We start from the raw sequence: 57,276 nt of genomic DNA, 5'->3' as shown, positions 1-57,276 counted from the left end.
AGATGGAACGGAAGCGCGAAGGAACGAACGAGTGTCATAGGCCTCCTAACCTTTAGATTTCTTTGATTATTGACGCAGATTGAACCAAGCGGTATCTCCGATGAGTGCTTGTTTTAACGTCTCCTGAGTCAATCCAGCACCCATCGATGTTCCTGATGCAAGTACGCATCCACAGCCTCGACATCGACGACAAAAGCCTCACACCATGCCCGCAATTTCGCAACGTGCTCCGCTCCATGACGCTCGCGCTTGCCAGCGAATGACCGGTTCTGGCCGATTGCGGACGGCCGGCACTGCTCAGTGTACTCGGCTGTTGCCTGCTGAGTAACTACAAGCTTATTGCAGGCGCGCTAATAAGGCGCTCAGGCCTGGCCGAGCGGGACCTGGGCGTCGGCTTCGTCGGCGGCCAGGCGCGCGATCAGCATGGCGAGATCGTGCTCGAGGCGGGCGAGGGTGGCCGCGTCCAGGCTGGCCAGGGCGTCAGGCAGCACGCCGACGAAAGGCTGGGGTGCGCGCTGCAGTACGGCGTCGGCGGCGGGCAGGGTGCGCAGGGCGACGCCGCGCCGGTCCAGGCCTTCGCGCGCGCTGGCGATCAGGCCGCGGCTGCTCAGTGCGCGCACCAGGTTGCTGGCGGTGGACTGGTGGATGTCGAGGGCGCGCGCCAGTTCGGTCACGCCGATGCCGGGCGACTGGGCGATCACCGACAGTGCCCAGAGTTGGGCCCCGCCCAGGCCGGCATCGCGCTCGACCTGGCGGAAATGGCTTTTCACCGAATTGAAGACGATGCGGAATTGGCGCAATACCCGGGTTTCGGGAGCGAGCCCGTCTACCTCGCCTTGGTTGTTCTGTTGGGACATATCATTATCATAGCGGAAACCGTTCTAATTTTGGTAACGCTGCACGCGCGCCGTTGCAATCCAGGAACTTGGCCGGGGTCGGCTATACTTGCCATTCAGCGCAATAGCGGGCGCAACGCAGGCGCAATTCGAGCGCAATACAGCAGGCAAGGACATCAGTGGACCAGGAAGAACAACAAGAGCGCGGACAAGAACGCGGCATCCGCCGGCAGGCGATAACACTCCTCAGCAGCGCAGGCAACAGGGCGCAGGCGGGTTTCCGGCACGCCCTGGGCATCCTCGGCGGGCGGCCGCGCTGGCAGCAGGCGGTGCTGGTCGGGCTGTGGGCCTTCGCGGCGCTGCTGATCGCGCTGCTCGTCTATCTGATGATACTGATCCCGCTCACGCCGGGCATCGCCGACCTGAAGCAGGTGAGCAGCGCGCGCCCCAGCGTGATGGTGTCCAGCGACGGCAAGGAACTGGGCACATTTGAACAGGGCCTGCAGGAGCGCGTGAAGCTGTCGCAGGTGTCGCCGCACGTCGTTACCGCCCTGATCTCCACCGAAGACCACCGCTTCTACGACCACCACGGCGTCGACTTCACGCGCATCGCCGGTGCGCTGGTGGCCAGCCTGAAGGGCGACGCCCAGGGCGGCTCGACCATTACCCAGCAGCTGGCGCGCAACATGTTCCCCGAAGAGATCGGCCGTGCGCGCAGCATCAACCGCAAGCTGAAGGAACTGATCACCGCGATCAAGATCGAGAACACCTACAGCAAGACCGAGATCCTCGAGGCTTACCTGAATACGGTGCCCTTCCTGTACAACGCGCGCGGCATCGAGATGGCGGCGCGCACCTATTTCGGCAAGCCGGCAGCGAAACTGGACGTGCTGGAAGCGGCGACCCTGGTCGGCATGCTGAAGGGGACCTATTACTACAACCCGGTGACCAATCCCGAGCGCTCGCTCGGCCGCCGCAACGTGGTGCTGGGCCAGATGTACAAGCACGGCGCCTTCGACGAGAAGCGCTTCAAGGCGCTGACCAAACGCCCGCTGCGCCTGCGCTTCGAACGCCAGCTCGACCGCAGCGGGCGCGACAACCACTTCACTGCCTACGTGCGCAAGTGGCTGCTCGAATGGGCCGACGAGAACGACTACGATCTCCAGCTCGACGGCCTTCGCATTGAAACCACGCTCGACGCCGATCTGCAGGCGGCGGCGCTGCGCGCGGTGGAACGCCAGGCCGGCGCGCTGCAGGCGGTGGCCGACGTCGAATGGGCAAATCCCGGGCTGCCGAATTCCAGCTCCACCAGCACGTATACCGCGATCCGCCCGAACATCAAGCCCTTCGATTACTACTGGCTCTCGCACGCGGCGCAACTGGACGCTTTTGTCCGCGAAAGCGGCGAGTACCGGCGCGCGGTCGAAGGCGGCGAGGCGCCGGCCGCGGCCCTGAAGCGCCTGAAGGGCGACCGGACCTTCATGCGCGGACTGAAGGAAAGTAAATCGCGCCTGGAGGCCGGCTTCGTGGCCATGGATCCGGCCACCGGCGAAGTGAAAGCCTGGGTCGGCAGCCGCGACTTCGCGCGCGACCAGTACGACCACGTGGCCCAGGCCGCGCGCCAGCCGGGATCGACCTTCAAGCCCATCGTGTATGGCGCGGCGCTGGAAAGCGGGATTCCGCCCGAGCAGACCTATGTCGACACGGTGATGGAATTTAAAATGGGCAGCGGCAAGGTCTGGCGCCCGACCGACATGTCGGGCACCAGCGGGCGCCAGATCACGATGCGCGAAGGCCTGGTGCACTCGAAGAACACGATCACGGCGCAGGTGATGCAGGACGTCGGCCTGCCGTCGGTGATCAAGCTGGCCAAGGGCATGGGCATCCGCCAGAGCAAACTCGATTCGGTGCCGTCGCTGGCCCTGGGCACCAGCCCGGTGACGCTGCTGGAAATGGTGAACACCTATTCGACGATTGCCGCCCAGGGCGAATACCGCAAGCCGGTGTTCGTGCGCCGCATCACGGACCGCGACGGCAAGGTGCTGGCCGACTTCGCCGCCGCCGCGCCGGAACGCGCCATGTCGCAGGAAGCCAGCGCGACCCTGATCGACATCCTGCGTGGGGTGGTCAACCGCGGCACCGGCACCGCGGTGCGCTACCGCTTCGGCATCAACGGCGACGTGGCCGGCAAGACCGGCACCACCCAGAACAACGCCGACGGCTGGTTCATCCTGATGCATCCGAACCTGGTGGCCGGGGCCTGGGTCGGCTTCAACGACAACCGCGTGACCATGCGCAGCAATTACTGGGGGCAGGGCGGGCACAACGCGATCCTGCTGGTCGGCGACTTCTTTAAGACCGCGCTCGACGACGACAAGATCGACAGGGATGCATTGTTCCCCGGCGGGCGCAAGCCGGAGCCGGTGCATCGGCGCGCGGAGCCCGAGGAAGAGTTCATCGATGAGGATGAGCTGAACGAGGGCGTGCCGGCGGACGAGGCGGTCGAGGTGACGGCGCCGGTGGAGGACGAGGCGGTGGAAGTGGAGACAGTGCCGGAGGAAGAGATTGCGCCGCCACCGCCGCCGCCGACGCCGATTCCGGCGCCGGAATATTGATGCGCTCAGCGAAGCCGGCGGCTTCAACGGTATGGCGGGTGTTTATTCATCGCCGAAGTCGATGGCTTGAACCGTACGGTGGGCACTCCGTGCCCACGCGGAACCTCGCAGCGCGATAACGTTCAACCCCACCGAAACNAATATTGATGCGCTCAGCGAAGCCGGCGGCTTCAACGGTATGGCGGGTGTTTATTCATCGCCGAAGTCGATGGCTTGAACCGTACGGTGGGCACTCCGTGCCCACGCGGAACCTCGCAGCGCGATAACGTTCAACCCCACCGAAACGCAAACGCCGCGTTGACGCTTCCAGATGCGTCAACGCGGCGCTTCTTCTTCGATTATCTCAAACGCCGACATGATGCTGACCGTACGGAGTGCCCACCGTACGGTCAGCGCTACGGGCCGATGCAGGCTTTACAAAATCGGCGTCCCGCCCGTCACGGCAATCCGCGCACCCGAAATATAGCTCGCCCCGTCCGACGCCAGCATCACATACACCGGCGCGACTTCCGCCGGCTGCCCCGGCCGCTTCATCGGCACCTGCGAACCAAAGCTTTCCACTTCCTCCGGCGGCATGGTCGACGGAATCAGCGGCGTCCAGATCGGCCCCGGCGCCACCGAATTGGCGCGGATGCCCTTGTCCGCCAGCAGCTGCGCCAGCCCGGCCGTGAAGTTGGCAATCGCGCCCTTGGTGGTGGCATAGGCCAGCAGGGTCGGCTTCGGTTTGTCGGAATTGATCGAGCTGGTGTTGATGATCGACGAACCCGGCTGCATGTGCTTCACCGCCGCTTTGCAGATGTGGAACATGGCCGTGATGTTGACCTGGAAGGTGTAGTCCCACTCTTCCTCGGGAATGTCTTCGATCGATTCGCGCGTCATCTGGAACGCGGCGTTGTTGACCAGCACGTCGATGCGGCCGAAGGCCTGCACCGCCTGGTCGACGATGGCGCGGCAGTGGGCCGGGTCGGCGATGTCGCCCGGCACCAGTACCGCCTTGCGGCCGGCTTCCTCGACCAGGCGCGCGGTTTCCTTCGCATCGTCGTGTTCGTTCAGGTAGGCGATCAGCACGTCGGCGCCTTCGCGCGCAAAGGCGAGGGCGACGGCGCGGCCGATGCCGCTGTCGCCGCCGGTGATCACGGTGGCCTTGCCATCGAGCTTGCCGGACCCCTTGTAGCTGGTTTCGCCATGGTCGGCCTTTGGCGTCAGTTCTGCTTCCGTGCCGGGTGGCTGCTGTTGTTGCGTGGGCTGGTTCATCGAACGTTGCTCCTCAAATAAAACGGTGGTTGAAACGGCGCCCTCAGCTACCCTTGGCCAGGCTGCGCAGGGCTGCCGGTGGCCGGACCCGGCCCTCGGCCGGCAGTTCGGGTGCGGCGTCGACCAGCGCTTCCTGCAGCAACAGCTGCTGGGCGCGCGGCGCGGTCGAGATCTTCAAATCGGCGAACATCTGCATCGACGCCAGCAAAATCGCCTGCTGGGTGTTCATGAACAAGTCGTAATCGGCCGTCTGCATGGTGTAGACGACTTCGTACTCGATGAAGTTCTGGTCGTACTTGCTCAGGTGAGCCCGGCCGAAGCTGACCTGGTCCATGCCCTCGATGATGCCCTTGACGGCATCCGGCACCCTGGCCGCCAGGGCTGCCGGCGTCTCGGGATGGGCGCGCAGGTTGAACACCACGCGGCGCGTTTGCATGCGCTTGAAGTTCGACACCGTGTCCTTCAGCAGCGAGGCGTTCGAGATCACGATCTGCTCGCCGCTCGAGGCGCGGATGCGGGTGGTCTTCAGGCCGACCTTTTCCACCGTGCCCGAGATGCTGCCGGTGGAAATGAAGTCGCCCACTTCGAAGGGTTTGTCGAGCGCGATCGACAGCGAGGCAAACAAATCGCCCAGCACGTTCTGCACCGCCAGCGCGATGGCGATACCGCCGATCCCGAGACTGGCGACAAAAGTGCTGACGTCGATCCCCATGTTCGACAGCAGGGCGAGGGCGAAGATGACCCAGACCGCCGTCTGCAGCACCCAGATGATGAGGGTGTGGGCGATGGTCACCTGGCCGTCGTTGCCGTGCTGCGAATGGGTCTGGAAGTAGCGGCGCGCGGTGACTTTCACCGCATTGTGCAGGTAGATCGCCAGCTGCAGGCCGAGGGTCAGGAACCACAGGTGGCCAACGCGCGCGTTCCAGGGCGGCGGCAGGTCGAGGGCGGAGAGGCCGATCAGGATGGCGGTGGCCAGCACCACCAGGTTGCTGGTGCGCGCCAGGGTGCGGCGCAATACTTCGGCGACCGGGCGGTGGGCGGCTTCGTCGCTCAGCTGGTCGAGACGGCGCCGGAACAGCACCAGCGCGGTGTGGATGGCAAGGAAAGCGGCCACTGCCAGGCCGGTGGCGAACAGGGCGTTCGTCAGCGAGATGTCGAGGGATGCGATAAAGGCGCGGATATCCACATTGGGCTCCTTTCAGGGAAGAGGTGGCGCAAGGGCGCGCGGATGGACTGCAACGTGCGCAGCTGAACAAGTAGCTGCAGGGCGCGGCGGCGCAGTGGCGCCAGGTGCGCTGCCGCGGCGGACGAAGGCGATGTCCGCCGCGGCATGGGGTGGACGCGCGCGGCGTCCGAAGGGAACGCGGGGCTTATTGCTTACCGAGGTGTTCGCGCACGGCGCTGACCGAGGGACCGACGGCCTTGACGGCCTTTTCGAGTTCTTCCTTGGATACGCCCAGGGCCTCGGTCCAGTGACGGACTTCGTAATCCTCGTGCACGTTGATACGGGAACGGTCTTGTTGGCCGCGGTTTTGCAGATTGTCGGACATGATGGCCTCCTGTTGACGAGTTTGTAACAAATATGCCAGCGGGCCCGAGCGTGGTCGGTTAAGCACCTCACCTTGGGCTTGCATTTCTTTTAAGAAGCTCTACCGCAAAAGTTCCCGTAGATCAGGTACGAAGTTTGAGCAAGCTCATCGTCTATGCAATCCGCCTGCGATCCATTTCCAGCCAGACTCAGCAGTAAGTTTGGCGTAAGAAGCCGGCACGAGCATCGTTGAGTCGCCTGCGCACCATTTTGGTGCGATTGGGCAACTCATCCGGAGGCTTACATGAAGAACCGAAACGGCTTGCCGCAGTCAATCGTTCGTACCGCCCTGGCCGCCGCTGTCGGCGCCGCCTTGCTGTCGGCCTGCCAGTGGCCCGGCGGCGCCGGCGTGGACCAGTTGAACGACCTGCGCGGGCCGACCCGCGACCTGACCGTGGAACTGCGCGAAGGCACCAACATGGCCGCCGCGCCTTCGCCCGACGGCAAGCGCATCGTCTTCTCGGCCCAAGGCGCGCTCTGGGTCATGCCAAGCAGCGGCGGGCGCGCCGTACGCATCACCGGTTACCATCTGGAGCCGACCGCGCCGGTCTGGTCGCCGGACGGCAAGCGCATCGCCTTCCAGAACTATTCGCCGGAAGGAAATTTCCACGTCTGGACCATCGCGCCCGAGGGCCAGGACCCGCGCGAAATCACGGCCGGCCCCTTCGATGACCGCGAACCGGCCTGGCTGCCCGACGGCAGCGGCCTGGTGTTCTCTTCGGACCGCAGCGGCGACGGCCAGTACAAGATCTGGAGCGTGGCGCTCGGTGGCGCCGCGCCGGTGCAGCTGACCACCGGGCCTGGCGCCGAAAGCAACCCGGTGGTGTCGCCGGACGGCAGGCGCCTGGCCTACGTCGATGGCGCCAACGTGCTTACTGCGCCGATCACCGGCGGCGCCCCGACACTGGTCGCCCCCGGCACGGCGCCGGCCTGGACGCCGGACGGCAGCGCCCTGGTCTACCAGAACGCGGCGCGCCAGCTGGTGGTGGGCAACAGCCAGGTCACACAGGATGAAGACATCTTCCCCTTCCCGGCGCGCTTCCTGCCCGACGGCCGCTTCCTGTATACGAGCGATGGCAGGATCCGCACCCGCGACGCGGTCGGCGGCGCCCGCGCCGACGTCGACTTCCGCGCCGAGCTGAAGCTGCGCCGTCCCGTGTTCAGGAAGCCGAAAGACCGTGGCTTCGACAACCTCGCTGCACGCCAGGTGGCCGGCATCAGCGCGCCGGTGCTCTCGCCGGATGGCCAGAGCATCGCCTTTGTCGCCCTCAACGATGTCTGGACCATGCGCATCGGCGCCGATCCGGTGCGCATCACGAACGATCTCGATCGCGACGCGAATCCGCAGTGGACGGCGGACGGCCGCGCGGTCTACTTCTCGTCCGAGCGCGCGAATGCCGGCCAGCTGGCGGTGGACCAGGTCGACCTGGCCAGCGGCACGCGCACCCGCCTGGCGGCGATTCCCGGCCGCTCGATGGTCACGCCCAGGCTGTCGCCGGATGGCGGCCGCATCGCCTATACCACGCTCTCGGGCCAGCTGGAAATCTGGAACCGCGCCACCAGCACGCCGGACACCATCATCGCCTCGAACAGCACCCAGGTGAGCACGCCGCAGTGGACGCCCGACGGGCGGCGCATCCTGCTGGTCGATAACGAGCGTATCAACAACCGCTTCCGCGAGGGCTACAACAAGCTGCGCGTGATCGACCTGGCCAGCCGCACCGCTACCTTCTATCCGGTTGCGCCGGCGCCGCAGCAGATCGCGGAACGCGACGAGGGGGCGGCCAGCCTGGCGCCGGACGGCAGCAAGGTTGCCTTCATCATGGATTCGCGCCTGCACGTGATGCCGCTGGACGCCAACGGCGCACCCACCGGGCCGGCGCGCCAGGTGACGGACGACATCGCCGACCTGCCGGTATGGGGCGGCGATTCGCAGACCATCCTGTACAAGTCGGCCGAACGCGTGCGCACCGTGCGCGCCGACGGCACCGACGTGCGCGACATCCCGGTAAAGCTCGAATGGCGCCAGCAGGCGCCGCAGGGCCGCACCCTGGTTCACGCCGGTGCGCTGTGGGATGGCGTCGGGTCCGGGCTGCGCCACGATGTCGACATCGTGTTAGAGGGCAATCGCATCGTCTCGGTGGCGCCGCACACGGACCACGAGGCCGGTGCGCACGTGGTCGACGCCAGCGGCCTGACCGTGATGCCGGGCCTGACCGAGACCCACCTGCACCCGCTCACCCTGTACCAGGGCGGCCAGTTCGGCCAGATTGCGCAGCTGATGCTGTCCTACGGTGTGACCACCGCACAGTCGGTGACCGGGCCGCTGCACCAGAGCGTGGAGATGCGCGAGGCGCTGGAAGCCGGGAAGCTGATCGGGCCGCGCCTGTTCATCTCGCCGCCGCTGTGGGAGGGCAACCGCCTGTTCTACAGCTTCGCGCGCACCCTGCGCACGCCGCAGATCGCCCAGCTCGAGATCGACAAGGCGAAGCGCATGGACGCCGATTTCCTGAAGAGCTACGTGCGCGCGCCGATTCCCATCATGGAACGGATCGCGCAGGGCGCGCTGGACCTGGGTGTGCCAAGCGGGACCCACATGGTGCAGCCGGGCGCGGCCACAGGCCTGCTCGGCACCACCCACCTGTCGGCGACCCAGCGCATGGGCTATGGCTGGTCGAAGTCGCTCGCGCGCCTGATCACTTATCAGGATGCGGCCGAGGTGTATGGCAAGGGCGGCTTCAATTTGATCGACACGCTGTTCTCGAGCAGCGCGCTGGCCGGGCTGGACCCGGGCATCGCCCTCGACCCGCGTTTCATCCTGGTGCCGCCGAATTTCGTCGCCGGCCTGCAGAACGCCGCACCGCCGACCGCCGCCCAGATCGCGACCATCGTCAACGACGCTACCCAGCAGGCCAAGGTGAAGGCGGCCGGCGCACTGGTGGCCAACGGCACCGACTCGCCGCTGGTGGTGCCGGGCATCTCCCTGCACCTGAACCTGCGCGGCGCGGCCCTGGTGCAGGGCAACCTGGCGGCGCTGCAGTCGGCCACGCGCGACGCGGCGAAGATCGCGCTGGTCGGCGACGACCTCGGCACGGTCGAGAAAGGCAAGCTGGCCGATTTGATCGTCGTGAACGGCAATCCGCTGCAGGACCTGAAGGCGGCGGCCGACGTGCGCCTGGTGATCAAGAACGGGCGTGTGTTGACGCAGGACGAGATCCTGGCGCCGGCGCGGACTAAGGAACAGGTCGAGGCGCGGCGCCTGGCCCTGCAAGCCCAGGAAAAGCTGTGCCGCGAGCAGCCGCATCGCTGCAACGAGGAGGAGGGTGGCCATGCGCATTGAATGAAGAACTGGATCCCTCACTCCTCCGTGGCGTTTTGAGGTACGCTTGTCATATCAACACCACGGAGGAGACAACGCATGACCTATGAAACGACCCAGCCGGAGCGCAGCGCGATCGACGCCGCCTCCGGCGTCACCGCCCTCGACTTCGGCACCAACTGGTGCGGCTATTGCCGCGCCGGCGAGCCGCTGATCGACGCGGCATTGAAGGACTATCCGCAGGCGAAGCACATCAAGGTCGAGGATGGCCCAGGCCGCCCGCTGGGCCGCTCGTTCCGCATCAAGCTGTGGCCGACCGTGGTGGTGTTGAAGGACGGCGTGGAAGTGGCGCGCGTGACCCGTCCGGCCGATGCCGATGAAGTCAAGAACGCGTTGGCCAAGGCGGCCAACCCATGAGCGCCGTTCCGAAAAACCGCGCGCGCACGGTATTGTTCGCCAGCCTCATCGGCACCACCATCGAGTTCTTCGACTTCTATATTTACGCCACGGCGGCGGTGCTGGTGTTCCCGAAGCTGTTCTTCCCGGGTTCGGACCCGACCGCGGCCATGCTGCAGTCCTTCGCCACCTTCGCGATTGCCTTCTTCGCGCGGCCGATCGGCTCGGCCGTGTTCGGGCACTACGGCGACCGCATCGGCCGTAAAGCGACGCTGGTGGCGGCCCTGCTGACCATGGGCATCTCGACCATCGTGATCGGCCTGCTGCCGACCTACGCCGCCATCGGCACCATGGCGCCGCTGCTGCTGGCCTTGTGCCGTTTCGGCCAGGGCCTTGGCCTGGGCGGCGAGTGGGGCGGGGCCGTGCTGCTCGCAACCGAAAACGCGCCGCCAGGCAAGCGCGCCTGGTACGGCATGTTCCCGCAGCTGGGCGCGCCGATCGGCTTCTTCCTGTCGGGCGGCACCTTCCTGCTGCTGACGCAAACCCTGAGCGAAGACCAGTTCTTTGCCTGGGGCTGGCGCGTTCCCTTCCTGGCCAGCGCGATCCTGGTGGCCGTCGGCCTGTACGTGCGCCTGAAGATCACCGAGACGCCGGACTTCCAGAAGGTGCTGGACCGCGGCGAGCGCGTGAAGGTGCCGGTGGTGGCCGTGCTGCGCGACCATGGCGGCCCGCTGGTGCTGGGCACGCTGATGGCGCTGTCGACCTTCGTGCTGTTCTACCTGATGACGGTGTTTGCGCTGAGCTGGGGCACCACCAGCCTGGGCTTCTCGCGCACCGAGTTCCTGTTCATGCAGCTGGGCGCGGTGGTGTTCTTCGGGCTGACGATCCCGCCGTCGGCGCTGATCGCCGACCGCTACGGCCGGCGCGCGGCGATGATCGCGGTGACGCTGGGGATCATCGTCTTCGGCCTCACCTTCGGCCAGCTGTTCGTGTCCGGCCACACGGGCACCGTGATGCTGTTCATGATCATCGGCCTGGGCCTGATGGGGCTGACCTACGGGCCGCTCGGCACGCTGCTGGCCGAGCTGTTCCCGCCGGCGGTGCGCTACACCGGCGCCTCGCTCACTTTCAACCTGGCGGGTATTTTGGGCGCCTCGCTGGCGCCCTACATCGCGACCAAGCTGGCAACCGAGTACGGCATCGCGTCGGTGGGCTGGTACCTGTCGGGTGCGGCGCTACTGAGCCTGGTGGCGCTGATCCTCACCACGGGCAAGGCGCGCGAGCACGTGCGCGAGAAGGCGGTGGCCGAGTAAAACACGCGGCGCCGCCATGCTGTGAAGCTGGCGGCGCCAGGTTGACCTGTAGAGGATGTGAAAAAATCGTCAGGGCAAGGCGCCGAGTCGAAGACAGTACGAGCGTACGGCGAGACGAGGCAACGCAGCCATGGCGATTTTTCCACATCCTCGTAGGGTGGGCCGGGCCGCGCTGGGCACTCGTGCCCACGCGGTCGTACTGCGGTATGCCGCGACGTTTGCGAACATCTGCGTACGACCGCCTTCCGGGCCATGAACCGCTTTTCGACATGCCCCGGTGCTACCGCGTGGACTCGGGAGTCCACCCTACGAAACCCAAGCCGCACCGGCGCGGCCATCAACCAATCAGAACGAATACACCAGCGTCAGCGACGTCTGCGTATCGGTATTCTTCTTGTCCTCGGGGACGTTGGTGTCGTTGCGCGCGCTGAAGGCGGCCTTCATCTGCATGGTGTCGTTGATCTTGGTGCTGAGCGCCGATTCCGCGATCGAGTGCACGTTCGAGGTGCCGCGCTCCACGCTCACGGTCTGGACGAATGCCGCCGAGGGGCTGACCTGCCAGCGAAAGCGCGCCGCGCCGCGTACGGTGAAGCCGTTCTCGGTGTCGCCAGTCTCGCGCTGGCCGGTGAAGTAACCCGGACCGATTTCCACGTCGAGCGCCTTGGTGTCGGTATTGAACAGCTGCGAGCCGTGACCGACCGCGAACGAGGAATAGCGCGTATAGGCGCCGAACTTGTCGTTCACGTGCGACCCCAGCACAAAGGCGCGCGAGCCTTCCTTCATCAGCTTGTAGGCGGCCTTGGCCGACAAGGCCCAGCGCTCGGCCGAACGCTGGCGATAGCGTTCGCCGTCGTCGTCGGTGATCTCGTCTTCCTTGAAGAAGCCGCTCAGGATGTATTCGTTGCTCCAGTCGGCGGTCTCGTGGCGCGCGTCGATCTTGCCGGTCACCGAGGTGCCGGTGGTGTTGCCGGTGGTGGTGATCGCGCCCAGCTCGGCCGATGTGAACCAGCCGCCTTCGGGGATGGTGTCGGGACGGGCGACGGTCAGGCCATTGTGGATGTTGCCGATGGTCGGGAGCTCGTCGGCAGCGCCGCCGGCGGCAGCTGCGACGCCGTGTGCGGATGCCAGCAGGGCCAGCGCGTACAGGGAAAATGATTTCATAAGCATCGTTGCATCAAGGCTGTGCGGCCCGTGGGCCGGCACCTGCCGGTCGTTCATTCGTTCGAGGGAAGGAGCGCCGGTGCACGCCGTGCGGCAGTGGGCTCGGCCAACATTGTATCCCAGAAGCAGCGGGCGCACGCGCATCCGGGCCGAGGAAAGCCGTCTTGCGGCGCATAAACGACTCAGCTGTCGCACACGGCAGGCAGCAGGCCCGCCGGCATTGACAGGCCGCCATCAGGTGCCGATATAGACGATCTTGAAGATGAACAGCGCCGCGATAATCCAGACCACCGGCTTGACTTCGCGGGCGCGCCCGGTGGTCAGCTTCAGGGCTGCATACGTGATGAAGCCGAAGGCGATGCCTTCCGCAATCGAGTACGTGAACGGGATCACCAGCGCCGTGATCGCGGCCGGGATGCTCTCGGTGGTGTCGCCCCATTCGATGTCGCCGAGGTCGCGCAGCATCAGGCAGGCCACGAACAGCAGGGCAGGGGCGGTGGCGTAGGCCGGCACCACGCCGGCCAGGGGCGCGATGAACAGGCAGGCCAGGAACAAGACCGCCACGGCCAGGGCGGTGAGGCCGGTGCGCCCGCCGGCCTGCACGCCGGCCGCGCTTTCGACGTAGGCGGTGGTGCTGGAGGTGCCGAGCAGGGAGCCCGCGACGATCGCGCCGCTGTCGGCCAGCAGGGCCTTGTTCAGGCGCTCCATCTTGCCCTCAACCAGCAGGCCGGCGCGGCTGGCGACGCCCATCAGGGTGCCGGTGGCGTCGAACAATTCGACCAGGAAGAACACCAGCACCACGTTCAGGATGCCGACCGAGAGCGCCTCGCGGATGTCCAGCTTGAACAGGGTCGGGTCGATCGAGGGCGGGGCCGAGAACACCCCCTTGAAGGTATTCCCGCCGAAGAAGAAGCTGAGCACCGTGACCACGATGATGCCGATCAGGATCGCGCCGCGCACCTTCAGGCGGTCGAGCGTGACGACCAGGATGAAGCCGATGATGGCCATCACTGCCGGCGGGGCATGCAGGTCGCCGGCTTTCACCAGGGTCGGCTCGCTGCCGACCACGATGCCGGCGTTCTTCAGCGCGATCAGCGCCAGGAACATGCCCAGGCCGACCGTGATCGCCACCCGCAGCGAATGCGGGATGCCGTTCACGATCATGCCGCGCAGGCCGAACACCGACACCAGGATGAACAGGCAGCCCGAGATGAAGACGGCGCCCAGCGCCGCCGGCCAGGATATGCCCATGCCCAGCACCACGGCGTAGGCGAAATAGGCGTTCAGGCCCATGCCCGGCGCCATGCCGATCGGGTAGTTGGCGTACAGGCCCATGACGGCGGTGCCGAGGGCGGCGACGAGGCAGGTGGCGACGAACACCGCCTCCTTCGGCATGCCGGCGTCGCCCAGGATAGAGGGGTTGACGAAGATGATGTAGGCCATCGTCAGGAAGGTGGTCAGGCCGGCGAGCAGCTCGGTGCGGACGTCGGTGCCGCTTTCCTTGAGTTTGAAGTAATTGTCGAGCATGGGCAGCGCTGCTCCGATGTCAAAATGGTTGGCGGGATGGATGGGCGAAGCATACACTGCCGCGCCCTGGCCCGTCAGCAAGCTTGCCTGAACGGCCATAAAGCATGCCAGTTCGGCTCCCGGTTGTCGCTTGGCCCGATGTAAATATTCTTTCCTTGATTTATGTTGCAGCATTGGTATCATCGAATTGCTGGCTGTCATGTCGACGGCCGCCATTCTGTGAGCCCGCGATGCGAATCCGTGCCTACCTGTACCTGATGGCCGCAGCAATCATGATACCGGTCGTCCTGTTCGCGGGCCTGGCCCTGCGCCTGCTGCAGCAGGCCGAGGCCGACGCCGTCCTGGCGGACATCACCCACACGGCGCGCCGCGTGGCGCTGCTGGTACAGGACGAGCTGGCCGATACCGAAGTCCACCTGCGCACGCTGGCCGCCTCGCCGGCCCTGGCCCGGGGCGACCTGGCTGCCTTCCGCGAAGAAGCGGTGACCACGCCGCACGGCACCTCGACCTGGATCGTCCTGCTCGACGAACAGGGACGCCAGCTGATCAACACCGTGGCCCCGGCCGGCACGCCGCTGCCGCCGGAACCGGCCACGCCGAGCGTCGCCGCCCTGTTCAGCCGGCAGCGCGCCGTGGCCACCGACCTGATGCCGGGGCGGGTGAGCGGGCGCCTGATGACCTACCTCGCCATCCCGGTGCAGGCCGGCGGGCGCCGCTACGCGCTGGCCGCGGGCTTCAGCAACGAACACTTCCGGCCGCAGCTGGGCCAGGACAGCGTGCCGGCCGACTGGCAGGTCGACCTGGTCGACCGCAAGGGCAAGCTGATCGCCTCGAACCTGGGCTCGGTGGAGCTGGCAGGGCAGCCCGCCGCACCGGCGCTGGCCGCAGCGGCGGCCGGCGCCGCCGAGGGCACGCTCGAACTGGCCATGCGCCGCGGCGAGCCTGCCCAGGCCGCGTGGGTCCAGGTGGGCTCGTCGGGCTGGACCCTGGCCGTGGCGGCGCCGGCCGCCGCGACCGGGCTGGCGCACGCCGGCAGCGCGCGCCAGCTGGCCGGCGCCGTCCTGCTCGCTGCATTGGCTTGCGCGGCGCTGCTGGCGACCTGGTTCGCGCGCATGCATGCGCGTTCGATCGGGCTGGCGGTGGACGCCGCGGTGGCGCTTGGCCATGGCGTGCTGCCCGATACGAAGGGCTCGCACATCTTCGAGCTCGACCGCCTGCTCGACGCCTTGCGCCATGCCGGCGCCGAACTGCGCCGCGCCCAGTCCTTCCGCGAACACGCCGGCAACGAACGCCAGCTGCTGCTCGAACGCGAGCAGCAGGCGCGCCAGATGGCGGAAGAGGAAAACCGCGCCAAGGACCAGTTCCTGGCCATGCTCGGCCACGAGCTGCGCAATCCGCTGGCCCCGATCGGCACCGCCGCCCAGCTGCTCAAGATGCCCGGGCTAGACGTGCACCGCGCGCGCTACGCCGCCGACGTGATCGGGCGCCAGATCGAGCACATGAACCGCCTGCTGAGCGACATGCTCGACGTGTCGCGGGTCACGCGCGGGCTGGTCACGCTGAGCGTGGAAGACATCGACCTGCGCACCGTGGTCGAACGCGCCGTCGAGCAGACCCGGCCCCTGATGGAGGAATGCCAGCACCGGCTCGAGCTGCGCCTGCCGAAGCACCCGTTGCTGGTGCGTGCCGACCAGACCCGCCTGACCCAGGTGGTGGCGAATTTGCTGACCAACTCGGCCAAGTACACGCCGCCGCGCGGCCACGTCCAGCTGAGCCTGGGCAGCGCCGGCGACGAGGCCACGCTCACCGTGGCCGACGACGGCGAGGGCATCGCCCCGGAACTGCTGCCGCGCGTGTTCGATTTGTTCTCGCAGGGCGAACGCAAGCCCGACCGTCCCCAGGGCGGACTGGGACTGGGCCTGGCCCTGGTGCGCAGCCTGGTGCAGCTGCACGGCGGCAGCGTCGACGCCAGCAGTCCCGGGCGCGGCGGCGGCAGCATCTTTACCCTGAAACTGCCGTTGAAAATCGAGCTGCCGGCCCTGAGCCGGGCGCCGCTGCCGGCGCGCCCGGCCGAGACAGGGGCGGGCGCGCCCCAGCAAGCCTTCCAGCCAGCACTCCAGGCTGCGCCCCAGAACGGGCTGAGGATCATGCTGGTCGACGACAACATCGACGCCGCCGTCAGCCTGTCGCTGCTACTGGAAGCGGCCGGCGACCACCTGGTGTCGACCTACTACGATGCCGCCAGCGCGCTCGAATGGGCCGCCTTCGAGCGTCCCGACGCCTTTATCCTCGACATCGGCCTGCCCGACATGAACGGCTACGAACTGGCACGGCGCCTGCGTGCGCTGCCCGAATTTTCCGGCACCATGCTGATCGCGCTGACCGGCTATGGCCAGCTGCAGGACAAGGTGCGGGCGCGCGAAGCCGGCTTCGACCTGCACATCGCCAAGCCGGCCGAACCCGAAGCCATCCTGGCGGCGCTGGCCCAGGTGCGCGTGGCGGGCGCCGAACATCCGGGCGAACGCACCGACGAACGCGTGAATTAGATGATCGATCCACGCGCCCGATTTGCTAACATGGCGCCTTCATCATTCGAGACCCATGCCCATGCCGAAAAATAAGAAGCCGGTGCCGCGCAAAGGCGCCGCATCCAGCGAGTCAGCCAACGAAGCCGACCTCGACGCCCTGGCCCAGGCCCTGGCCGACCTCGCGCTCGAGGTGGCCGAGGGCGAGGAGAACGACCCCGAACTGGCCGCCGCACGCGAAGAGGAACTGGTGGTGGCGGTGCGCAAGGCCCTGCGCCGCAAGCGCGACGAGGTGCTGTACGGCGCCATCGAGCTGGCCCGCTATACCGATCCCGAGGCCTGCCGCCTGCTGCGCGCCCACGTGGGCGAACAGGCTGCGACCCTGCACCTGCGGCGCGAAGGCGAGCCGGAACGCGAGATCGACGCCTTTCTGATCCCGCTGTTCGTGCGCAGCAGCGGCGGCCTGGTGGCCGGGGAAACCTTTGCCGACGATGCCGCCTACGAGGAACTCGCCGCCAGTTTCGTCGCCGCCGACCTCGACAGCAAGGATGCAAAGGTGGCGCTGGTGCGCCATGCCTACGACCTGGCCGAGATCGACCACATCCCTTACAGCGCCTTGCAGGAACTGCTGCGCGAGGCAGCCGCCAGCCTCGGCAGCAAGAAGCCGGTGCCGGCGCCGCTGCTCGAAGCGAGCATCCGCGGCTGGAGCGGCGAGCGCTTCGCCCCCGACGAAGAAGCGATGGAGCTGCGCTTCCTGCTCGGCTTTTCCATGAAGCGCGTGGGCGACCCGTTCTACGACGTGCCGAAGGACGAGATCGGCGCCGACGTGTATTTCGCCGAGCGCATGCGCCGCTACCGCGCCTGGACCGAACGCGTGACGCCGCTGGTGGCGCGCTGCCTGGCGGCCGACCCCGAGCGCCTGTCGATCAGCTTCCTGTACCAGGACCTGTTCTACAGCGCCAAGGAGCAGGGCGTGGCCGAGCTGGCGATGCTCGGATTGCTGGCGGAGATCAACGGCCTGCTGCTCGAAAAGGAACTGGCGCCGGACGCGGTGCGCGCCGTGGTGGCGCCGGTCGACGGCGGCGACCACGCCACCTTGCGCGTGAACCTCTACGCGCTCGACGGCGGCCCGCCCTGGGGCGGGGTGAGCAAGCCGGTGGACCTGGCGGCCGACCTCGGCGCCGAGGTCGACGAACTGTGCGATGCGCTCGCCACAATCGGCATCGACGATGTCTCGACCGCCGACGGCTTCAGCGAGGACGGTCATCCGGAGGGCGCGCAGCCGTATCCTAACGAAGAGGCCTGAATAAGCAAGCCCGCATAAACAGCCCCGCCAGCCAGGCCTGGCGGGGCGTTCGCCTCCTCACAACGCCCCCGCTGCAGTGCAGCATTCTCAGCTGTATTGACTCCTGAGCGCATGCATTTCGCACGGTCGTTCCTTCCCGCTTCGCCTACATCCTCTCCATCGCTGCCCGACGGCGAAGAATCCGCCGAAAACCGCCTGCGCAGTGAATCTCACGGCCGCGCACGGTTGCACAGCTCAGCAATATGGACGAGTTTTCGTAGTTGTTTTTCTTGTATCGAAGTAGGACTATCCCTACAGATGAGGCAGCGCAACACCAGGCTCTCCTATGAGAAGGCGATTACTGCTGAGCCAAGATTGTTTCCTCAGCCGAAGCTTGCCATGCATAACTGAAAATAATGGCAAATTTGCATGTTACGATTGTCCGGTCCGGTGTAACGAACAAGCTACAACGAGGGCCGCTGCGCGATGCGCCAGCCCCCGGACATGCTTGCCTTACCCGGCTCCAAGATCAACTAAAACGCCAACAAGGCGAAAGGAAATCAACATGCAGACCCTTATCGTGTTTTGCCACCTCCGTTGGGATTTCGTGTTTCAGCGTCCCCAGCACCTGATGACGCGCCTGGCGGAACACTACGACATCCTTTTCATCGAGGAGCCGGTGCAAACCGAAGGGCCCGCACACCTGAAGAAAACGGCCGTCGCGCCGAACATCACGGTGTGCCAGCCGCATACTAATGTTCCGCACTACGGCTTCCACGACGACCAGATCCCTGTCCTGCAAGGCCTGCTGTCCGACCTGGTGCCTGAAGGCGAGCGTCCGGTCGTCTGGTTCTACACCCCGATGGCGCTGCCGCTGCTGCAGGGCCTGGACCCGGCACTGGTCGTGTACGACTGCATGGACGAACTGTCCGCCTTCAAGAACCCGCCGAAGCAGCTGCTGCAGCGCGAATCGGCCCTGCTGAACATCGCCGACCTGGTCTTCACCGGCGGCCCGAGCCTGTACGAAGCCAAGAAGAACCGTCACCCGAACGCCCACTGCTTCTCGAGCAGCGTCGACGCCAACCACTTCCGCCAGGCCCTGGACGAAGCCATCTCGCACAAGGACCAGGCCCACGTTGCCGGTCCGCGCCTGGGCTTCTACGGCGTGATCGACGAGCGCTTCGACACCGGCCTGGTACGCGACATGGCCGCCGCCCACCCGGAATGGCAGATCGTGCTGGTCGGCCCGGTCGTGAAGATCGACCCTGCCGAGCTGCCGCGCGCCGAGAACGTGCACTACATGGGCCAGCGCGGCTACCAGGAACTGCCGCAGTTCCTGGCCGGCTGGGACGTCTGCCTGCTGCCGTTCGCCATGAACGAATCGACCAAGTTCATCAGCCCGACCAAGGTGCTGGAATACATGGCGGCCGAAAAGCCGAGCGTCAGCACCCCGATCACCGACGTCAAGGTGCCATACGGCGACGTGGTGGCGATCGCCGAGACCCCGGCCGAGTACATCGCCGCCTGCGAACGCATGCTGGCGCAGACGGCCGAAGAAAACGCGGCCATGGCCAAGCGCATGCGCGAAGTCGTCGCCAACACCTCGTGGGACAAGACCGCCGCCCGCATGCATGAGCTGATCAGCAACGCCGTGCCAGGCAACAAGGCCCGTTCGGCGCCGGTGGCGGCGGAAGCGCTGGTCGAGAAGCGCGCCGAGCCGCTGCCGGTGCAGGCCGCGTAAACCTTAGGCTTCGTGTCGAAAAGCCCGCTAGGTGCAAGCCTGGCGGGCTTTTTTACGTCGCTTGAAATGCGATCGGCTCAGCAAACGCGTAGGGTGGGCACTTGTGCCCACGCGGTACGTGTTCACCCTTGCACCCGCGGCGGCCATGAATCACTCGCGGCTATCGAGCGGAGCCACACCGTGCGTGGGACTCCGGACCCGCGTGTACCGCGTGGGCACAAGTGCCCACCCTACGAAAACGTTGCGCCACTCATGGGGTGGCGACTGGCCGGAATGCACACGATTGACACTCGGCCGCGACAGGCTTACATTGCCATCCTTGCAACGAAAGAGCGGAGCGCGCGCATGCGGAAGAATATGGCCAGGCAGGCTGGCGTCGACACACTATCCTGCACCGTATCCTGCGGCACGCTGGTGCTGGACAGCCAGGGCCGCCTGCTGCTTGGCCACGTGACCGGCACCGCCCACTGGGACATCCCGAAGGGCATGCAGGACCCCGGCGAAACCACCCTGGAAGCGGCGATGCGCGAACTGGGCGAGGAAAGCGGCGCGATGTTCGCACCGGAGCGTTTTGTCGACCTGGGCGAATTCGCCTACCGGCGCGACAAGCGCCTGCACCTGTACCGGGTCGAGGCCGGCGACGAGCTGGGCGACCTGTCGCAACTGGCCTGCACCAGCTGGTTTGCGCACTACAGGACCGGCAAGCCGACCCTGGAAATGGACGGCTTCCGCTGGGCCGGCCGCGCCGAAGTCAGCCAGCTGTGCTGGCCAAGAATGGCGAACCTGCTCCTCACGCTGGACTGGTAACCCCCGCCGGCGCGCGTGCGACAGCCGGCAGCGGCGGGGCCAGCGCCGCCTCGATCGTGTCCAGCGTCGCCGGCTTGGTCAGGTGCAGGTCGAAGCCGGCGCGGGCGCTGCGTTCGCGATCGGCGGGCCGCCCCAGCCGGTCAGGGCCACCAGGCGCAGGCCGTCGTTGCGCGGGTCCTTGCGGATTGCCGCCGCCACTTCGTAACCCGACATGCCCGGCATGCCAAGGTCGAGGAACACCACGGCCGGCGCGAAGCCCGCCAGCACGCGCAGCGCCGCGTGGCCGTCGTTGGCGATCGCCGTCGTGTGCCCCATCGCCCCCAGCAGCGCCGCGTGGCCGTCGTTGGCGATCGCCGTCGTGTGCCCCATCGCCCCCAGCAGGGCCGCCAGGGTGTCGGCGGCGTCGCAGTTGTCGTCGACCACCAGGATGCGCAGCGCCCTGAAGGTGGACAAATGGATAGGATCGTCCGCTTGATCACCTGGCGCGCCAGCGGATTGCGGGCCGGCCAGCGGCAGGCGCACCGTGAACACGCTGCCGGCGCCCGCGCCCGGGCTGGCGGCGGCGACACTGCCGCCATGCAGCTCGACCAGGCTGCGTACCAGCGACAGGCCGATCCCGAGGCCACCGAGGCTGCCGTTGCCGCTCACCTGGGTAAACATCTGGAATACCCGATCGAGCGCGTCGGCCGGTATGCCGATGCCGTTGTCGCGCACGCTGATCGCCAGTTCCCCGCCTTCGCATGCGGCGGCCAGCTCGATGGCGCCGCCGGGCGGCGTGTAGCGCGCAGCATTGTTCAGGAGATTGCTGACCATCTGGGTCAGGCGCGTCGGGTCGGCGTGCAGCGTCACCGGCTGCGGCGGCAGGCGCAGGCTGAAGCGATGGCGCGCGGCCGCGATCAGCGGCTCGCTGATGTCGGCGGCGGCGCGCAGCAGTTCGCCCAGGTCGATCCATTCGCGCCGCAATTCCACCTGGCCGCGCGTCACGCGCGCGACGTCGAGCAGGTCGTCGACCAGGTGCACCAGCTGGTCGAGCTGGCGGTCCATGATGGCGTGCACGCGCGCGCTGGCGGCCGGGTCGGCGCCGGCCCGGCGCAGCAGCTGGATGCCGCTGCGGATCGGCGCCAGCGGGTTGCGCAGTTCGTGCGCCAGGGTGGCCAGGAACTCGGTCTTCAGGCGGTTTGCCTCGGCCAGGTCGGCCGCCAGGCGCCGCAGTTCGTCTTCGCCGCGGCGGCGTTCGGTGATGTCCTTGAACAGCACCGCCAGCCGGTGCTCGGCCGGTGCACCGATCGGGGTGGCGTACAGGTCGAACCAGCGGCCCAGCGCGCGCGCCTCGTTGACGAAGCGCGCCGGCTCGCCCGTGACCACCACCCGCCCGAAGATGTCGAACCAGTGCTGTTCGTGCTCGGGCGCGATGTCGCGCATGCGGCGGCCCACGACGCCCTGCAGGCCGGTCTGGCCATCGAACGCCGGATTGGTTTCCACGAAACGGTAGTCGCAGGGCTGGCCGGCGGTGTCGAACAGCACCTCGATCACGCACATCGCCTCGTCCATGGCGTCGAACAGGGTGCGGTAGCGTTCCTCGCTGGCGCGCAACTGGGCTTCGGCCTCGAACTGGCGGGTGGCGTCGATCACCACGCCGCTGACCGAGCGCGGCGCGCCGTCCGTGCCCGCGTCCACCTGGCCACGCGCGATCACCCAGCGCCAGCGTCCTTCCGGGGCGCGCACGCGGAAGGTGGCGTCGTAGCCGGCGCCGCTGCGCAGCGAGGCGCGCAGGCGCTCGCGGGTGGCGGCCAGGTCGTCGGGGTGCAGCGCCGCCAGGTAGGCGGCCATTGGGGCGCCGGGCGGCAGGGCGCCGCCGAACATCGCGGCCAGGCGGGCGTCGCCGCGCACCTGGTCGGCCGCGATGTCCCATTCTCAGACCGCCAGGTTGGCGGCGGCCAGGATGGCTTCCTGGCGTTCGCTGGCCTGGGCCAGGGCGCGCTCGGCGCGGCGCCGTTCGGCGGCGCTGTGGAAGGCATCGACGTAGAAGCGGGCCTTCGCGGCGAGGATGGTTGGCGACACCGGATCGTTCAGGACGGCGATGGCGCCGGCTTCATAAACCTGTTCCGGCAGCGAGGGGTTCGAGGGCGGGGAAGGCGGCAGGCCGAGCACCACGACCGGCGTGTGGCCGGCACGGTCGCTGGCGCGCATCCGGCCGACCGTTCGCAGCAGGGCATCGTCGTCGCCGGCATGGCCGACCAGGATCAGGGCGAAATCGGTGGTATCGGCCTGGCCCAGCGCTTCGGCTGCGGACCTGGCCCGCACCACCGCTTGGCCGAGCCGGGCGCCGACCTGGGCCACCGTCGGATCGAAGGCATCCGATTCGCACACGAACAGGATCAGGCCGGCGGCAGGGGCGTTCACTGCCTGGCCCCAGGCGGCATACGGAACGCGGCGGGCGCGGAGGCGGGTTGGTACGGTCTCATGGGTGGGCGGCCGGGTGCAAGGCAGGTCCGGCTCTCGTTGTCCTTGATGTAAGAATGTAAAACTGCCGCGTGAGAATGTCAATCTTTCGCCCAGCCGTATGCGGACGGCGCCGTCCAAGCCCCTGTGACATTGTTTCCACAGGCGAACCCGAAAAACGCCCGGGCACTTCGCCGCGGCCGGGTTTGGGCGTAGCATGGGCGCACGCCCGGCCACTGATACGAGATGGCAGCAACAGACAGGGCGCGGACAAGGAGACAGCAAAATGCAAGACGCAGCACACAGCCCCAAACCGGGCCCCGACAGCTACGACGTCGCCACCATCATGGGCGGCCTGTACGGGGACGGCATCATCGCCTGCAAGGGCGCCTTCGAGCGCGCCTGGGTCGAGCGCCTGGGCCAGGACATCGCCACGCTGTTCGCGGAAGCGCGCGCGCGGCCGGGCGGGGCGCTCGAACGCGGGCCGAACCGCTATTACGTGGAAGCGCATCCCGAACGCATTTCAGGCTTTGCCGACATCATCGGCCATCCCTGGGTGGTGGCGGTGTGCCGCGCGGTGCTCGGCCCCGACTACCGCATCGTGGAGGCCGGCTTCGACATTCCCGGGCCGGGCGCACTGCACCAGCCCTGGCACCGCGACTTTGCCTCGCCCGAGGCGACCCTGAAGGGCCGGCGCCTGAACTCGCTCGCCTTTAACATCACCACGGTGGACGTCGACGAAGACATGGGTCCGTTCGAGATCGCACCCGGCACCCAGTGGGACGACCTGGGCGACGGCGACCCGATGTTCCCGCCGCGCGAGCTCTGGGGCCGCTACGAGGCGCGCGCCCAGCGCAAGCTGCCGCGCATGGGCGACATCTCGGCGCGCTCGGCGTTGACCATCCACCGCGGCACGGCGAACCAGTCGAACCGTTCGCGGCCGGTGTTCGTGCTCGGCGTCGACGCCCCCGACGCGCGCAACGCCGACAAGCACGACCTGCAGCTGAGCCGCACCTACTACGAGAGCCTGGCGCCGCAGCTGCGCGAACACATCACCTGCCGCGTGGTCGACGGCCTGGAGAACATCGTGCAGGCGCATACCATCGAGGGGCTGCGCATGGGCCTGACGATGTAAGTCTCGAAGACTGTAAAGCCGGAAAAGAAGAAGGCGCTGTCACCGTTGGCTGTGGATGGGTCCGATTGCAAGGCGAAACAATTGATCGGCAGAAGTGATGTTCCCGCCATCGAGCATGCGGCGCCAGCCCAGGTAGTTCGGCAGGTAGCGCGACGCGACGCCGTGAAACGGCAACAACCATTCGCGCAGGCGCTGGTGATAGGCGTTCACGTTCTGCACATGGACGAGCCCGGAGGCGCCCATGCGCGTGCGTTCGCCGGTACGGACATTGACGGACTGGTGCGCAATGCCGTGTGCACGGGCGAAAGCACGGTAGGCGGCGTTTGCGTCGGTCACGAGCAAGACGTCCCGGTCCAGGAAGGGCAGCAGGTGGCGCTCCAGCTGGACCTTGCTGACAGGGCCGCGGCCGGTAACGGCATCGACCGTCTGTTTGTTGCGGTCACGCGCCACCAGGATGCAGTCGAGCTCGCGCGAGATGCCGCGCCTGCTAGCTACGCCGCCCCGTTTGCGCGCTGGCCGGTCGAGCCTGCGCGACCCCTTCTGGGATTCCAGGATGAACATTTCGTCGGCCTCGGCGATGCCGTTCAGGCGCGCCGGCCGGTCTTCCTTGACCCGGTCGAGAAAGCGATGGCGCCAGCGAAAAGCGGTGTTGCGGTGCACCTTGACCTCGTCCGCCGCCGCGCGCACCGGGCGCGACGCACGCAGCGCATCGAGGTAATCGAGCCATTTCCCTTTCAACCGCAGACGTGCCAATGGGGTGCCGGTCAAATCGTTGAAGGTGCGCCGGCACGAGAAGCAGCGGTAGCGCTGCAGGTCATTCGCGTGACCATGCCGATGCCAGCGCTCGCACAGGCAAAGAGGGCAGCCTCGTCCCGGGGAGCGGCATTTTTCGTTCAGGGCAACCACCAGGTGCAACCCCGCCCCCCGGCGCAGGGCGTCGAGGACCTGCAGCCGCTGGGGCTGGTTCAGTGCGGGCAAGGCGGCAAACCACTTCGTGAAGCGAGGTGCTTTCATGGTCGACCCGTATCGATGGCGATACGGATTCGACCGAGAATGAGCTCAGCAGTTCACTTCTCATCCATAGCTAACGGTGACAGCGCCAAGAAGAAAGCCTGCGCGGCTTCCACCGCGCAGGCTTCCTCCTGCTGTCGTACTATTTACCGCAGCCGGTCTCAGGGCTTGCCTGCGTCCTCGCTGTCGGGCTCGGTGCTGACCGTGTCCGGCAGCGACTCGGTGATGCTGCCCGGCATCTGGCCGACGCGGCGCGTGTCGTCGCCCTGGATGTCGAGGCTGACTTCCTCGGCCACCTCGAAGCGCCCATCTTCCGCGCCTTCTTCGCCCGGCAACAGGTTTTCCGAGCGGTTCAGGTCGTCGGTGCCTGGCTGCTCGTTTGCCTGCTCGTTTCCTTGCGGTTTGGCTTGCTGGTCTAGTGTCGTCATGTTTCCTCCGTATGCTGGTCAACAATCATGACTTCATTATCACAGACACAAACCGGGCCAGGCGCACGCTACCGGCGCGCCTTCGTCTTCGGCAAGTTCTTTTCCAGGATCGCCCACAGGATCAGGCCATAGGCCAGCAGGCGGATCAGGTAATGCAGGGGCGAGTCCTCGCCGCCGGCGTCGTGCAGCGCGGAATACAGGCGGTGCACGCCTTCGATGAAGAAGGAGAGGGCGAAGTAGAGGAAGAACCGGTCGCGCGAGTCGCGCCAGAAGCGCAGGAAGAACAGCGCGATGACGAGCGAGCCCATGGTGATGGCGCCGGTGAACAGTTCGGTCATGTCACTCCTTCTCGTAGATCAGGCCATACAGCAGCAGGGCAATGGCGACCAGGGCGCTGATCAGCCGCGCTGGCAGGAAATTGATATCCGGGAAGACGATCTTGTCGAGCAAGAGGAACAGATTGTTCAGCGTCATCACCGCAAAGCAGGAACCACTCCAGAACAGCAGCCGGTAGCGCGTGCGCCGGTAACTGGCGAACAACAGCCAGGCGCAGGCGAGCGAGGTCAGGATGCACAGGATGTAGATCGTTTCCGCCACTTACGAATCCTTTCGCAGTTTGAAGGCATCGGCGAATTGTTGCGCCTTGCGGTCGAGGGAAGAGTGAATCAGGTGGGTGACTTCCACCAGGTGCTTCGCATACAGCTCGGCCAGCGCATCGATGCGTTCGCCCAGCTGCGGCGAGCCGGGCCGGTACTGGTAGCAGCCCGGGGCATCCGCGCAGGGCGCTACCATGCCGGCGCGGCACAGGTCTTCCAGCAGGGTATGGGCGGTGCGTTCGCGTACATAGAGGCGCTGGGCCAGCATCTCGCTGTGCCATTCTTGCGCCGGATCGGCACGCAACAGCAGCAGCGCTTCGAGGAAGGGTACGGACGGAATGCTGGTCAGCACAAAGCGCCGTAGGTCCTCCGGAATCGGGGCCTGTTCCATTGACGGTGGTTTGTTTCCGTTACGGAATGTTAACAAAAGAGCGGGTATTCTAGAGGATTCCCTTAGACAATGCACAATCAATCGTGCGCCGTGTCAGCTCATTTGTCCTGAAACTGTGGCATGCAGGGCGGGTGAGGGCGGATGTGTCGGCTACAATACGGGCTCGTTACATTCTTTCAACCGAGCACATGTTTCAGAGAATATTCAGCGCGGCCGCACTCGCCGCCGCGCTTTCCACCGGCCTGCTGGCCCCGTCGCTGGCAGCGGCAGCCGGTACCGGCTGCCCCGCGCACTACGCCGACGGCCGCGCCCCCGAAATCCGCAACCCCAAGCTGGCCAGCGCCACCCGCGAACTGTGCTACGGCGTGTTCGGCGTGATGCATTCCGGGATCACCCGCACCCCGCTGTGGTCGGCCGAGAACCTGCGCGCCGAAAACGTCGCCGCAGCCCAGGGCATGAAGCGCGACAACGACTTCCATGCCGAATCGCGCCTGCCGCGCTCGCAGCGCGCCGAGTTGTCGGACTACGCGCGCAGCGGCTTCGATCGCGGCCACCTGGCGCCGAATGGCGACATGCCCGACAAGCGCACCCAGCGCGAAAGCTTCACGCTGGCGAACATGGTGCCGCAGGATGGCGACCACAACCGCCACATCTGGGCGCCGATCGAGGGCGAGGTGCGCAAGATGGCGAAGAAGGAAGGGCAGCTGTACGTGATTACCGGGCCTGCCTTCCTCGGCAACAACCTGCGCAAGGTCGGGAACGTGCTGGTGCCGAGCCACATGTATAAAGTGGTGTACAGTCCGCGCCAGAAAATGGCGGCGGCCTGGTTCACCGAGAACCGTGCGCATGCGGACATCCAGGTGATCCCGGTGGCCGAACTCGAACGCATCGTCGGCATCGAGTTCCTGCCGTCGCTGAGCCGGCAGCAAAAGGAGCGCATGCTGCGCCTGCCCAATATCAAGCTAAAGAAACCATCCAAAGAGCCGCGCGACTTCTGGTCCGGCCTGAGAGGATAAGGAACCGAAATGAACGCCAAGAAAAAATCTGACCCGAAAACCTTCGTTCCCTTCGCCAGCGAAGCCGACGTGCTGCACATCGGCGACCTGATGGTCGAGAACCGCCTGGACCGCATCACGCTCTCGGGCGACGTCGACCTGACGCTGGACGCGGCCGGCCTGGCGCTGGCGCGGCGCCTGCACGGGCTGCTGGGCGATATCGTCGGCAAGATGGAAGGGCAGGACTTGCCGGCCACTTTGCCGGCGCCGGACGTGCAGCAGGTCGAAAATCCTTTCAATTAATCTTTGATTAAGATTCGGTTAAGTCTTTTCCCGGTGCCGAACGGGTCCTGAACTCCCGCGCGCCGGCGCCTCCGCCGCCGGCGCCTGCATCTTCCGCATTTCGCAGACAGCCTTTACCTGCGGGCTTCCTGTCGATTCCCCTCGCTGTCTCGCCCCCGTTTTTACTGCTCAAAAACCTCATCCATTTACTGCAGTCAATGGTGCGCGACCCCGCCACAGTTTGGAGTAACCTGAGCTGGTCTCGCGTCAGCGACCAAACGGAGCCGATTCAATGGCAGGTAACACGTCAGACCCAACAGGACAGGATCTGTTGACGATCCCGGTCGTCGCGGAACAGCTCGCGGTCGGCACCCGGACGGTTGACACCGGGCGCGGCGTCCGCATTCACAAGACCGTGCTCGAGCAGCCGGTCACCATCGACGAGCGCCTGGTGCGCGAGGAGGTGGCGATCGAGCACGTCGCGGTCGACCGCATCGTCGCGCCCGATGAGGCGCCCACCACCCGCTACGAAGGCGACACGATGATCGTGCCGATTCTCGAGGAAGTGCTGGTGGTGGAGCGCCGCGTGCGCATCAAGGAAGAGCTCCACATAACCCGTATTCAGCGTGAAGAAACGCATCGTGAAGCGGTCGTGCTGAAGGCCGAACAGGTCAGCATCGAACGCTTCGACGAATCCGGGACCCCGCCAACGAAGTGACCATATTACTGGAGGAATGATCATGCAACATACCCTGATTGCTGTCTTCGACAATCACAACGACGCGGTAAGCGCCAAGAACGAACTGCTGTCCTCGGGCTTCTCGAGTGCCGACGTGCGCCTCTCGCACGGCAACGAGGATCCATCCCTGGCCGCGAAGGGCGTGACCCCTTCGGGCTCGCTGACCGACACGGCGGCCACCTCGGGCGACAATGAGCCTGGCATCGGTACCAGCATCAAGAACTTCTTCAGCGACATCTTCGGCGCCGATACCGACGAGCACCACACCAAGTACTCGAACGCGGTGGCCCAGGGCAACCACGTGCTGACGGTGAACACCGACAGCGAGCCGGAAGTCGAACGCGCTGCCGACATCGTCGAGCGCTACGGCCCGGTCGATATCGACGAGCAGTCGGAAAAATGGGCATCCGGCGCCGGCCTGGGCGGCATGAATTCGCCGGGCGCCGGCGTGATGGGCGTGGGCGCGGGCGGCCTGCAGCAGTCGCAATCGATGTCGCTGCAGTCCGACAACGACCGCCTGCCGCTGAACCAGCAATCGCTGAACGACCCGAACCCGATGGGCACCACCTACCAGGAACCGATGTCCTCGCACGACCAACTGAGCGCCGGCAGCTACGGCACCGGTAGCGGCAACCTGCAGACCAGCATGGGTTCGAGCAACCCGTCGGCCGGTTCCGATGCGCTGTCGGGCTCGTCGTCCGGTTCGTCCCCGCTAACGGGTTCGTCCTCGTCGCTGCAGGGCTCCTCGCTGGAAGGCTCGGCCAAGTCGGGCGCCAGCATGCAGGACACCTCGCTCACGGGTTCCTCGCTGAGCGGTTCGTCGTCGTCGTCGCTGTCCGGCTCCTCGCTGACCGGCTCGCAGCAGCGCGACACGAACACCGCCGCCATTCCGGTGGTGCAGGAACAGCTGAAGGTCGGCAAGCGTGAAGTCCAGCGCGGCGGCGTGCGCGTGTTCTCGCGTGTCGTCGAAACCCCGGTCAACGAATCGATCGGCCTGCGCGAAGAGCACGTGAACGTGCAGCGCCGCAGCGTCGACGAGCCGATCAGCACCACGGACGCGGCCGCCTTCAAGGAGCAGTCGATCGAAATGCGCGAAACGGCCGAGGAAGCCGTGGTCGAGAAATCGGCGCGCGTGGTCGAGGAAGTGACGATCAACAAGGAAGTCGCCCAGCGCGAACAGCAGATCAACGACACGGTGCGCCATACCGAAGTCGAGATCGAGCAACTGGGCGGCAATTCGGCCCGCTCGAGCATGATGAGCGACGACGATTACTACCGCAACCACTTCACCAGCAACTACGGCAGCACCGGCGATGCGTACGACGACTACGCACCGGCCTACAGCTACGGCTCGGAAATGGCGCGCAACCAGAAGTACAGCGGCCGCCAGTGGGACGACGTCGAGACCGACCTGTCGAGCGACTGGTCGACCCGCGCCGGCAACAAGGCTGGCTCGACCTGGGCCAAGATGAAGAACGCCGTCAAGCACGGCTGGGATCGCGTGACGAACGACGACGACGATTCCTACTACCGCAACCACTACAACGCCACCTACAGCAGCACGGGCGTCGGCGACGACTTCGACAGCTACAAGCCGGCCTACAGCTACGGTTCGGAAATGCGCAAGAGCGATTCATACCGCAACCGTCCGTGGGACGACGTCGAAACCGACCTGCACAGCAACTGGGACGCGCGCTACCCGAACAACGGCGTGTCGACCTGGGACAAGATGAAGGCGGCTGTCCGTCATGGCTGGGATCGCATGACGTCGTAATCGCGTTCAACACCGGGCCGGCCGCCGCACTGCCGGCCCCGCGTTAACGACGAAGGGCGCCTCGCGGCGCCCTTTGTTTTTACGTTCTACGGCTTGAATGGCGAAATCGCCCCTATTTGGGTTCTACGGCTTGAATGGCGAAACCGTCTCCAGTAGGGTGGGCACTCCGTGCCCACGCGGATTCAACACACCGATACAGGAACAGGCAACAGCCCCACGGATGTTCGAACACCCGCACCGCTCCGCGGACCGGTGGGGTGAGCGACGGTACGGCCGCGTGGGCACAAGTGCCCACCCTACGAACTGCCTAACGCATCACTCGGCGAAAGCCTGCGCGGCCGGGGTAATCTTCACCTTGTCCGCAGCAATCCCCAGCTTCATGTTCCCAATCACCTGGTCTTCATCCAGCACCGCCTGCGGCTTGGCTGCATCGTACTTGATCGGCGAGAACGCATCCGACACCAGCGCCTGTTTCAGTCCACCCGCATCCTTGGTAATCACCACCACCGACAGGTTTTTCGCCGACAGATGCTTCCTGATCGCCGCATTCACGTCGGCCACGGTCAGCTTCGACAGCCCGTCGCGCATCAACCGGGTAAACTCCGGCGTGTCGTACCACTGCGAATCCAGGGCATAACCCAGGCGCTGGTCCTGGGTCGCGGTCATCACGAACACGTTCTTCATCAGGTAGCCGCGCGTGGTCTCGAAGTCTTCCTGCGACATACCCTGGTCGACCATCTTGCCCAGTTCCGACAGCGCCAGGCGCAGCGTGAAGTGGGCGTTCTGCGGCGCGACCGGACGGATCCACACCTCGAACAACTGCGCCTTGCGGCCCAGGTTAGGACGGGGGAAGAAGCCGTACATGCCGCCCGGGAAGGCTTCGATGTAGGCATAGTCGCCGTAGTTCAGGCCGCGCAGTTCGCGGATCTGCTGGTACAAATGGGCGCTCGAGGCGCGGTGCTCGCCCAGCCAGGTCTTGGCCAGCCACAGCGCCGGGAAATCCGGATGGCGGCGCGTCACTTCCAGGGGCAAGCCGAACGACATCGCCGTGGCGCGGGTGTTCTTCTCGATGATCTCGACTTCCAGGCCCTGCGGCTTGCGGCCTTGCGGCGCCGTGGTTGCCGGCAGCCCGGCGCCCTGCGGCAGGCGCGCCAGTGCGGTCTTCAGCGAGGCCGTCATGGCATCGCTGACGTCGCCGGAGATACCGACACGCACCGCGCCCTGGGTGTAGGCCTGCTTGTAGAAAGCCTTGACGTCGTCGAGCGTGATGGCGTCGATGCCCTTCGCCGTGCCCAGCACCGGATGGCCGTAGCCCGTGCCGGCGAAGACGTTGGCCTGCAGGCGCTCCTTGCCGAATTCTTCCTCGTTATTGTCCTTCAGGTCGAGCTGCAGGGCGTTCTTCTGCGCGTCCTTCAGGCGGCGGAAGTCTTCCTCGCGGAAGCCCGGCTCGATCAGCTGCGGCAGGGCGATGTCGAGGAATTCGTTCCACTTGTCCTTGTGGATCGAACCGGAGAAGGTGGTCATCTCCTTGTCGACCTGGTCCGAGAAGCTGCCAGCCAGCGGGAACAGCGACTTGGTGATCTCGTCGATCTTGCGCTCGCGCGAACCGGCTTCCGAGACCATGGAGGCGGTCAGGGCCGCCAGGCCTTCCTTGCCTTTCGGGTCGTGCGCCGAACCGGCGGCGAACAGCAGCTTGAAGCGCACCTGCGGCAGGGCCGATTTCTGCACCAGCACGTCGAACTTCGCATCCGATGCCCTTGGCGTCAGCGACGCCAGCTTCGGCAGCGCGTCGATGCCGGCGGGCAGGGCGTCGTGCGCCAGGGTGGTGACGACCATGCTGTCGTCGACCAGGTACTTGCGCGCCGCGGCCTGCAAATCGGCCGGGGTCAGGCTGTCGACCAGGCGGTAGTAGCGGTTCAGGGTGCCGTAGGAACGGTTGAAGTGCACGTAGGAAGCCAGGGTGGCGGCGATCTGCTCGGTGTTATCCAGCGAGCGGATCAGGCCATACTTGTTGGCCGACTTCGCATCCGCCAGTTCCTTCTCGGTGACCGGCGTATCGCGCAGCTGGGCAATCGTCTGCAGGATGGCGTCGCGCACGTACAGGGCGTCGGCCGGCTTTTTCACGCGGGCGCCGATGGTGGCCAGCGAAGGGTCGATGCGGTTCGGCGTGTAGTCGAACAGCTGGTCGACCTTTTGCTCGTCCTGCACCAGGCGCTTGTACAGCGGCGAGGTCGAACCGAACGAGAGCGAGAGCAGCATCGACAACGCGGCCCCGTCCTTCTGGGTGTCGGAAAAGGCCGGGGCGCGGAAGGCGACCGTCACGAAGGGCAGGGTCGCGGTCGGCCAGGGCACGTGGCGGTACATGGCGCCGCGTGGCGCAGGCTCGGCCGGCACCGGCGCGTTGTAGCTGCCTTTCTGCCAGGCCGACCAGTACTTCTCGACCATGGCGATGGCCTTCTGCGGCTCGACGTCGCCGGCCACGATGATGGTCGTGCGCTCGGGGCGGTACCAGCGGTCGAAGAAGACCTTCGAATACTCGTACTGGTTCGGCATGTCCTCGATGTCTTTCAGGAAGCCCATCGTGGTGTGTTTATAGGTGTGCGTGGTGAAGGCGGCGTCGCGCTGCACCTCGAACAGCTTCTGCATCGGGTTCGCGCTGTTCTTGTTGTATTCGCCCAGCACGGCGCGCGATTCGGTCTTGAAGGCCTCGATCGGGTAGGACAGGTGCTGGAAACGGTCGGCCTCGACCTTCAGCACGGTTTCCAGGTCTTCCTTGGCGAACGTGGTGTAGTAATTCGTCAGGTCGTCGCTGGTGTAGGCGTTCTGGCGCGCGCCGGCCTTGGTGATGACTTCCTGGTACTTTTCAGGCGGATAGGCCTTGGTGCCGCGGAACATCATGTGCTCGAAGAAGTGGGCAAAGCCCGACTTGCCCGGCTCGACCTCGTTACGCGAGCCGGTTTGCACCGGAATCGTCACCGACACCAGGTTCGGGAAACCGGTCGGCACGACGATGACTTTCAGGCCGTTGGCCAGGGTCTTTTCGGTGGCCTTGAAAGGCAGGACGTCGCTGCCGGCGCTATTGCTGGAAGGGGCCGCCTTGGCTGGCGCCGCCTGGGCCGGCAAGGTGAATGCCGGTGCGGACAGCGCGAGCAGCGCCATCGGGAAGAGTTTGGACACACTGTCTCCTTGGGAAAAATCTGGCACGAAGCATAAGATATTCCCCAGGGAATGCCCAGTTTTATTACGTATGCATGCCGGCCACGGGGCCGCGGCGCGAGCGGAAAGGGCGGCCGGTGCTCAGGAGGGCTCGGCCAGCGGCAGGCTGATGCGGTTGCGTCCAAGGTGCTTGGCGCGGTAGAGGGCGGCGTCGGCAATGGCCACCAGCTGGCTGGCGTCGTTGTCGGCGCCGGCAATCGCGGTGGCGGCGCCGATCGACACCGTCACATGCTGCAGCAGCGTTGGAGCGGCCGGGCCGTACAGGGGCACCCGCAGCTGCTCGACGCGGCGCCGGATGCGCTCGGCGACGATGGCCGCCCCCTTCAGCGACTGGTTCGGCAAAATGACGGCGAATTCCTCGCCGCCATAGCGCGCTACCAGGTCGTTGGCGCGCATTTCGCTGGCGACCGCGGTGGCGATGCGCTTCAGGCATTCGTCGCCGCCGAGGTGGCCATGGGCATCGTTGTAGGCTTTGAAATTGTCGACGTCGACCATCAGCAGCGACAACGGCTGCTGCTGGCGCAGGGCGCGCTGCCATTCGGCGTTCAGGGTGTCGTCGAAACAGCGCCGGTTCGCCAGCCCGGTCAGGCCGTCGCGCGTCGCCAGCTTTTCCAGCGCCATCTGCGCCATCTTTTCGTCGGTCAGGTCGCGCAGCGATTCGACCACCGCTGTCACCTGGCCGTGCTGGTCGAAGATCGGACTGGCGTCGACGGCAAGGTAGCGGCGCTTGCCGGCGCGCGGCATGTCGCACCAGGTTTCCACCGACAGGTGCGCGCTCGCGGCCTGCATCAGCGGCTGACCAAGTGGCTGCGGCTTGCCGTGGCGCGGGTAGATGTGGCGGACTTCGTCGGTGCGGTTCTGCAGCACCAGGTCGGCCAGGGTGGGGCGGGGATGGTCGTAGAAACTGTGCCAGTGCTTGTTGGTGCCGACGATCTCGTCCGCCGGCACACCGGTCAGGCGCTCGCAGGCGCGGTTCCAGATCAGGACATGGGCGCTGCTGTCGAGGACAAAGACGGGAATCGCCAGGGTTTCCATCAACTGGTGGGCGAAACCGAGGTCCTTGCCATGGGCAACGATGCCGGGCGTGGCATCGAGCGAGCGCTGCATGTGTGTGCTGGTCATGAGACGGCCTTATCCAAGTTCCGTTGAGCAATCTATTGATCGCTGACAAGGACCGATTCTGCTACCTCAGGCTTTTCCAGCTATTGACTTGCAGCAATATTCACAGGCTTGACTTCTCAGCCTTGGGCTACCCCATGCATGGTGGATACCACGACTGCCAGCCGCTTGCCACCACCCGGCAGGGCTTCGGCGTGCAGGGCGCCGCCGGCAGCCCCGACCCGTTCGCGCAGGGCCGCCACGGCGCCGGCGCAGCTGCCGTCGGCATCGCCATCGTCCTCGATGCTCAGGGACAGGCGGGTGTGGCTGCGGCTCAGCTGCACGCGGATGCAGGTTGCGCGCGCGCTGCGGGCGATCTGCGCCAGGGTTTCCTGCAGCGCGCGGTAGAGCAGGGCGTCGGCATCGGTGCCGGCGCCGTCGTTGCCGGCGCCGGTGTCGGCATCGAAGTGGTGGGCGATGCCGTTGAGCCGGGTAAATTCGTCCAGCTGGCGCGCCATCGCGTCGCCCAGGCGTTCGCCGGCGGCCAGCGGACGCAGCTCGCCGGCCAGCACGCGCAGCGCGCGCAACGCCAGGTCGAGCGTGCCGATCATGGCGCCTGTCTTGTGGTGGGTGGCCGGATGGATGCCGGCGCTTGCCATTTGCAGCAACGACATTTCGCCGCGCAGGGCGACGAGGACCTGGCCAAGCTCGTCGTCGATGTCGCGGGCGATGCGCTTGCGCTCGCCTTCGCGCACGCTTTCCTGCTGGCGCACGACGCGGGTCAGCACGGTTTGCGTATCGGCCAGCGTGCCCTCTGCCACCTGGCGTGCCTTTTGTTCGAGGCAGAGGCGGGCGCTCAGTTCGCGTGCGCGGTCGTCGAGGTCGATGCCGCGGCGCAGCAGCAGGCACAGGGCCCCGGCTGCGCCCAGCAGCCAGATCAGCGCAGTCAGGGCCGAGGAAGGGAAAGCACTGCCAGGCAGGCTGGCGGCAAGCGCGCAGGCGCCCAGCAGCATCAGGCCCGGGACGACATCGGCTGTACGAACTAAGGCTAATTTCATGACGATCCTTCCGACGGGTTATCAGAACTTTCCGGCACACAAGTTACCGCTTGTCGTAGGGGCTGGTGTTGTTGGTGCGCAAAGCGCGTGCCGTATGGCAATAACCACAGCGGCGAGGGCGGATGGCCGGGGGGGGCGGCAAAGGGGGCGGTGCGCGGTTATAATGGCCGGTTGACGAGAGGCTTAACGTGACTTACAGCATCAAAGAGATTTTCTACACCTTGCAGGGCGAAGGCGCCCATGCCGGCCGGCCGGCGGTGTTCTGCCGCTTCTCCGGCTGCAACCTGTGGACCGGGCGCGAGGCCGACCGGGCCACGTCGGTCTGCCAGTTCTGCGACACCGACTTCGTCGGCACCGACGGCGAGCGCGGCGGCAAGTTCCGCGATGCGGCCAGCCTGGCGGCCGAGATCGACAGCCTGTGGCCGGCGACTTACGCCCCCAGCAAATACGTGGTCTTTACCGGCGGCGAGCCGCTGCTGCAGCTGGACACGGCCCTGATCGAGGCCATGCATGCGCACGGCTTCACGATCGCGATCGAGACCAACGGCACGCTGCCGGTCCCGAGCGGCGTGGACTGGGTCTGCGTCAGCCCGAAGATGGGCTCGACGCTGGTGGTCGAGAAGGGCAACGAGATCAAGGTCGTGATCCCGCAGGCGAACCAGGACCTGGCGGCCTACGAGCACCTCGATTTCGAGAATTTCTTCGTGCAGCCGATGGATGGTCTGCTGGCCGCCCAGAACACCCGCCTGGCCATCGAAACCTGCCGCCGCAACCCGAAATGGAAGCTCAGCCTCCAGACCCATAAACTTTTGCAAATTCCCTGACTGGACAACACGCTGATGCTGACCATTACCCGCAAGCTCGAATTCGATGCCGGCCACCGGATTCCCGACCACAAAAGCCAGTGCCGCAACCTGCACGGGCACCGCTATACCCTGGAAATCACGCTGATCGGCGAAGTCATCCAGGCTGAAGGCAATTCCGACAACGGCATGATCATGGATTTCTCGGACATCAAGGCGCTCGCCAAGGAGCACCTGGTCGATGTCTGGGACCATGCCTTCCTGGTGTACGAAAAGGACGACAAGGTGCGCGAGTTCCTGTCCAGCCTGCCCGGCCACAAGACCGTGGTCATCGACCGGATCCCGACCGTGGAAAACCTGGCGCATGTCGCCTTTGGCATCCTGAAGGCGGCGTATACCGACCGCTTCGGCACCGGCCTGCGCCTGCACAAGCTGGTGCTGCACGAAACCCCGAACTGCTGGGCCGAGATCACCGATGCCTGATGTTGCACAATCCGCGGCACAAGCTGCGGAACCGCAAGCGGACACCCGCGACCAGGGCTTCATGCGCCTCGCCCTGCAACAGGCCGAACGCGCCCGCCTGGAGGGTGAAGTGCCGGTCGGCGCCGTGGTGGTGAAGGATGGCGAAGTGGTGGCGGTCGGCTACAACCAGCCGATCGGGCGCCACGACCCCACCGCCCACGCCGAGGTGAGCGCGCTGCGCGCCGCCGCCGAAAAGCTCGGCAACTACCGGCTGCCGGGCTGCGAACTGTACGTCACCCTCGAACCCTGCGCCATGTGCTCGGGCGCGATGATGCATGCGCGCCTGGCGCGCGTGGTGTACGGCGCCAGCGACCCGAAGACCGGCGTCTGCGGCTCGGTGCTCGATCTGTTTTCGCACGACGTGCTGAACCACCACACCGACGTGGTCGGCGGCGTGCTGGCCGACGAAGCCAGCACGATGCTGAAACGCTTTTTTGCCGAACGCCGCGCTGCTGCGCGCAAAACTGTCGGCCAGGCGCAACTCTAAGTTGCTACCTGGCGCAGCGTGCGCCGTCATGCCCCCCGCAGCGCCGGCGCACGCTTGCCCCTGAGCGCCGCCGCCGTGCTGAAAATGCTATGCTGGTTTTCGCGCTGCCGACAGGCAGTTCAGGAGACCAGCCGTGTTTTGCCCGAGCCCATGTAACCCCAGCACCAGCCGGCAGCCCAGCATGCCGGCCGCACCGCCATGCCGACACTGAGCGCCAACGGCATCCGCATCGCCTTCGACACCGCCGGGGACGCCAAGTCCACGCCGGTGCTGCTGATCCACGGCCTGGGCATGCAGCTCACCAACTGGCCCGACGAATTCGTCGACGGCCTGGTGGAGCTGGGTTTCTACGTCATCCGCTTCGACCACCGCGACTGCGGCCTGTCCACCAAGTTCGACGCGGCCGGCAAACCCAGCCTGGTATGGAGCGGGATCAAACTCGCCCTGGCGGCCCGGCTGAAGCTGCCTTTCAAGCCACCGTATGGCCTGGAAGACATGGCCAACGACGCCCTCGGCGTCCTCAGCGCGCTCGGGATTGCGCGCGCCCACGTGGTCGGCGTCTCGATGGGCGGGATGATCGGCCAGATCCTGGCGGCGCGCCATCCGCAACGGGTGCTCAGCCTCACTTCCATCATGTCGAGCAGCGGCAGGCGCGGCTTGCCCGGCCCCACAGCCTCGGCGCGCCACGCGCTGCTGCGCGCCCCGGCGGACCCGAAGGACGTCGATTCCATCCTCGACCAGGCAGTGGCCGTGCAGCAGGCAATCGGCAGCCCGGCCTATCCGACGCCGGAAAAGCAGCTGCGCCGGCGCGCCGCGCGCGCGCTGCGGCGCAGTTACTGTCCGGCCGGCGTCACGCGCCAGATGCTGGCGATTGCCGGCGCCGCCGACCGCAGCGCGCTGCTGCAGTCGATCAGCGTGCCGACCCTGGTGATCCACGGCGCGCGCGACCCGCTGGTGCCGCTGGCCTGCGGCGAAGACGTCGCGGCCCAGGTGCCGGGTGCGCGCCTGGAAGTCATCGAAGGCATGGGCCACGACCTGCCTTCCCAGCTGAACGAGCGGATGCTTGCCTTGATCGACGCCCATGCGCGCGGTAAGATGGCTTTCGACTCAACACCGCGCCTCTTCGTCAAACAGTGATCACTTCCCAACTCGGCGTCGCGATCGTCGCGCCCGCCGGCCATACGCACGACCTCGATTCCATCGCCCGCGGCATCGCCCGTCTCGAAGCACGCGGCTGCCTGGTCCACAATTACTACGATCCCGACGCCGTGCATCTGCGCTTCGGCGGCACCGACGCCGCCCGCCTGGCCCAGCTGTATGCGGCGGCCGACGATCCGGACGTGCAAGTGGTCATGGCGCTGCGCGGCGGCTACGGCCTGACGCGCCTGCTGCCCGACATCGACTTCGGGCGCCTGGCCGCCAGCGGCAAGCTGTTCGTCGGCTTTTCCGACATCACGGCCCTGCACATGGGCCTGTATGCGAAGACCGGGGCGCTCAGCTATGCCGGGCCGATGCTGGCGGGCGACTTCGGCGCGCCCGAGCCGGTCGCTTTCACGCTGGAGCAGTTCTGGTCCTGCCTGGCGGGGCCTACGCACACGATCCGCGAGCAGGCCGGCGGCAATCCGGCCGTGGATGTGGCCGGCACCATCTGGGGTGGCAACCTGGCGATGCTGGTGTCGCTGCTCGGCACCGCGTATTTCCCGTCCATCGAGGGCGGCATCCTCTACGTCGAAGACGTGAGCGAGCATCCGTTCCGGGTCGAGCGCATGCTGCTGCAACTGATGCAGTCCGGGGTGCTGGCGCGCCAGCAGGCGCTGGTGCTGGGTGACTTTTCCGGCTACAGGCTGGGGCCGATGGACAACGGCTACGATTTCGACACCATGCTGGCCCACCTGCGCGCCACGCTGCCGCTGCCGGTGCTGACCGGCCTGCGCTTCGGCCATGGCCCATGCCGGGTAACGATTCCTTTCGGCGCCCAGGCACGCCTGGTGTCGGATGCCGAAGGTTTCAGCATCAGGCTGTCGGATTACCCGACCATCCGCTGCGCCTGAACCCCCGGCGCCGGCTTGCCCCAGTGCGCATTCAGCCAGGCGCGCGCCGGCTTTTCGACGAGGTAGTGGGCGAGCGCCCCGACCACCAGCGACAGGCCCAGGCCGAGGGCCGGATGCATGCCCTCGTGCCGCACCAGCTGGTAGAACGGCTGCTGCCACAGGTAGAGCGAGAACGACCAGACACCGAGCTGGCGCAGCGGGGCGAACTCGAACATCCGGATCACGGCCTGCGGCGCATGCTGGAGCCGTTTCATCGCCAGCGCAAAGGCGCCACACCCCAGCAGCAAACGCAGCGGCGCCGGCGCCGACCACCAGTGCGCCGCGATACCGACCACCAGCAGGACCGGCACCGCTACCCGGTCCCAGCGCGAAGAACGCTCGCCCAGGCCGGCCAGGAACACCAGGCTTGAGGCAAAGATGCCAAACGCCGAGACCTCGGAATGCAGCCACAGGCGCGAGAGCGCGGCGCCGCTGTGGGTCCACGCATACAGCAGGGCGACCAGGCTGATGGCGGCCGTGGCGGCGCCCACCGCGCGCACGCTGCGGCGGTGGCTGGCACGGGTCAGCACGGCCAGCAGCGACAGCAGCACGTAGGCGTGTTCCTCGACGCTGAGCGACCAGATATGCCCGACCGGCATGCGCCAGGGTCCATCCGGCACGATGTAGTTATTCGTGAAGGTGGCGGCGCTGAGCAGCTCGAGCATGCTCAGCTCGCGCCCTGCGACCACGAAAGCCAGCGTGGTCACGGCCAGGAACACGTATACCGAGGGAAAGATGCGCGCAACGCGGCGCCGGTAGAACAGTCCCAGCGGCTGCTTCTGGACGAACAGGATGCGCGTCATCAGCAAACCCGAGAGGACAAAAAACAGGTTCACGCCCAGGGTCCCGAAGTTGATGCCGGGGACAGGATAGAAGTGACCGAGGAGCAGGGCGGCGATGGCGGCGCCGCGCCAGCCATCCAGGCAGGCGATGTGCTTGGGGTCGGACATGGGGTTTTCTTGTCATTAGGAAAACCTGGAATGTACGGACAAGTTTTATTTATGGCAATTCATTTTGCATAAAATTGCATAAACAACACAATGCTGCGAGCTGGGCGCGCTGGCGCTGCAGGTCTCCCGGACTGGCGACCGGCCCGGCACTGGCAGGCATCATGTATCGGAACGACATTCCTAGGCTCGCCGCTGGTGAAAATGGTAAAATCGACGGTTAATTGCAAAGTTCGTTCAAACCCCGAGTGAACTTCGCGCAAACCCTGCTTTAAAGGTTACCCCAGTGCTCAGTACAGCCAATATCACCATGCAGTTCGGCGCCAAGCCGTTGTTCGAGAACATCTCCGTCAAATTCGGCGACGGCAACCGCTATGGCCTGATCGGCGCCAACGGTTGCGGCAAGTCGACCTTCATGAAGATCCTGGGCGGCGACCTCGATCCGTCGGCCGGCAACGTCAGCCTCGATCCGGGCGAGCGCCTGGGTAAACTGCGCCAGGACCAGTTTGCCTACGAAGACGTGCGCGTGCTCGACGTCGTCATGATGGGCCACACCGAGCTGTGGAACGCCATCGCCGAGCGCGACGCCATCTACGCCAATCCGGAAGCCACCGACGACGACTACATGAAAGCGGCCGAGCTCGAAGGCAAGGTCGCCGAATACGACGGTTACTCGGCCGAAGCGCGTGCCGGCGAGCTGCTGCTGGGCCTGGAAATCGCCAGCGAGCTGCACCAGGGCCCGATGAGCGCCGTTGCGCCGGGCTGGAAGCTGCGCGTGCTGCTGGCCCAGGCCCTGTTCTCGAACCCTGACATCCTGCTGCTCGACGAACCGACGAATAACCTGGACATCAACACCATCCGCTGGCTGGAAGACGTGCTGAACCAGCGCAATTCGACGATGATCATCATTTCCCACGATCGTCACTTCCTGAACCAGGTCTGCACCCACATCGCCGACATGGACTACGGCACCCTGAAGGTGTATCCGGGTTCCTATGACGACTACATGCTGGCCTCGACCCAGGCGCGCAACCAGCAACTGGCCAACAACGCCAAGGCCAAGGAAAAGGTCGCCGAGCTGCAGGACTTCGTGCGCCGCTTCTCGGCCAACAAGTCGAAAGCCCGCCAGGCTACCTCGCGCGCCAAGATGATCGACAAGATCAAGATCGAGGAATTCAAGCCGTCCTCGCGCGCCTATCCGTTCGTGCGCTTCGAAGGCGAGAAGAAGCTGCACCGCCTGGCCGTGGAGACCGAAGGTCTGACCAAGGCCTACGACCGCACGCTGTTCAAGAATTTCTCGATCATGGTCGAAGCGGGCGAGCGCATCGCCATCATCGGCGCCAACGGTGCGGGCAAGACCACGCTGCTGCGCTGCATCGGTGGCCAGGACATCACGGGCCTGAACGCCGATCATGGCCGCGTGAAGTGGGCCGAGAACGCGAATGTCGGCTACATGCCGCAGGATCCGACCGAGGAATTCCCGAAAGACGACATTCTGACCGACTGGATGGGCCGCTGGACCAAAGAGGGCGACGACGACCTCGCCGTGCGCTCGATCCTGGGCCGCCTGTTGTTCGGCGGCGACGAAGTCAAGAAATCGGTACGGGTCCTGTCCGGTGGCGAAAAGGGCCGCATGATGTACGGTAAGCTGATGCTGGGCCGTCACAACGTGATGCTGCTCGACGAGCCGACCAACCACATGGACATGGAATCGATCGAGTCGCTGAACATCGCGCTCGATAAATACGAAGGCACGCTGATCTTCGTCTCGCACGACCGCGAATTCGTGTCCTCGCTGGCCACGCGCGTGCTCGAAGTGAAGGAAAACGAAGTCGTCGACTTCCGCGGCACCTACGAAGAGTACCTGACGAGCCAGGGCATCGATTAATGTTGGGTGGGTCGGTCCGCGTACGGCTCGAACCCACCGCTCCGACCGGCGCCGCACAATCCGGCGCCGTTTTTGTATTCATTGACGAATCTGCTGCGATGAACATCCCCATCAAAACCTTCGAATACGACCACCCGCAAGACGGCGCCGCCTGCACCGCGCACGCCTGGGCCAAGATCCCCGCCATGCCGACGCCTGAAGAAAAGGCGGAACTGAAAGACCGCATCCGGCGCCTGCTGAAGGAAAAGCAGGCGGTCTTGGTCGCCCACTACTACGTCGACCCCGAGCTGCAAGACCTGGCCGAGGAAACCGGCGGCTGCGTCTCCGACTCGCTGGAAATGGCGCGCTTCGGCCGCGACCATCCGGCCAAGACCCTGGTGGTGGCCGGCGTGCGCTTCATGGGCGAGACCGCGAAAATCCTCAGCCCCGAAAAAACCATCCTGATGCCGGACCTGGAAGCGACTTGCTCGCTCGACCTGGGCTGCCCGGCCGACGAATTTGCCGCCTTCTGCGACCAGCATCCTGACCGCACCGTGGTCGTGTACGCGAATACCAGCGCGGCAGTCAAGGCACGCGCCGACTGGATGGTGACCTCGTCGATCGGCCTGGACATCGTCAGGCACCTGCACGAGCAGGGCAAGAAAATCCTGTGGGCGCCCGACCGCCACCTGGGCTCCTGGATCCAGAAACAGACCGGCGCCGACATGCTGCTGTGGCAGGGCTCCTGCCTGGTGCACGACGAATTCAAGGGCATCGAACTCGATCTGCTGAAGATCGAGCACCCCCATGCCAAAGTGCTGGTGCACCCGGAGTCGCCCGCCAACGTGGTGGCCCAGGCCGACGTGGTCGGCTCGACCACCCAGCTGATCAACGCTGCCGTGACCATGGAGGCGACCACCTTCATCGTCGCCACCGACAACGGCATCCTGCACAAGATGCGCATGGCCGCGCCGGGCAAACGCTTCATCGAGGCCCCGACCGCCGGCAACAGCGCCACCTGCAAGAGCTGCGCGCACTGCCCGTGGATGGCGATGAACGGCCTGAAGAACCTGGCCGACGTGCTCGAATCCGGCGCCAACGAAGTCTTCGTCGATCCGGACATCGGCCGCGAAGCCGTGCGCGCCATCGACCGCATGCTCGATTTCGCCGCCGCCAAGAAAGCCAAGGCGCTGCCGGTCGGCGCGCTCGAACAGAACACGACTCTTTTCTCGGGAGTGGGACCCGCATGACCACCTTACGTAATCCGCACGCCGCCTTCGACGACAAGCTGCAGGCCGCCTTCGAACAGAACATCCTGGCCGCGCTGCTGGAAGACGTGGGCACGGGCGACCTGACCGGCATGCTGGTGCCGCTTGAACCGCGTGTACAGGCCCGCGTGATCGTGCGCGAAGCGGCCGTGCTGTGCGGCGCGCCCTGGTTCGAAGGCGTGATGCTGGCCATCGACCAGGATACCGACATCGCCTGGCAGTACGCCGAGGGCGACATGATGGCGGCCGACTCGGTCGTCTGCACGATCGAGGCCTCGCCGCGTTCGCTGCTGACGGCCGAACGCGCGGCCCTGAACTTCATGCAGCTGCTGTCCGGCGTGGCGACGGCTACCCGCACCTACGTCGACGTGGTCGCCGGCACGAACGCCGCCATCCTCGACACCCGCAAGACCCTGCCTGGCCTGCGCCAGGCGCAGAAGTACGCGGTGCGCGTGGGCGGCGGCCAGAACCAGCGCATGGCGCTGTACGACGGCATCCTGATCAAGGAAAACCACATCGCCGCGGCCGGCGGCGTGACCCGCGCGCTGGACAACGCGGCGGCCCTGAACGCCGGCGTCACCGTGCAGATCGAAGTCGAGACCATCGCCCAGCTCGAAGAAGCGCTGGCCGCCGGCGTGACCTCGGTCCTGCTCGACAACTTCGACCTGGCCATGATGCGTGAAGCGGTGAAGGTGAACGCCGGCCGCGCCTTGCTCGAAGCCTCGGGCGGCATCAACATGGGGACCGTGCGCGCCATCGCCGAAACCGGCGTCGACCGCATCTCGATCGGCAGCCTGACGAAGGATATCCGCGCCACGGATTATTCGCTGCGCATCGTCGGGTGATCGCGGTACCGCGTGGGTGACGGCGCATTGTCACTCATGCGTGCGCTCACTGGGTTTGGTAGGGCGGGCTCTCGAGCCCACGCGGTCGTACCGTCGCGTCATGCACAATAACCGTAGACCGCGCGGGCTGCGGACCATGGCCATACGTCGCGCGGTCATTATCGATGCACCGCGTGGGCACAAGTGCCCACCCTACGAACCTCACCCCAGCAGCCGCGCCACCTGCGGCAATAACTGCTCCGCCGAATCCTCGATCTTCATCGAGATCAGGTCATCCGCACGCGTGCGCCCCAGGTTCACGGCGGCGATCGGCTTGCCTGCTGCCGCCGCCATGCGGCAAAAGCGAAAGCCCGAAAACACCATCAGCGACGAGCCCACCACCAGCAAGGCGTCGGCCGCCTCCATCAGCGCCAGCGCATGCGCCGTGCGCGCAGGCGGCACGTTATCCCCAAAAAAGACCACGTCCGGCATCAGCGTGCCGCCGCAGTGCGGGCACACGGGCAGGGTAAAGTCGCCGAGGGATTCCGGCTCGATCTGGGCGTCGCCATCCGGCAGCGGCACGGCCATGGCTCCGAGCAGGTGCGGGTTCGCCGCTTCCAGCAAGTCCTGCACCAGCGCGCGCGGCGTCAAGGTGCGGCAATCGAGGCAGACCACGGTGTGGATGTTCCCGTGCAGTTCCAGCACGGCGCGGCTGCCGGCCTGCTGGTGCAGGCCGTCGACGTTCTGGGTCAGCACCGGGCCGATGCGGCCCGCGTATTCCAGCGCAGCCAGCGCCGCATGGCCCGCGTTCGGCCGCGCCTGCGCCAGCGTCGGCCAGCCGACCATGCTGCGCGCCCAGTAGCGGCGCTGCACGGACGCCAGCTTGCGAAATTCCGGACCCTGGATCGGCTGGCGCCCGCGGCGTACGCCATCGCGGTCGCGGTAGTCGGGAATGCCCGAGGCGGTGGACAGGCCGGCGCCGGTCAGGACCAGGGTATTCGGATGGCGCGCCAGGAACGCGGCCAGCATTTCCGCAAACACCCCGGCCCGCTCGGTGATCGTAAATCCTTCAGACATGGTGCTGCCTCCTCCTGTCCGCCGATCCTAGCACTCCCGCATCAGCCCTGGCGCGCAGACACGGCGATACCGCCCACGATGAGCAGGAAGGCCAGCGCATGGTAGAGGTGCGGCGCCTCGCCCAGAAAGGCGGACGACAATAATGCCGTGAACAGCGGCGTCAGGTTGATGAAGAAGGCGCCCAGCGCCGGCCCGGCGCGCTGCACACCCGCGCCCCAGCAGCGCATGGCGATGATGGCTGGGCCGATCGCCACGTACAGCAGGGCCGCCGCCACCGGCCAGCTCCAGGCGACGTCGACACCCTTGACTGCCCACTCGGCGCCGGAGAACGCGCCCGACCACAGCACCCCATACACCACCTGCATCAGGAGGAAGGCGGCCCAGTCGGACCGGATGCCGGGCACGTCGCGCTGCTGCATCAGCAGCCAGCTGTAGAAGGACCAGGCGATGGTCGCCAGGATCATGTACAAATCGCCGCTCACCAGTCGCAGCGCCGCCAGCTGCGCCACGTCGCCGCGGCACAGCACCACCAGCACGCCGGCGATGGACAGCACCGCGCCGCCCACCTGGCGCGGCTTGACCGGTATCTTGAAGAACAGGCGCCCGACCAGCAGCATCCACACCGGCAGGCCCGATGCCACCAGGGTCACGTTGATCGGCGTCGAGCTTTGCAGGGCGAGGTATTGCAGCGAGTTGTAGAGACCGATGCCGAACAGGCCGAGCAGGGCGTAGCGGCGCCAGTTGACCAGCAGGCCGCTACCGTGCCTGAACGCCGCGCGCCCGAGCGGCAGCAGCACCAGCAGCGCGATCGACCAGCGCAGCAGGTTCAGGGTCATCGGCGGCACGGCGTCGCGCACCAGGCGGCCGACGATGGCGTTGCCGGCCCAGAGCACCGGCGGCACGGTCAGCAGCAGGGCAGTGGAGACGGTGAGCTTGCGGTTCATGGGTTCCCGGACGCTTGGCCCAGACTCAGCGCCTGAGCGGCGTGAGTACGCTCGGCAGGGCTTTCGGCAGGGTGTCGGGATAATCGCGCGAGTAGTGCAGGCCGCGGCTTTCGCGGCGCGACAGCGCGCTGTTGACGATCAGCGAGGCGACGTCGACCAGGTTGCGCAGTTCCAGCAAGTCGTGCGTGATGCGGAAGTTGCGGTAGTACTCGTCGATCTCTTCCTTGAGCAGGGCGATGCGGTGCTGCGCGCGTTCCAGGCGCTTGGTGGTGCGCACGATGCCGACGTAGTTCCACATGAAGCGGCGCAGCTCGTCCCAGTTATGCGCGATGACGACTTCCTCGTCGGCGTTGGTGACGCGGCTTTCGTCCCACGGCGGCAAGACCGGGCTTTCCACACGCGGGGCGGCGGCGATCTGGCTGGCGCAGGCGCGGCCCACGACCACGCATTCGAGCAGGGAATTGCTGGCCAGCCGGTTCGCGCCGTGCAGGCCGGTGCAGGCAGTCTCGCCGACCGCGTACAGGCCGGGAATATCGGTGCGGCCGGCCAGGTCGGTCACCACGCCGCCGCAGGTGAAGTGCACGGCCGGCACCACGGGAATCGGCTCCTTCGTGATGTCGATGCCTAATTCTAAGCAGCGCGCATGGATGGTCGGGAAGTGCTCCTGCAGGAATTCAGGGCTCTGGTGACTGATGTCGAGGTGGACGTAGTCCAGGCCACGCTTCTTCATCTCGAAGTCGATGGCGCGCGCCACCACGTCGCGCGGCGCCAGTTCGCCGCGATCGTCGTGGGCCGGCATGAAGCGCGTGCCGGCCGCCACGCCCGCTTCCGGCGGCAGTTTCAGTAATCCGCCTTCGCCGCGGATCGCCTCGGTGATGAGGAAGGATTTCGCATACGGGTGATACAAACAGGTCGGGTGGAACTGGATGAATTCCATGTTCGACACGCGGCAGCCGGCGCGCCAGGCCATGGCGATGCCGTCGCCGGTGGCGGTGTCCGGATTGGTGGTGTACAGGTAGACCTTGCCGGCGCCGCCGGTGGCCAGCACCGTGTGCTCGGCCTCGAAGGTCAGGACCTTGCCGCTCGATTCATCCTGCACGTACAGGCCGTGGCAGCGCGGCTGGCCGACCAGGCTAGGCGTGCCGCCGTGGACGCCTTTGCCGCTCAGCTTGTCGGAGGTGATGACGTCGATCGCGCAGTGGTGTTCGAACAGGGCGATGTTCGGGTGCGCGCGCACCTTCTGTTCGAGGGTCACCTGCACCGCATGGCCGGTGGCGTCGGCGGCGTGGATGATGCGGCGCTGGCTGTGGCCGCCCTCGCGCGTCAGGTGAAAACCCAGTTCGGCCGAGGGGTCGCGGGTAAAGGGCACGCCTTGCTCGATCAGCCATTCGATCGCTTCGCGCCCGTGTTCGACGATATAGCGGGTGGCCGCTTCGTCGCACAGATCGGCGCCGGCTACCAGGGTGTCGGCGATGTGCTGGTCGTGGCTGTCGCCGGAATCGAGGACGGCAGCGATGCCGCCTTGCGCCCAGTTGCTGGCGCCGTCGAGGAGCGCGCGTTTCGAGATGATCGCGACCTTGCGCGTTGCGGCAAGATGCAAAGCCACCGACAAGCCGGCCAGACCGCTGCCGACGATTGCGACGTCAAATTTCATGGCAAGTCTACTGTTTGGACAAGAGCGCCACTATAGACGATTTGTCACCCATCCGTCTTGCCCCCGCGGCGGCTGCGGCCTGCCGGATTACCACGAGGTCAGCCAGCTGGTGCTGGCCGCCGCCACCGCTTCACGCCAGTCGCTGCGGCTGAAGCCGACGTCGGCGCCGGCGATCTCGACCCGGCGGCAGTGCGCGCGGCGCCGTTCGAGCAGGCGCGCGGTGCGCTCGAAAGCCGGGTCGGCGCCCCCCAGCACCAGCAGGATGTGGCCGTCGTAGGCGTCGAAGGCGCTGGCCAGTTCGGGCGGCAGGGCCGGGGGCGCCGCGCCGCGCAGGGCCGGCAGCCGGCGCCGCAGCAGCTTTGGCGCCAGGCGCTGGATGTAGCGCAGGGCGCCGCCGCTTGCACCTGCGCCGTTGCCGGAGCTCGAAACGGATTCTGGCGGCGGCAGTTCGGGATTGAACAGCGCCAGGCCGGTGACGCGCGCGTCGCCCGAGGCATACAGCGCGGCCGCGCGTGTGGCGTCGCCGGCGGCGAGGATGACAGATTCTTTCATTTCGGGCACGTGGATGAAAAATTCTTTCATCGCGGCGGCCAGGTCGCTGCCGTCGGAACGCTCGCTCTCGCGGCCCTCGCTGTCGCCGGCGCCGCTGCGATCGAAACGCATCACGGCCACGCCGCGCCCGGCCAGCAATCTCGCCAGCAGGGTGAACTGGCGGTGGCTGCCGGTGCGGTACTGGCGGCTGTCGGCCAGCACCAGCAGGCCGCGCACCAGCGGCCGTTCGGGCACGTCGACGATGCCGATCAGGGCATTGAGGCCGGAAGCAAAGCGCAGGGCGCGCTGTTCGAGTTTCATGTCGATTCTCCCGCGAACAGGCTGGCGGTGGCGGCGCGCAGCTCGGGGCAATCGAGGTGGCCGGCGCCGCTCCAGTCGGGCGCGCCGTCGAGCTGGTAGTAATGCAGCTGGGCGCCGCCGGCGGCCCAGCGCCCCTGCATGCGCGCCGCGTTGGCGGCGGCGCGTGCCGGCGCCGATCCGGCGTAGGCCAGCCAGTGGATGTCGCAGGGCGGCAGGGTCAATTGGGCGGCGTCGCAGGCGTCGATGGCTTTCACCAGCGGCACCGCCACCTCGAAGCCGGCCACCTCGATGGCGCCGTGCACCGCCAGCTGGGCGCGCAGGGCCGAGGTGCTGCGCGGAGCGCCGGGCGCCGGGTCCTGCAATTGCTCGGACAGGCGCAGGAAACCGTTGATGCAGGCGCGCCCGCTCATCCAGGGCTGCCACAGCAGCAGGCGGCGCGGCCTGACCTGCGCCGCCACGTCCAGGGCCAGCAGGCCGCCCAGGCGCAGGCCCCACAAGGTGAGCGGTCCGGTATCGCGCTCGGCCAGCCAGTTCGCTGCCAGCACCAGGTCGTCGCGCCACAGGTGCCAGCGCCCGGCGCTGAACTCGCCGCAGCTGTCGCCGCAGCCGAACAAGTCGATCTGCAGCACGGCGAAGCCGAGTTCGGCGAACGCGCGCGACTGCAGGGCCGCCATGCGCCGCGTGCGCGTCAGCTCGTCGGCGAAGGGATGGACGTAGAGGATCGCCCCGCGCGGCGCCACCTGGGGATTCGGCGCGTGATACAGGCTGAAGCGCGTGCCCGGTTCGGCATCGAAGAAGAAGGGCTCCACGCGCGGCGTGGTCAAGAGCGGAGCATTCATGGCTTGATTCTCCTGCACTGGCGCGGCGCGGCGCGTCGGTGACGTGCGTGTCGTAGCCGGGTGAACATGTCAGGAACATGCATTTATGTCATTTGACACGCGCTTTGGCGTGGCGTCTTGATGGCCGACAGCGCGACGGTTGCAATATCAATTGATACGGGTCAATGAACCCCGTGCAGATTTTCTCAATGATGAATCTTTATGCACAGCATCATTGGAGACGAGATGGCCCAATTGATCCATGAACTGGTCGAGCGCGTGGCGGCGCGCGCACCGTCCGCTACCGCCTTGCGTCACGGGGCGGCGCGCATCAGTTATGCCGGGCTGGCAGCGGCAGCGGCGGCGGTGGCTGGCGCCCTGGCCGGGGGCGGCGCCGGGCGCGACGAGCGGGTCGCACTGTGCCTGCCGGCCTGTCCCGAAAGCGTGGCCGGCATGCTGGGCGCCTCGGCCGCGGCCTGCGCTGTTGTTCCGCTCGATCCGGCGCTCGACCCGCTGCGCCTGCTTGCGCAGCTACGCCACAGCGGCGCGCGCGTGCTGGTGACCGGCGCGGCGCAAGCGGCGGGGCTGGCCGGCTTGCTGGCCGATTGCCCGGCGCTGCGCCAGGTGGTGGTCCTGCACGGCGGTACGCGCCGCCTGGACCAGCGCGGCGCGGGCCCGCGCGCCCTGGTCTGGGACGACTGGCTGGCCGGCGCCGGCAGGTCAGGAGGGACGACCGCGGCGCCCGGCATGCCGGCCCTGGGCGCCTTGCTGTACCATCCAGACAGCAGCGAACCGCTGGCCAGTGCCCATTCGCCGCGCAACCTGGTGGCCGGCGCCGCCTCCACCGCGCGCTGCCTGGGCATGAGCGCGGGCGACCGCATTCTGGCGGCGCTGCCCCTGCATACCGATTACGGCCTGAACGCGCTGCTGGCCACCCTGGCCGCCGGCGCCACGGCGCTGCTTGACGCTTCTGCCCACACCGACGCCGATCCCGCCAGCCTCGCAGCGGCGCTGGAACGCGGCGATGCGACCGGCCTCTCTGCCTCCCCATCTACCTTGGAAGCACTGGCGCAGATGCGCTTCGGCCGCGCCGCCGACTGCCTGCGCTACCTGGCCTGCGCCGGCGGCAGCCCGGGCCATGCGGCCATCGAGGCGCTGCGCCGCGCCTTGCCGCGCACCCGCATCCACCTGATGTACGACATCGGCGCCGCCTGCCGCTCGACCAGCCTGATGCCGGCGCTGTTAGCGGAGCGTCCCGGCTCGATCGGGCGCGCGCTGCCGTATTCCGACTGGCTGGTGCTGCGCGCCGACGGCCGCGAATGCGCGCCCGGCGAAGCGGGCGAACTGGTGCAGCGCGGGCCGCAGGTCACGCTCGGCTACTGGAACGACCCGCAGCGCAGCAGCACTGAGTTCCGCCAGCTGCCGGCGCTGCCCGGCCTGGCGCTCGGCGAAAGCGGGCGCTGGCCGGGCGCGACCGCGCGCAAGGACATGGACGGCTACCTGTACCTGGTCGATGCGCGCAGCGAGACCATCACCACCGGCGGCTACCGCGTCAGCCCGCGCGAAGTCGAGAAGATCGTGGTCGGCACCGGCCTGGTGGCGGAAGCGGCGGCGGTCGGCGTCGCCCATCCGGTACTGGGCCAGGTGATCGCGGTGCTGGCCACGGCGCGCCCCGGCGCACGCCTCGATTCCAGCATCCTGTTCGGCGCCTGCCGCGAACGCCTGCCGCAGCACATGCTGCCGGCCATGGTCGACGTGCGCCGCAGCCCGCTGCCGCGCGCCCGCGACGGCCAGATCGACCGCGCGCTGCTGGCCGGCGAACTGGCGCCGCTGTTTGCCGAGGTCCTGTCATGAGCGGCCTGTGCGGATGGTTTTCGCGCGAACCGGGCGCGCTGCCGGTGCTCGACATGGCGGCGCCGCTGCGTGGCGTGGCGGGCGAACCGGTGCGCTGCGCCGCGCACGGACTGGGCGCCGTCGCCCTGGCCGGCGCCCCTGGCCTCTACCACGAGGACGACCTCCTGATCGCCTGCTGGGGCGAACGGCCCGACACCCTGGCCCGGCTCTGGCGCAGCCACGGCGCCAAGGCCTGCGCCGCGTTGTCGGGCCGCTTCGCCTTTGCGCTGCTCGACGAGCGCCGCGCCGAGGCCCTGCTGGCGGTCGACCGCTGCGCCAGCCGGCCGCTGTATTACCAGATGGTGGGCCGGACCCTGCTGTTCTCCAGCAGCGGCGAAGCGCTGGCGCGCCACCCCGGCGCCGGGCGCGATATCGATCCGCAAGCCATCTTCGACTATCTCTACCTGCAGGCACTGCCCGGTCCGCGCACCCTGCACAGCGGCCAGCGCCGCCTGGCGCCCGGCGAATGCCTGCACCTGCGCAGCGGCCGTGCCGAGCGCCTGCGCTACTGGCGCATGCGGTTCACCGAGCACGCGATCGACCCCAGGCCGCAGGCGGCGCTGCTCGATGCCCTGGCCTGCGCGGTCGAAGGCGAGGGAGCGCCACAAACGGCGGTACTGCTCGGCGGCGGGGCCGCCAGCGTGGCCCTGGCCGGCCTGCTGCAGCGCGCCGGCGGCGAGCCGGTCACCACGGTCGCGGTGGGCTTCGAGGGCGGTCCCGATACGCTCGAGGCAGCCCGCAGCGCCGCGCGGCGCCTGGGTAGCCGGCACCACGACATCGTCATCGGCCCGCGCGACGTGCTCGACGCCGTGCCGCTGCTGGCGGCCGCCTGCGACGCCCCTTGCGGCGATCCGGCGGCGGTGACCCTGCTGGCGGCGGCGCGCGCGGCGCGTGCCGAGGGCGCGCTGCGCCTGGCCGGTGCGCAGGGCGCGGCCCAGTTGTTCGGCTGCGGGCGCCGCCTGGGCCAGCTGGCACGCCCTGGCCGCTACGAACGCCTGCCGGGCGCGCTGCGCCAGCTGGCCATCGAGCCGCTGCTGTTCAACCTGGCCGCCCGCGTGCCGGGCGTGCTGGCGCGCCTGCGTGCGCGCATCGAGCTGTCGCTGGCGCCGCTGCCGGCGCGCCTGCGCCGCGCCAACGCGCTGTCCGGCGATGGCCTGGCGGCGATGTTCGAGCCGGCTTTCCTGGAACTGGTGGACGCGCAAGCCCCGGCCGCGCTGCAGGAAGCGCTATGGTGGGGCGCCCCGGCGCGCAGCGCGGCCAACCGGCAAGTCGAACTCGAACTCCAGCTCGACCTGCCGGGGCGGGTCTTGCCGGCCTTTGCCGGCGCCTGCGCCGCTGCCGGCATCGAGCCGCTGCATCCCTATCTCGACGACGCCGTGGTGGCGATGTCGGCGCGCCTGGCGCCGGCCGCCAAGAGCGGGCCCGGGCCGCGCCGCCTGTTCGGGCAAGCACTGCGCGAACTCGCGCCCGGCTGCGCCTGGCATCGTGCCGCGGCGCCGCTCCTGCCGCTAGGACGCTGGCTGCAGCTTGACGCCCGTCTGCGCGCCCTGGCCTGCGACAGCCTGAACGACCTGGCGCGGCGCCGCATCCTGCGCCGCGACTTCCTCGACCTGCTGCTGTCGCGCCGCCTGCCCGAAGATCCGGAACTGCATGCCCGCACCGTGTGGCAGTTGATGATGCTGGAGCAGTGGTTCGGGCGCCAGCGCCACGACGGCTGCGCCCACGGCACCCGCCAGGATGCGGTGGCGCCGCTGGTGCTGTCCTGAACCTGGCCTGAACCGCTGCTGAACCTGTCCCGGGCGTGTCTCGTGCGGTTCGGGGTAGCGCCTCAGCGCTGCCCCGGCCCCGCCGCCCCCTGGACCAGGGCGTCGTAGATCGCGCAGTGGCTGCGCGCCATCGCCGCCAGGCTGTGGTGGTTGATGACCTGGCCGCGCGCGCGGGCGCCGTGGCGCAGGCCCATGTCCGGAATCCGGCAATAGTCGGCGATCGCCGCCGCCATGATCTCGGGCGAGAGCGGCGGCACGAGGATGCCGGTGAGTCCCGGCTGGACCAGCTCGCGGTGGCCGCCGACGGCGGTCGCCACCACCGGCAAGCCGCTGGCCATCGCTTCCAGCAATGCCGTGCCCGGTCCGCCGGAAAGCGCCGGCAAGACCATCAAGTCCATCGAGCGCATCAGCTGGGCGGTGTCGGCGCGCTCGCCCGGCAGCCAGGCGCGGGCCCCGGCGCCGGCGCGCTTCAGGGTGGCCTGGCAGGCGGCGCGCAGGGGGCCGTCGCCGGCGATCAGCAGGCGCAGGCGCTGGTGCGCCGGATGGGGCGAGGCGATCAGGCGCAGGAAGGCATCGACCAGGGTGGCGTGCCCTCCGGCTTCGTCCATGCGGCCGACGCTGCCGATGACGAAAACCTCGTCGCGCATGAAGCCGGCCGGACCGACGGCGGTATGCGGGCCCAGGCGCGGGTGATAGTGCAGGCTGTCGACACCGGCCAATATCCGCGTCACGCGCGACGGCGCGGCGCCGATGGCCTCGATCAGCCAGCGTTCCTGCTCGGCGCCGGCGGCGATGTAGTGGTTCACCAGCGGGCAGCAGGCGCGCCGCAGCAGTTGCAGCCGCAGGCGCCGCGCCGCTTTCCGGCGCGCTGCGCCAAGCACGCCGGTGCGCGCTTCGGCGCCGGGCTGGCGGCGGCCGTCGCGCGGGTATTCGCCATGCACGCGCCAGCGCACCCCGGCCAGCGCCGCCACCAGCTGCCCGTCCAGGTTGCCCGCATTCCGGGTATGCAACAGGTCCGGCGCCAGCGCCCGCAGGGTGCGGTACAGCGCCAGGTAGAAGCCGGGACCGGCGCGCCGCGCCACGTCCACGACTTCGATCCCGCGTTCGCGCAGCTCGGCGTGAAAGGCGCTGTGCCCGCCGAGGCAGACCACGGCATGGCGATAGCGTCCGGCCGGCGCGTGGTCGATCAGTTCGAGCAGGCTGGGGGCTGCAGAGTCGAGCCGCTCGACCAGGTGGGCGACCAGCGGCAGGGCGGCGCTGTGCGCGATGGCGTCTGGCGGCCGGTTGCCCATGGCATGCTCAGCCGGCACTGGCCAGCGGCTGCGCATCCGATGAACAGCTGGTCGCCAGCAATGCCGGCAAGCCAGCCAGGCGCAGGTTCCAGTCGTGCTCGCGCAGCACCCGCGCCCGCGCCGCGCGTCCGACTGCGTTGGCCTCTGCGGCGCCGTCCCCCGTGCCGGATTCGCCCAGGATGGCGGCAATGCGCGCCTGGTATCCGGGCGCATCGGCCGCCGCCAGGGCTTCGGGCAGGCGCAGGCAGGCCAGGCCGGAAAGAGAACGCGGCAGGCCGAGCACGGGCTTTTGCATCGCCATCGCGGCCAGCACCGCCATGCCCGCCGCATGGCCGCCGGCGGGCGGCGCCAGCACCAGGGCGGCGTGGGCCAGCCAGGGCCGCAGGTCGAACGGTTCGCCGTGTCCGCCGACGATCGTCACGCCGGCTTGGCGCGCCAGCGCGCCCAGGGAGGGATGGCGGCGCGCATGCGCACTGGCGTCGACCAGGTACAGGAACAGGCTGGAATCGCCCGCGCGCAGCGGCGCGAACACTTCGCCGGCCAGCCAGTGCGCGGCGTCGGCCGCCGCGCCGCCCTGCAGCGGGCCGGCCAGCAGCAGCACACGTTCGCCAGGCCTGTAGGGCGAACGCTGCAGGATGTGCGGCGAATTATGCTCGGGATCGACGCCGCTGGGGAGCTGTTGCGCCTTGTGCGCCGATTCCGGCGCGAACAGCCGAAAGCGCGCGACGTCGGCGGCAGCAGCAAACAGCGCGTGGTCGCAGGCCGCGCCGGCGCCGCGCTCGATGGCCAGCAGGCGCTGCGCCAGGCGCCGCCCCAGCACGGCGCCAGGCCATGAGCGCACCGCGCCGCGGCGGCGCTCGCGGTCGGACTCGAGTTCGACGAAGTCCACCATGGGTACCAGCCTTGGGGGCAAAACGGCCAGGCAGGCGCCCATGCGCGCTCCGCATGCCAGCACGGCGCCGACCGGCCGCCGCGCGCACAGGCGCATGGACCAGGCCTGCAGCGCCGGGTCCATCCGCATGGCGCCGAGCCGCATCCGGCGACCAATGCCGGGCGGCGCCACGAAACGGGTTTCGTGGCACAGGGCCCGCACCCGGCTGAACTGGGCGCCGTCGCGCAGCGGGTCGGCGCTGCAGCCCAGGTGCACCCGGAAATGGCGCGCCAGGAAATGCAGCAGGTGATACCAGCGCAGGCTGACGGGATCGCCGTCGGGACGCGGCAGGCAGGGCGCGAGCACCAGCAGCTCGGCCCCGGCAGGGATGCCGGCAGGGGCGAAGCGCACGCTCATGCCCGCTCCCGTTGCACCACGGGCCGGTGAGCCAGGGACAGCAAGTGCGGCCGGGTCGATTCACGGCGTGAGGTGAGCAACATGTCGGATTCTCCAGTGAAGGGCCTGGTGGCGCGGCGCGCAGCCCTTGCCGTCTGTCGATTATATGGCTGCGAAAAGCGTGCATCTGGCTACCCTTTTTTCAATTGATACCTGTCAAAAAGGGCCTTCTCCTTGTCATCCGTGGGCGCAACGGCTGTCGGAATGCGCGCCATGCTTGTGGCAAATTTCTCTTGGGCTTGATCTATGTTCAGACAGAAAAGAATCACAGGAAAGTCAGGGAACTGGCTACGGCTGACCTTGTCTGACTGGCAGCTATCCCGTTTTCGCCAATAACGGCGGGACGCCACTCAGGAGGAAACAGCATGCTGGTCGATGACATGCCCATCGCAACATTTGCAACCATCCCATCCGCGGAACCGGCGTTGTCCGCCGCGCCACGCCCGCCCGGGCCAGGCCTTCCCGATCCGGAGCCAGGCCGTGCCCAGGTATTCAATGTCCGGTTGGCGAGCTCGGCCGGCCGGCAGGACGCCGCCGGAGTCCTGGTGCGCCGCATGTATGCCTGGCGCGGCTATGCGCTCGACCCGGCCGCGCGCCAGGACGGCGCTCGCGTCACCTTCTATGCCGAAACCGACGGCGAACTGGTGGGTACCATGAGCCTGGCGCTGGATGTGCACGGCCGCCTGCCGGCCGACGAGAACTTCGGCGACAGCCTGGCGCCGCTGCGCCTGGCCGGGCGGCGCCTGTGCGAACCTTCGCGCCTGGCCATCGACAAGGGCATGTCGAAGCGGGTCTTCGCCGCGCTGATCCATATTTCCTATTTATATGCGCACCGCTTGCGTGGCTTCAGCGACTACATCATCGAGGTCAACCCGCGCCACGTTGCCTTTTACCAACGCATGCTCGGCTTCGCAGTCTTCGGAGCCGAACGCGACTGTAGCCGGGTCGGCGCCCCGGCAGTGCTGCTGCGCCTGCCGCTGGACGTGATGGGCGAGCGCATCCGCCGCTGGAGCGGCAGCTTCGATGCCGCCGGCGCCGAGCGCTCCTTCTACCCGTATTTCTTCCCGCTGCGCGAAGAAGCCGGGATCAGCGCGCGCCTGGCTGCGCTGTGCCAGGGGGAGGACAGGACATGAGCGCCCTGAACGAACCGCAGGGGGCCGCCGATACCGCCGATGCCGGCGCCGCCCTGCGCGCGATGGAAGCCGTGGCCGGCGCGCCGCACCTGCTGGCCGACGACGCCACCCTGGACCGCTATGCGCGCAGCACGGCGGCGCGTCCGGTGCGGCCGCTGGCCGTAGTGCGCCCGGCCGGCG

At 67.3% G+C, this 57,276-nt stretch carries 50 protein-coding genes (2 of these 50 cut by a window edge); 25 read left to right on the top strand and 25 right to left on the bottom strand.

Annotated elements, in window-relative coordinates:
* Both QWL29_RS07210 and QWL29_RS07205 read right to left on the bottom strand, forming a co-directional pair.
* Positions 1-38, bottom strand: the 5' portion of a protein-coding gene (locus QWL29_RS07210; RefSeq protein WP_305822206.1) for an AAA family ATPase. It extends 1,348 nt beyond the left edge of the window; 38 of the gene's 1,386 nt are visible here — the first part of the coding sequence; it begins with the start codon at positions 36-38; the stop codon falls past the left edge of the window.
* 324 nt (positions 39-362) lie between these two features.
* Positions 363-857, bottom strand: coding sequence for a MarR family winged helix-turn-helix transcriptional regulator (locus tag QWL29_RS07205; RefSeq protein ID WP_305822205.1), 495 nt, complete (start codon positions 855-857; stop codon positions 363-365).
* 158 nt (positions 858-1,015) lie between these two features.
* Here QWL29_RS07205 and QWL29_RS07200 point away from each other — a divergent pair, with 158 nt between their 5' ends.
* Positions 1,016-3,451, top strand: coding sequence for a penicillin-binding protein 1A (locus QWL29_RS07200; protein WP_305822204.1), 2,436 nt, complete (start codon positions 1,016-1,018; stop codon positions 3,449-3,451).
* Between the two features lie 414 nt (positions 3,452-3,865).
* Here the strand turns inward: QWL29_RS07200 and QWL29_RS07195 are convergent, their stop codons facing one another.
* From QWL29_RS07195 to QWL29_RS07185, 3 genes are all read right to left on the bottom strand, one after another.
* Complete coding sequence (locus QWL29_RS07195; RefSeq protein ID WP_305822203.1) at positions 3,866-4,705, bottom strand: glucose 1-dehydrogenase; 840 nt, start codon at positions 4,703-4,705, stop codon at positions 3,866-3,868.
* Between the two features lie 43 nt (positions 4,706-4,748).
* Positions 4,749-5,891, bottom strand: coding sequence for a mechanosensitive ion channel family protein (locus QWL29_RS07190; RefSeq protein ID WP_305822202.1), 1,143 nt, complete (start codon positions 5,889-5,891; stop codon positions 4,749-4,751).
* Between the two features lie 184 nt (positions 5,892-6,075).
* The gene (locus QWL29_RS07185) at positions 6,076-6,255 is read right to left on the bottom strand and encodes a DUF3606 domain-containing protein (protein ID WP_305822201.1); all 180 of its coding nucleotides are present in this window, start codon (positions 6,253-6,255) and stop codon (positions 6,076-6,078) included.
* Positions 6,256-6,537: 282 nt separating this feature from the next.
* On the opposite strand from QWL29_RS07185, the gene QWL29_RS07180 reads away from it, so the two are divergent.
* The 3 genes from QWL29_RS07180 to QWL29_RS07170 all read left to right on the top strand — a co-directional run bounded on the left by QWL29_RS07180 (position 6,538) and on the right by QWL29_RS07170 (position 11,321).
* Entirely contained in the window at positions 6,538-9,633 is a 3,096-nt protein-coding gene (locus tag QWL29_RS07180) for an amidohydrolase family protein (RefSeq protein WP_305822200.1), read from the top strand.
* A gap of 78 nt (positions 9,634-9,711) precedes the next feature.
* Positions 9,712-10,029: a thioredoxin family protein gene (locus QWL29_RS07175; protein ID WP_305822199.1), complete on the top strand. Its 318-nt coding sequence runs from the start codon at positions 9,712-9,714 to the stop codon at positions 10,027-10,029.
* Complete coding sequence (locus QWL29_RS07170; protein ID WP_305822198.1) at positions 10,026-11,321, top strand: MFS transporter; 1,296 nt, start codon at positions 10,026-10,028, stop codon at positions 11,319-11,321. Before QWL29_RS07175 ends, QWL29_RS07170 begins: the two co-directional genes overlap by 4 nt.
* A 345-nt stretch (positions 11,322-11,666) precedes the next feature.
* Here QWL29_RS07170 and QWL29_RS07165 read toward each other — a convergent pair whose 3' ends face one another.
* Both QWL29_RS07165 and QWL29_RS07160 read right to left on the bottom strand, forming a co-directional pair.
* Positions 11,667-12,482 carry a DUF481 domain-containing protein gene (locus QWL29_RS07165; RefSeq protein ID WP_308635035.1) on the bottom strand — a complete coding sequence of 272 codons (816 nt, stop codon included), beginning with the start codon at positions 12,480-12,482 and terminating at the stop codon, positions 11,667-11,669.
* Positions 12,483-12,716: 234 nt separating this feature from the next.
* A complete protein-coding gene (locus QWL29_RS07160; protein ID WP_305822196.1) occupies positions 12,717-14,009 on the bottom strand; it encodes an NCS2 family permease in 1,293 nt (430 codons plus the stop codon).
* A gap of 230 nt (positions 14,010-14,239) precedes the next feature.
* Here QWL29_RS07160 and QWL29_RS07155 point away from each other — a divergent pair, with 230 nt between their 5' ends.
* The 4 genes from QWL29_RS07155 to QWL29_RS07140 all read left to right on the top strand — a co-directional run bounded on the left by QWL29_RS07155 (position 14,240) and on the right by QWL29_RS07140 (position 20,367).
* On the top strand, positions 14,240-16,555 hold the full coding sequence (locus QWL29_RS07155; protein ID WP_305822195.1) for a hybrid sensor histidine kinase/response regulator: 2,316 nt from the start codon (positions 14,240-14,242) through the stop codon (positions 16,553-16,555).
* A 61-nt stretch (positions 16,556-16,616) separates the two neighbouring features.
* Complete coding sequence (locus QWL29_RS07150; RefSeq protein WP_305822194.1) at positions 16,617-17,840, top strand: hypothetical protein; 1,224 nt, start codon at positions 16,617-16,619, stop codon at positions 17,838-17,840.
* A gap of 544 nt (positions 17,841-18,384) precedes the next feature.
* The gene (locus QWL29_RS07145) at positions 18,385-19,560 is read left to right on the top strand and encodes a glycosyltransferase (protein WP_305822193.1); all 1,176 of its coding nucleotides are present in this window, start codon (positions 18,385-18,387) and stop codon (positions 19,558-19,560) included.
* A 345-nt stretch (positions 19,561-19,905) separates the two neighbouring features.
* Positions 19,906-20,367, top strand: a complete 462-nt coding sequence (locus QWL29_RS07140; RefSeq protein ID WP_305822192.1) for an NUDIX hydrolase — start codon at positions 19,906-19,908, stop codon at positions 20,365-20,367.
* A gap of 78 nt (positions 20,368-20,445) precedes the next feature.
* On the opposite strand, the gene QWL29_RS07135 is transcribed toward QWL29_RS07140, so the two are convergent.
* A complete protein-coding gene (locus tag QWL29_RS07135; protein ID WP_305822191.1) occupies positions 20,446-22,257 on the bottom strand; it encodes a hybrid sensor histidine kinase/response regulator in 1,812 nt (603 codons plus the stop codon).
* A 24-nt stretch (positions 22,258-22,281) separates the two neighbouring features.
* Entirely contained in the window at positions 22,282-22,770 is a 489-nt protein-coding gene (locus QWL29_RS07130) for a response regulator (protein WP_305822190.1), read from the bottom strand.
* A gap of 325 nt (positions 22,771-23,095) precedes the next feature.
* Between QWL29_RS07130 and QWL29_RS07125 the strand changes: the two genes are divergently transcribed.
* The gene (locus QWL29_RS07125) at positions 23,096-23,944 is read left to right on the top strand and encodes a phytanoyl-CoA dioxygenase family protein (RefSeq protein ID WP_305822189.1); all 849 of its coding nucleotides are present in this window, start codon (positions 23,096-23,098) and stop codon (positions 23,942-23,944) included.
* 39 nt (positions 23,945-23,983) lie between these two features.
* Here QWL29_RS07125 and QWL29_RS07120 read toward each other — a convergent pair whose 3' ends face one another.
* The 5 genes from QWL29_RS07120 to QWL29_RS07100 form a co-directional block, all read right to left on the bottom strand.
* Positions 23,984-24,958: an IS1595 family transposase gene (locus QWL29_RS07120; RefSeq protein ID WP_305822188.1), complete on the bottom strand. Its 975-nt coding sequence runs from the start codon at positions 24,956-24,958 to the stop codon at positions 23,984-23,986.
* Between the two features lie 158 nt (positions 24,959-25,116).
* Positions 25,117-25,383 (bottom strand): hypothetical protein, encoded by a 267-nt coding sequence (locus tag QWL29_RS07115; RefSeq protein WP_305822187.1) that lies wholly within the window; start codon positions 25,381-25,383, stop codon positions 25,117-25,119.
* 68 nt (positions 25,384-25,451) lie between these two features.
* Positions 25,452-25,721 carry a DUF5985 family protein gene (locus QWL29_RS07110; protein ID WP_305822186.1) on the bottom strand — a complete coding sequence of 90 codons (270 nt, stop codon included), beginning with the start codon at positions 25,719-25,721 and terminating at the stop codon, positions 25,452-25,454.
* A gap of 1 nt (position 25,722) precedes the next feature.
* Positions 25,723-25,980 (bottom strand): DUF5985 family protein, encoded by a 258-nt coding sequence (locus QWL29_RS07105; protein ID WP_290423480.1) that lies wholly within the window; start codon positions 25,978-25,980, stop codon positions 25,723-25,725.
* A complete protein-coding gene (locus tag QWL29_RS07100) occupies positions 25,981-26,331 on the bottom strand; it encodes a hypothetical protein (RefSeq protein WP_305822185.1) in 351 nt (116 codons plus the stop codon).
* 227 nt (positions 26,332-26,558) lie between these two features.
* On the opposite strand from QWL29_RS07100, the gene QWL29_RS07095 reads away from it, so the two are divergent.
* The 4 genes from QWL29_RS07095 to QWL29_RS07080 all read left to right on the top strand — a co-directional run bounded on the left by QWL29_RS07095 (position 26,559) and on the right by QWL29_RS07080 (position 30,160).
* A complete protein-coding gene (locus QWL29_RS07095) occupies positions 26,559-27,386 on the top strand; it encodes a DNA/RNA non-specific endonuclease (protein ID WP_305822184.1) in 828 nt (275 codons plus the stop codon).
* 9 nt (positions 27,387-27,395) lie between these two features.
* A complete protein-coding gene (locus QWL29_RS07090) occupies positions 27,396-27,668 on the top strand; it encodes a hypothetical protein (protein ID WP_305822183.1) in 273 nt (90 codons plus the stop codon).
* A 310-nt stretch (positions 27,669-27,978) separates the two neighbouring features.
* A complete protein-coding gene (locus QWL29_RS07085; protein WP_305822182.1) occupies positions 27,979-28,365 on the top strand; it encodes a YsnF/AvaK domain-containing protein in 387 nt (128 codons plus the stop codon).
* Between the two features lie 22 nt (positions 28,366-28,387).
* Positions 28,388-30,160 (top strand): YsnF/AvaK domain-containing protein, encoded by a 1,773-nt coding sequence (locus QWL29_RS07080; protein WP_305822181.1) that lies wholly within the window; start codon positions 28,388-28,390, stop codon positions 30,158-30,160.
* A gap of 315 nt (positions 30,161-30,475) precedes the next feature.
* Here the strand turns inward: QWL29_RS07080 and QWL29_RS07075 are convergent, their stop codons facing one another.
* The 3 genes from QWL29_RS07075 to QWL29_RS07065 form a co-directional block, all read right to left on the bottom strand.
* Complete coding sequence (locus tag QWL29_RS07075) at positions 30,476-33,337, bottom strand: M16 family metallopeptidase (RefSeq protein WP_305822180.1); 2,862 nt, start codon at positions 33,335-33,337, stop codon at positions 30,476-30,478.
* Positions 33,338-33,457: 120 nt separating this feature from the next.
* A complete protein-coding gene (locus QWL29_RS07070) occupies positions 33,458-34,411 on the bottom strand; it encodes a sensor domain-containing diguanylate cyclase (protein ID WP_370663673.1) in 954 nt (317 codons plus the stop codon).
* 203 nt (positions 34,412-34,614) lie between these two features.
* A complete protein-coding gene (locus tag QWL29_RS07065) occupies positions 34,615-35,532 on the bottom strand; it encodes a sensor histidine kinase (RefSeq protein WP_305822178.1) in 918 nt (305 codons plus the stop codon).
* A gap of 188 nt (positions 35,533-35,720) precedes the next feature.
* Between QWL29_RS07065 and queE the strand changes: the two genes are divergently transcribed.
* From queE to ldcA, 5 genes are all read left to right on the top strand, one after another.
* Positions 35,721-36,356, top strand: coding sequence for a 7-carboxy-7-deazaguanine synthase (queE, locus tag QWL29_RS07060; RefSeq protein ID WP_305822177.1), 636 nt, complete (start codon positions 35,721-35,723; stop codon positions 36,354-36,356).
* Between the two features lie 15 nt (positions 36,357-36,371).
* Positions 36,372-36,818 (top strand): 6-carboxytetrahydropterin synthase QueD, encoded by a 447-nt coding sequence (gene queD, locus QWL29_RS07055; protein WP_305822176.1) that lies wholly within the window; start codon positions 36,372-36,374, stop codon positions 36,816-36,818.
* Positions 36,811-37,344, top strand: a complete 534-nt coding sequence (tadA, locus tag QWL29_RS07050; protein WP_305822175.1) for a tRNA adenosine(34) deaminase TadA — start codon at positions 36,811-36,813, stop codon at positions 37,342-37,344. The genes queD and tadA overlap by 8 nt, the downstream gene beginning before the upstream one ends.
* A 198-nt stretch (positions 37,345-37,542) precedes the next feature.
* The gene (locus tag QWL29_RS07045; protein WP_305822174.1) at positions 37,543-38,481 is read left to right on the top strand and encodes an alpha/beta fold hydrolase; all 939 of its coding nucleotides are present in this window, start codon (positions 37,543-37,545) and stop codon (positions 38,479-38,481) included.
* Entirely contained in the window at positions 38,478-39,395 is a 918-nt protein-coding gene (gene ldcA / locus QWL29_RS07040) for a muramoyltetrapeptide carboxypeptidase (protein ID WP_305822173.1), read from the top strand. The genes QWL29_RS07045 and ldcA overlap by 4 nt, the downstream gene beginning before the upstream one ends.
* Here ldcA and QWL29_RS07035 read toward each other — a convergent pair.
* Positions 39,371-40,384, bottom strand: coding sequence for an acyltransferase family protein (locus QWL29_RS07035; RefSeq protein WP_305822172.1), 1,014 nt, complete (start codon positions 40,382-40,384; stop codon positions 39,371-39,373). The genes ldcA and QWL29_RS07035 overlap by 25 nt on opposite strands.
* A gap of 283 nt (positions 40,385-40,667) precedes the next feature.
* On the opposite strand from QWL29_RS07035, the gene QWL29_RS07030 reads away from it, so the two are divergent.
* The 3 genes from QWL29_RS07030 (at position 40,668) to nadC (ending at position 44,361) form a co-directional block, all read left to right on the top strand.
* Positions 40,668-42,269, top strand: coding sequence for an ABC-F family ATPase (locus QWL29_RS07030; RefSeq protein ID WP_305822171.1), 1,602 nt, complete (start codon positions 40,668-40,670; stop codon positions 42,267-42,269).
* 98 nt (positions 42,270-42,367) lie between these two features.
* Positions 42,368-43,498, top strand: a complete 1,131-nt coding sequence (gene nadA / locus QWL29_RS07025; protein WP_305822170.1) for a quinolinate synthase NadA — start codon at positions 42,368-42,370, stop codon at positions 43,496-43,498.
* Positions 43,495-44,361, top strand: a complete 867-nt coding sequence (gene nadC / locus QWL29_RS07020) for a carboxylating nicotinate-nucleotide diphosphorylase (RefSeq protein WP_305822169.1) — start codon at positions 43,495-43,497, stop codon at positions 44,359-44,361. The genes nadA and nadC overlap by 4 nt, the downstream gene beginning before the upstream one ends.
* A gap of 201 nt (positions 44,362-44,562) precedes the next feature.
* Here nadC and QWL29_RS07015 read toward each other — a convergent pair whose 3' ends face one another.
* From QWL29_RS07015 to QWL29_RS06995, 5 genes are all read right to left on the bottom strand, one after another.
* Positions 44,563-45,417: an NAD-dependent protein deacetylase gene (locus QWL29_RS07015; protein ID WP_305822168.1), complete on the bottom strand. Its 855-nt coding sequence runs from the start codon at positions 45,415-45,417 to the stop codon at positions 44,563-44,565.
* A 41-nt stretch (positions 45,418-45,458) separates the two neighbouring features.
* Positions 45,459-46,361 (bottom strand): DMT family transporter, encoded by a 903-nt coding sequence (locus QWL29_RS07010; RefSeq protein WP_305822167.1) that lies wholly within the window; start codon positions 46,359-46,361, stop codon positions 45,459-45,461.
* 25 nt (positions 46,362-46,386) lie between these two features.
* On the bottom strand, positions 46,387-48,015 hold the full coding sequence (gene nadB / locus QWL29_RS07005; protein ID WP_305822166.1) for an L-aspartate oxidase: 1,629 nt from the start codon (positions 48,013-48,015) through the stop codon (positions 46,387-46,389).
* 87 nt (positions 48,016-48,102) lie between these two features.
* Entirely contained in the window at positions 48,103-48,867 is a 765-nt protein-coding gene (locus QWL29_RS07000; RefSeq protein ID WP_305822165.1) for an alpha/beta hydrolase family protein, read from the bottom strand.
* Positions 48,864-49,706 carry a hydrolase 2, exosortase A system-associated gene (locus QWL29_RS06995; protein WP_305822164.1) on the bottom strand — a complete coding sequence of 281 codons (843 nt, stop codon included), beginning with the start codon at positions 49,704-49,706 and terminating at the stop codon, positions 48,864-48,866. The genes QWL29_RS07000 and QWL29_RS06995 overlap by 4 nt, the downstream gene beginning before the upstream one ends.
* Positions 49,707-49,931: 225 nt before the next feature.
* Between QWL29_RS06995 and QWL29_RS06990 the strand changes: the two genes are divergently transcribed.
* Positions 49,932-51,539: an AMP-binding protein gene (locus QWL29_RS06990; RefSeq protein WP_305822163.1), complete on the top strand. Its 1,608-nt coding sequence runs from the start codon at positions 49,932-49,934 to the stop codon at positions 51,537-51,539.
* Positions 51,536-53,344, top strand: a complete 1,809-nt coding sequence (locus QWL29_RS06985) for an asparagine synthase-related protein (RefSeq protein WP_305822162.1) — start codon at positions 51,536-51,538, stop codon at positions 53,342-53,344. The genes QWL29_RS06990 and QWL29_RS06985 overlap by 4 nt, the downstream gene beginning before the upstream one ends.
* 62 nt (positions 53,345-53,406) lie before the next feature.
* Here QWL29_RS06985 and QWL29_RS06980 read toward each other — a convergent pair whose 3' ends face one another.
* Positions 53,407-54,636, bottom strand: a complete 1,230-nt coding sequence (locus tag QWL29_RS06980; RefSeq protein ID WP_305822161.1) for a glycosyltransferase — start codon at positions 54,634-54,636, stop codon at positions 53,407-53,409.
* A gap of 7 nt (positions 54,637-54,643) precedes the next feature.
* Positions 54,644-55,924, bottom strand: a complete 1,281-nt coding sequence (locus QWL29_RS06975; protein WP_305822160.1) for a glycosyltransferase family protein — start codon at positions 55,922-55,924, stop codon at positions 54,644-54,646.
* A 404-nt stretch (positions 55,925-56,328) separates the two neighbouring features.
* Between QWL29_RS06975 and QWL29_RS06970 the strand changes: the two genes are divergently transcribed.
* Positions 56,329-57,096 carry an N-acyl amino acid synthase FeeM domain-containing protein gene (locus QWL29_RS06970; RefSeq protein ID WP_305822159.1) on the top strand — a complete coding sequence of 256 codons (768 nt, stop codon included), beginning with the start codon at positions 56,329-56,331 and terminating at the stop codon, positions 57,094-57,096.
* Positions 57,093-57,276: the start of an FAD-binding oxidoreductase gene (locus QWL29_RS06965; RefSeq protein ID WP_305822158.1), read on the top strand. The gene runs 1,490 nt beyond the window's last position; 184 of the gene's 1,674 nt are visible here — the first part of the coding sequence; its start codon is at positions 57,093-57,095; its stop codon lies beyond the right edge, outside the window. The genes QWL29_RS06970 and QWL29_RS06965 overlap by 4 nt, the downstream gene beginning before the upstream one ends.

It is taken from the genome of Massilia brevitalea (genome assembly GCF_030711405.1).
Lineage (GTDB): Bacteria > Pseudomonadota > Gammaproteobacteria > Burkholderiales > Burkholderiaceae_D > Telluria > Telluria brevitalea.
Note: the sequence above shows the minus strand (reverse complement) of the source record. Positions and strands in the feature narration are given on the sequence as shown.

What these genes read in the sequence shown, in the direction of transcription:
- QWL29_RS07205 (WP_305822205.1), bottom strand. Translation starts at nt 857, where the DNA reads ATGTCCCAACAGAACAACCAAGGCGAGGTAGACGGGCTCGCTCCCGAA.
- QWL29_RS07195 (WP_305822203.1), bottom strand. Translation starts at nt 4,705, where the DNA reads ATGAACCAGCCCACGCAACAACAGCAGCCACCCGGCACGGAAGCAGAA.
- QWL29_RS07185 (WP_305822201.1), bottom strand. Translation starts at nt 6,255, where the DNA reads ATGTCCGACAATCTGCAAAACCGCGGCCAACAAGACCGTTCCCGTATC.
- QWL29_RS07180 (WP_305822200.1), top strand. Translation starts at nt 6,538, where the DNA reads ATGAAGAACCGAAACGGCTTGCCGCAGTCAATCGTTCGTACCGCCCTG.
- QWL29_RS07175 (WP_305822199.1), top strand. Translation starts at nt 9,712, where the DNA reads ATGACCTATGAAACGACCCAGCCGGAGCGCAGCGCGATCGACGCCGCC.
- QWL29_RS07170 (WP_305822198.1), top strand. Translation starts at nt 10,026, where the DNA reads ATGAGCGCCGTTCCGAAAAACCGCGCGCGCACGGTATTGTTCGCCAGC.
- QWL29_RS07165 (WP_308635035.1), bottom strand. Translation starts at nt 12,482, where the DNA reads ATGAAATCATTTTCCCTGTACGCGCTGGCCCTGCTGGCATCCGCACAC.
- QWL29_RS07160 (WP_305822196.1), bottom strand. Translation starts at nt 14,009, where the DNA reads ATGCTCGACAATTACTTCAAACTCAAGGAAAGCGGCACCGACGTCCGC.
- QWL29_RS07155 (WP_305822195.1), top strand. Translation starts at nt 14,240, where the DNA reads ATGCGAATCCGTGCCTACCTGTACCTGATGGCCGCAGCAATCATGATA.
- QWL29_RS07150 (WP_305822194.1), top strand. Translation starts at nt 16,617, where the DNA reads ATGCCGAAAAATAAGAAGCCGGTGCCGCGCAAAGGCGCCGCATCCAGC.
- QWL29_RS07145 (WP_305822193.1), top strand. Translation starts at nt 18,385, where the DNA reads ATGCAGACCCTTATCGTGTTTTGCCACCTCCGTTGGGATTTCGTGTTT.
- QWL29_RS07140 (WP_305822192.1), top strand. Translation starts at nt 19,906, where the DNA reads ATGCGGAAGAATATGGCCAGGCAGGCTGGCGTCGACACACTATCCTGC.
- QWL29_RS07125 (WP_305822189.1), top strand. Translation starts at nt 23,096, where the DNA reads ATGCAAGACGCAGCACACAGCCCCAAACCGGGCCCCGACAGCTACGAC.
- QWL29_RS07120 (WP_305822188.1), bottom strand. Translation starts at nt 24,958, where the DNA reads ATGAAAGCACCTCGCTTCACGAAGTGGTTTGCCGCCTTGCCCGCACTG.
- QWL29_RS07115 (WP_305822187.1), bottom strand. Translation starts at nt 25,383, where the DNA reads ATGACGACACTAGACCAGCAAGCCAAACCGCAAGGAAACGAGCAGGCA.
- QWL29_RS07110 (WP_305822186.1), bottom strand. Translation starts at nt 25,721, where the DNA reads ATGACCGAACTGTTCACCGGCGCCATCACCATGGGCTCGCTCGTCATC.
- QWL29_RS07095 (WP_305822184.1), top strand. Translation starts at nt 26,559, where the DNA reads ATGTTTCAGAGAATATTCAGCGCGGCCGCACTCGCCGCCGCGCTTTCC.
- QWL29_RS07090 (WP_305822183.1), top strand. Translation starts at nt 27,396, where the DNA reads ATGAACGCCAAGAAAAAATCTGACCCGAAAACCTTCGTTCCCTTCGCC.
- QWL29_RS07080 (WP_305822181.1), top strand. Translation starts at nt 28,388, where the DNA reads ATGCAACATACCCTGATTGCTGTCTTCGACAATCACAACGACGCGGTA.
- QWL29_RS07070 (WP_370663673.1), bottom strand. Translation starts at nt 34,411, where the DNA reads ATGGAAACCCTGGCGATTCCCGTCTTTGTCCTCGACAGCAGCGCCCAT.
- QWL29_RS07065 (WP_305822178.1), bottom strand. Translation starts at nt 35,532, where the DNA reads ATGAAATTAGCCTTAGTTCGTACAGCCGATGTCGTCCCGGGCCTGATG.
- queD (WP_305822176.1), top strand. Translation starts at nt 36,372, where the DNA reads ATGCTGACCATTACCCGCAAGCTCGAATTCGATGCCGGCCACCGGATT.
- tadA (WP_305822175.1), top strand. Translation starts at nt 36,811, where the DNA reads ATGCCTGATGTTGCACAATCCGCGGCACAAGCTGCGGAACCGCAAGCG.
- QWL29_RS07045 (WP_305822174.1), top strand. Translation starts at nt 37,543, where the DNA reads ATGCCGACACTGAGCGCCAACGGCATCCGCATCGCCTTCGACACCGCC.
- QWL29_RS07035 (WP_305822172.1), bottom strand. Translation starts at nt 40,384, where the DNA reads ATGTCCGACCCCAAGCACATCGCCTGCCTGGATGGCTGGCGCGGCGCC.
- nadA (WP_305822170.1), top strand. Translation starts at nt 42,368, where the DNA reads ATGAACATCCCCATCAAAACCTTCGAATACGACCACCCGCAAGACGGC.
- nadC (WP_305822169.1), top strand. Translation starts at nt 43,495, where the DNA reads ATGACCACCTTACGTAATCCGCACGCCGCCTTCGACGACAAGCTGCAG.
- QWL29_RS07015 (WP_305822168.1), bottom strand. Translation starts at nt 45,417, where the DNA reads ATGTCTGAAGGATTTACGATCACCGAGCGGGCCGGGGTGTTTGCGGAA.
- QWL29_RS07010 (WP_305822167.1), bottom strand. Translation starts at nt 46,361, where the DNA reads ATGAACCGCAAGCTCACCGTCTCCACTGCCCTGCTGCTGACCGTGCCG.
- nadB (WP_305822166.1), bottom strand. Translation starts at nt 48,015, where the DNA reads ATGAAATTTGACGTCGCAATCGTCGGCAGCGGTCTGGCCGGCTTGTCG.
- QWL29_RS07000 (WP_305822165.1), bottom strand. Translation starts at nt 48,867, where the DNA reads ATGAAACTCGAACAGCGCGCCCTGCGCTTTGCTTCCGGCCTCAATGCC.
- QWL29_RS06995 (WP_305822164.1), bottom strand. Translation starts at nt 49,706, where the DNA reads ATGAATGCTCCGCTCTTGACCACGCCGCGCGTGGAGCCCTTCTTCTTC.
- QWL29_RS06990 (WP_305822163.1), top strand. Translation starts at nt 49,932, where the DNA reads ATGGCCCAATTGATCCATGAACTGGTCGAGCGCGTGGCGGCGCGCGCA.
- QWL29_RS06985 (WP_305822162.1), top strand. Translation starts at nt 51,536, where the DNA reads ATGAGCGGCCTGTGCGGATGGTTTTCGCGCGAACCGGGCGCGCTGCCG.
- QWL29_RS06980 (WP_305822161.1), bottom strand. Translation starts at nt 54,636, where the DNA reads ATGGGCAACCGGCCGCCAGACGCCATCGCGCACAGCGCCGCCCTGCCG.
- QWL29_RS06975 (WP_305822160.1), bottom strand. Translation starts at nt 55,924, where the DNA reads ATGAGCGTGCGCTTCGCCCCTGCCGGCATCCCTGCCGGGGCCGAGCTG.
- QWL29_RS06970 (WP_305822159.1), top strand. Translation starts at nt 56,329, where the DNA reads ATGCTGGTCGATGACATGCCCATCGCAACATTTGCAACCATCCCATCC.